This window comes from Modestobacter lapidis (assembly GCF_054780755.1).
On the sequence record NZ_BAAGVS010000003.1, the window covers coordinates 112949 to 169828 of the forward strand.

Below are 56880 nucleotides of genomic sequence, written 5' to 3' on the forward strand. Positions count from 1 at the left end.
TGCGCGCCGTCGACGCCGAGCTCCTCGGCGGCCACGGCCAGCTCGACGGTCTGCACCAGGGCATCGCGCGCCGTCTGCACCTGCGAGCCGGCGATCGGCTGCCAGTGCCCGAAGGAGAGGAACCCGATCCGTTTCCGCACACCACTCATGCCGTCCTCCAGCGCCGGCGAGGGACGGCGGATTCCCGCGGGACGATCTCCGGCCCGCCGGTGGTTGTGCCCTCGGACACGATCCCGATGACGAGAGGGGCACCCCCATGCGCGCGACCATCGACGGCACGGTCATCGCCGAGGCGACCGAGGACCAGCTGATCAGGATCGAGGGCAACTGGTACTTCCCGCCGGCGGCGGTCACCCCGGGGGCGCTCGGCGAGAGCCCGACCGCCTACACCTGCCCGTGGAAGGGCGCCGCCCAGTACTTCGACGTCGTCACGCCGAACGGGACGACCAGGGACGGCGCCTGGAGCTACCCGCAGCTCAAGCCTTCGGCGGTCGAGCGGGTCGGCGCCGACTTCGCCGGCTACGTCGCCTTCTCCCCGGGCGTCACCGTCGGGGACTGACCGCGCTCGGAGGTGGCGGGCTCCGCACGCCCGCCTCCTCCGGCAGTCAATGACTGCGAGTGACGGCACGAACACGGCGGTGCGGCGCAGGTTCCCCGGTCGGTGGCCCTCGATGGGCCACCCTGTCCCGGTGACGCTCTCCAACCCGCAGACCCCGCCGAGGGCCCCCGGGCCGCTCCGCACGGTCACCGGGAAGCGACTGCGCGCGGCCGACCTGCTGCTGGCCGACCGGGGTCAGGTCTTCCGGGCCCTCTTCCTCTCCGCCCCGATCGGCAAGGCCGTGGTGGACGTCGACGGCCGCATGCTCGTCGTCAACCCCGCGTTCTGCACGCTCACCGGACGCAGCGCCGACGACCTCGTCGGCCGCCATCTCGACCTGCTCAGCCACCCCGACGACGTGCCGCTCGAGGACCTCGCCCTGGAGCCGACCCCCGGTCGGCCGCTGATCGACCCGCAGCTGGAGATCGTCGGCGAGCGGCGTCTGCAGCGCGCCGACGGCGAGACCCTGTGGGTGCACCAGAGCCGCGAGGTCGTCCGTCGGACGACGGGCGAACCGCACTTCGTGCTGCTCTCGCTGGTCGACGTGACCGACCGCCGCCGGGCCGAGGAGGATCTCGTCCTCCGCACCTTCACCGACCCGCTCACCGGGCTGCCCAACCGCCGCGCGCTCACCGAGCGCCTGCAGCACGCGCTGGCGGTCAGCCGCCGCCGCGGCACCACCGTCGGCGTCCTGCACCTCGACCTCGACCGGTTCACCGCGGTCAACGACTCCCTCGGCCACGAGGGCGGCGACCAGCTGCTCTGCCAGGTCGCCGACCGGCTGCGCTGGAGCACCCGGGTCGAGGACATGGCCGTCCGCTTCGGCGCCGACGAGTTCCTCGTGCTGGCCGAGGAGGTCGAGGACGTCGACGCGCTGCGCTCGCTGGCCGACCGGCTGCTCGGCGTGCTGGACGAGCCCTTCCAGGTGCACGACCGCGAGGTCACCCTGTCCGCCAGCGTCGGGGTGACGCTGGGCTGCGACCTGGCCCCGGAGGCGCTGCTGCGCCAGGCGCACAGCGCGCTGGCGCGGGCCAAGGCCAGCGGCGGCCGCGGCCGCATCGAGGTGCACGACGAGGCCCTCACCGATGGTGACATCGACCAGCTCCAGCTGGAGACCGACCTGCGCCGTGCGGTCGAGGCCAACGAGCTGCGGCTGTTCTACCAACCGATCGTGGCGCTGTCCGACGAGCGCCTGCTGGGCTACGAGGCCCTCATCCGCTGGCAGCACCCGACCCGCGGGCTGCTGCCGCCGGGGGCGTTCCTCTCCGCCGCCGAGGACAACCGGCTCACCTCCCGGCTCGGCGAGTGGGTGCTGTACCGGGCCTGCCGCGACGCCGCCGACTGGGACGACAACCTGCGGGTGCACGTCAACATCTCCGCCCGGCACCTGGCCGAGCCCGGCTTCGCCGACCTGGTCCGCGACGCGCTCGCCGACTCCGGGCTGGCGGCGCACCGGCTGGAGCTGGAGATCACCGAGTCCACGGCCCTCTTCGCCGCGGAGGCGACCCTGCAGTCGGTCGGCGCGGTGACCGAGAGCGGCGTGACGCTGGCGCTGGACGACTTCGGCACCGGCTATTCGGCCATCAGCGCCCTGCACCGGCTGCCGATCCACACGCTGAAGATCGACCGCTCCTTCGTCGCCGACGTCGTCGCCGAGCCGGCGACCGCCGCCCTGGTCCAGGGCCTCCTGCAGCTCGGCGCCGGCATGGGGCTGCAGGTCATCGCCGAGGGCATCGAGGACGGCGACCAGGCACGCTGGCTGCTCGACCACGGCTGCGCGATGGCACAGGGCTACGCCTTCGGCCGCCCGGCACCGCTGCCCGCCCGGGATCTCGGTGTGGTCTCCGCACCCGCGGACCTCACCGCGCCGGGCGAACCGGCCGAGCCGGCGTCGACCCAGCAGCCCGCCGAGGACACCGATGACGGCGGCGCCGACCCGCGCTGACCCGCCCGGCGCGCCCGGTTCCGAGGAACGCACCGGCGGCGGTGTGGTCAGCCGACGGCGGTGACCTCGGCCCGAACGGTCGCGGGCAAGGGGTGCTTGGCGGCCCGGCCGTCCCCCGACGACCGCCCACGCAGCCGGCGCCCGATCCACGGCAGCACGAACCCGCGCACCCAGGCCAGCTCCTGGGCGACCACCTCCCGGGTGGGCAGCGGCGGCGCGGGCTCCAGGGGCTGCCGCCAGTCGGTGCCGTCCCCGGCGACCGGCACGCCGAGCGCCGCGGCCGCGGCCAGCGCCGTCCGGCGGTGCCCCTCGGCGGTCAGGTGGATCCGGTCGCCGGCGTCCCACAGCCGGGCGTCCTGGATCCATGCGGCGCCCCACTGGTCGAGCACCACCGCGCCCTGCCGGGCGGCGATCGACCACAGGTGGGCGTTGAACACCGCGACCCGGCCCCGGGTCCGCCGGATGATCGGGGTCTGCCGCGGGTCGACCCCGGTGGCCAGCAGGACGTCCGCGCCGGCCTCGCGGAAGGACACGACCGCGGCCTCGAGATCGGCGGCCAGCTGGTCGGGGTCGCCGCCGGGCCGCAGCAGGTCGTTGCCGCCGGCGACCAGGCTGACCAGGTCGGGGCGGGCGGTCAGGGCGACCGGCAGCTGCTCGGCGAGCACCTGGGGCAGCAGCCGGCCGCGGACGGCGAGGTTGGCGTACTCGATCGAGCCGTCCGGGGCGGCGGCGGCGAGGTGCCCGGCGAGCCGGTCGGCCCAACCGCGGTATCCGTCGGGCCGGCCGGGGTCGGGGTCGCTGAGCCCCTCGGTGAAGGAGTCCCCCAGCGCGTAGTAGCGCTGCCACGTACGTCGGTCACTTCCCGGTTGCACGTCCCTACTGCACCACGCCGTCCCGTCCGGCGGCAGCGGGGACGGGGCACCGTGGCCGAACCCACACCGCCCGGCTGCACCCCCGAAGGATTCAGTCGCGATAGGCCTCGAGCAGGCGAAGCCAGACCTCGCTGATCGTCGGGTAGGACGGGACGGCGTGCCAGAGCCGGCTGATCGGCACCTCGCCGACGACCGCGATGGTCGCCGAGTGCAGCAGCTCGGCCACCCCCGGGCCGATGAAGGTGACCCCGAGCAGCACCTCCCGCTCGGGATCGACGACCGCGATCGCCGTCCCGGCGTAGTCGTCGGCGACGAGGGACGCCCCGGCGATGTTGCCGAGGTCGTACTGGACGACCCGGTGCGGCAGGCCGGCCTCGGCCGCCTGCGCCGCGGTCAACCCCACCGAGCCGACCTGCGGGTCGGTGAACACGACGCTGGGCGTGGCCCGCCGGTCGGCGGTGGCCACGAACGGTGACCAGTCGGCCAGGTCGACCTCCTCGCCGCGGGCGCGGGCCACGATCGCGGCGCCGGCCTGGCGGGCCTGGTACTTGCCCATGTGGGTGAGCTGCCGGCGACCGTTGACGTCGCCGACGGCGTACAGCCAGCCGTCGGCCACCCCGGGAACCCGCAGCGACTCGTCGACGTCGAGGTACCCGCCCGGCTCGAGGCCGACGGTGTCCAGACCCAGGTCGCCGGTGTCGGCAGCCCGCCCGGTGGCCACCAGCACCTCGTCGCCGCACACCTCTCCCTCGCCGGTACCCACGACGACCTCCGCGCCCTCGCGGCGGGCCGACCGCACCTCGGTGTGCAGCCGGACGTCGACGCCGAGCCCCTGGAGCGAGGCGAGCACCGCCTCCCCGGCCGCGGGTTCCAGGCCGGGCAGCAGCTGCCCGCCGCGCTGCAGCAGGGTCACCGACGAGCCGAGCTGCTGCCAGGCCGTGGCCATCTCGCAGCCCACGTAGCCGCCGCCGATCACGATCAGCCGACCGGGCGCCGCCGGCGCGCTGGTGGCCTCCCGCGAGGTCCACGGACGGACGTCGGCCAGGCCGTCGACCGGCGGCACCGCGGCGCGCGACCCGGTGCAGACGGCGACCGCGTGCCGCGCGGCGAGCGTGATCTCGCTGCCGTCGTCCTGGTCGACGACCACCCGCCTGGGCCCGGCCAGCCGCCCACGGCCGCGGACCAGGCCGATGCCGGTGCTGTCGACCCACTCGACCTGGCCGGTGTCGTCCCAGTCGGAGGTGAAGGCGGTGCGCCTGGCCAGGGTCGCCGCGACGTCCTGCTCGCCGGTGACGGCGGCCGCGGCGCCCCGCACGGCGCGTGCGGCGGCGATCGCCTCGCTGCCGCGCAGCAGCGCCTTGCTCGGCATGCACGCCCAGTACGAGCACTCACCACCGACCAGCGAGGGCTCGACGAGCACCGCACTCAGCCCGCCGCGGACAGCGACGTCGGCGACGTTCTCGCCGGTCGAGCCGGCGCCGAGCACGATTACGTCGTAGGTCTGGTCGGGAGAGGTCACCCGGCCATCCTGTCCGTTGTGGTCGACTGGCCGCCATGCCGGTCGACGCCACCGAGTACACCGCCGCCCTGCGCCACTACGCCGCCGGCGTCGTGCTCATGACGGTCCAGGACGACATCGACGACGTCGGGACAACGGTCACCTCGGTGATGAGCGTCTCGGCCGACCCGCCGCTGATCGCGGTGGGCCTGGCCGCCGAGGGCTATCCGGCCGAGGTGCTGGAGACCGTGGGAACGTGCGCGATCAACGTGCTCACCTCCGGGCAGGCGATCCTGGCCAGCCGGTTCTCCTCCGCCGGGCGGCCCAGCGCCCGGCACCTGCTCGAGTCGGTGCCCTGGCACCGGGCGCCGCACAGCGGGGCCATCGTGCTGGACGGGGCGCTGACCGCGCTGGACTGCCGGCTGGACTCGCTGGTGCCGGCCGGCAGCCACGTGCTGGCGCTGCTGTCGGTGGAGGCGGTGCCGGTGCTGGGCGACGGCGACCCGCTGCTGCGGCTGCGCGGCCGGTGGACCGACGGCGGGGGGCACGTCCTCCGCCGTCCCTGACCCTCCCAGGGGCCGAAGTCGCGATTTCGGCCCCTGGGGAGGGCGGGTCCGGTGCCGCGGGGATAGCGTCGGCCGGGAGATGAGCGAGCCACTCCCCGTCCCCGCCCCGTCCGCCCTCCGCCGCGCCCTGGTGCGCGCCGAGCGCGGGGTGACCCTGGACGCCACCGAGGCCGAGACCCTGCTGCATGCCCGCGGGCTGGGCGAGGGCGAACCACTGGACCGGCTGCTGACCGCCGCCTCCCGGGTGCGCGACGCCGGGCTCGCCTCGGCCGGCCGCCCGGGGGTGGTCACCTACAGCCGCAAGGTGTTCATCCCGCTCACCCACCTGTGCCGCGACCGCTGCCACTACTGCACGTTCGTCACCACCCCCGGCCAGCTGCGCGCAGCAGGCAAGGCCCCGTACCTGTCGCCGGACGAGGTGCTCGACATCGCCCGGGCCGGCGCCGCGCTGGGCTGCAAGGAGGCGCTGTTCACCCTCGGCGACCGCCCGGAGGAGCGCTGGCCGGTCGCCGCGGAGTGGCTGGCGGCGCACGGGTTCGACTCGACGCTGGGCTACCTGCGGGCGATGGCGATCCGGGTGCTCGAGGAGACCGGCCTGCTCCCGCACCTCAATCCCGGCGTGCTGTCCTGGGAGGAGATCCAGCGGCTCAAGCCGGTGGCCGCCTCGATGGGCATGATGCTGGAGACGACGGCGACCCGGCTGTGGTCCGAGCCCGGCGGCCCGCACTTCGGCTCCCCGGACAAGGAGCCCGCCGTCCGGCTACGGGTGTTGGAGGACGCCGGCCGCTCCGCCGTCCCGTTCACCACCGGCGTGCTGCTGGGCATCGGCGAGACCTATGCCGAGCGGGTCGACGCGGTCGCCGAGATCCGCGCCTCGGCGCGGCGGCACCAGCACGTGCAAGAGGTCATCGTGCAGAACTTCCGGGCCAAGCCGCGCACCGCGATGGCCGGCTCGGGAGACCTGGACCTGCAGGAGTACGTGGCCGCGGTCGCGGTCAGCCGGCTGCTGCTGGGGCCGGCGGCCCGGGTGCAGGCGCCGCCCAACCTGAGCGACTCCACCGAGCTGGCGCTGCTGCTGCGGGCCGGGGTCGACGACTGGGGCGGAGTCTCCCCGCTGACGCCCGACCACGTGAACCCGGAGCGCCCGTGGCCGAACATCGACAAGCTCGCCGCGCTGAGCGCCGAGGCCGGGTTCACCCTGCGCGAGCGGCTGGCCGCCCAGCCGTCGTACGTGACGCAGCCGGAGCCGTGGCTGGACCCGCGGGTGCGGCCGCACGTCTTCGCCCTCGCCGGCCCGGACGGGCTGGCGGTCGAGGGCCGGGTGCCGGCGGGCCTGCCGTGGCAGGAGCCGGACGAGGCGTGGGGTGCCGCGGCGACCGGCCGCACCGATCTGCACGTGGAGATCGACACGGTCGGCCGCACCGGCGATCGGCGCAGCGACTTCGACGCCGTCTACGGCGACTGGGCGGAGTTGCGCGAGCAGACCGTCTCCGCCCGTGACGGGCACTCCACCGCGATCGCGGCCGGCGACCCGGCGGTGCACGCGGCCCTGCGGCACGCCGAGACCGACCCGGCCGGGCTGAGCGACGCCGAGTACCTGGCGCTGCTGGGCGCCGACGGCACCGACCTGGACGCGCTGGCCGCACTGGCCGACGACGTCCGCCGGCAGGTCAACGGCGACGACGTCACCTACGTGGTGAACCGGAACATCAACTTCACCAACGTTTGCTACACCGGCTGCCGGTTCTGCGCGTTCGCCCAGCGGCGCACCGACGCCGACGCCTACACGCTGTCGATGCAGCAGGTCGGCGACCGGGTCGACGAGGCGTGGGCCGGCGGGGCGACCGAGATCTGCATGCAGGGCGGCATCCACCCGGACCTGCCCGGCACCGCCTACGTCGACCTGGCGCGCGAGGTGAAGGCCCGCCGCCCCGGCATCCACCTGCACTCGTACTCGCCGATGGAGGTCGTCAACGGCGCCGCCCGCACCGGCCTGTCCTTCCGCGACTTCCTCACCGCGGTGAAGGAGGCCGGCGTCGACTCCCTGCCGGGAACGGCGGCCGAGATCCTCGACGACGACGTCCGCTGGGTGCTCACCAAGGGCAAGCTGCCGACGGCGAGCTGGCTGGAGGTGGTGCGCACCGCGCACTCGGTGGGGCTGCCGACGACCTCGACGATGATGTACGGGCACGTCGACACCCCCGCGCACTGGGTCGCGCACCTGCGCACCCTGGCCGGCCTGCAGGACGAGACCGGCGGCTTCCGGGAGTTCGTGCTGCTGCCGTTCGTGCACCACAACGCGCCGATCTACCTGGCCGGGGTGGCCCGGCCGGGGCCGACCAACCGGGAGAACCGGGCGGTGCACGCGGTGGCCCGGCTGCTGCTGCACGGCCGGATCGACAACATCCAGACCTCGTGGGTGAAGCTCGGCGACGCCGGAACCCAGGCGATGCTGCAGGGGGGCGCCAACGACCTGGGCGGCACGCTGATGGAGGAGACGATCAGCCGGATGGCCGGCTCGGGCAACGGGTCGCTGAAGACCATCGCCGAGCTCGAGGCGATGGCCGCCGGCATCGGCCGGCCGGCCCGGCAGCGGACGACGGAGTACGGCACGCCGTCGGCCGAGCGGCTGGCCACCGCGCGCTCCGACGCCGGCCGCCGGGCCCTGACCCTGCTCTGACCGGAGGCGCGACGTGCACGGCGAGGTGTGGACCCGGGACGCCGCCGACCCGGTCGCGTTCGACTCCCGCCGCGTCGCACCGCCGGTGCAGGTCGACCTGTGGGAGAAAGCGACCGCCCGGTTCCTGGTGCCGATGCGGATCTGCGCGTCGGGCCGCTCGATCGCCGGGGTCATCTCCGCCCGGGATGTCGGCGGGGTCAGCTTCTGCCGGCTGTCCGCCACGCCGCACACGGCGGTCCGCGACGGTGCGCTGGCACCCGGGCCCGGCGCCGGGCACTACAAGGTGGCGATCGGGCTGCACGGGCGCTCGGTGGTCACCCAGCACGGCCGGCGGGTGTCGCTGCGGCCCGGCGACGTCACCGTCTACGACACCTCCGAGGAGTACGGCGTCATCGGGAACGTCCCGTTCGGGCTGCTCGTCGTCCTCGTCCCCCAGGACGCCCTCGACCTGACCCGCGACCGGGTCGCGGCGGTCGCGGCGACCCGACTGGGCGGGGAGCACCTCCACGGTGCACGCACCGGCCTGCTGAGCCTGGCGGCCGGCCGGGGGTCGGCCGACGCCACCGAGCAGGCGCTGGCGGCGATCGGCCGGCTGGTCCGGTCGGTTCCCCCGGCCCGGCTGACCGGCCACCGGGACGGCGACGCCCTGCTCGCCCGGGCCAAGGCGCTCATCGCCGCCCGGCTCGGCGATCCGGGGCTGACCCCCGACCACGTCGCCGCCCTGCTGGGGGTCTCCCGGCGCTCGCTGTACGACCTGCTCGCCGCCGACGTCGGCCCGATCGCCCGGTACGTGCGCACGCTGCGGCTCGAGCGCGCCCGGGACCTGCTGCTCGCCGCTGCCGACCTGACGGTGGCCGACGTGGCGGTCGAGTGCGGGTTCCCCGACCCGGCGCACTTCAGCCGGCTGTTCCGCCGGGAGTACGGCGTCCCCCCGGTGCAGTACCGGCGGGCCGCCGGCACCGGGACCTGACCGCCCCGGCCCGCTGCGGAGGCCGGGGCGGTCGCCGGTCAGTCGCGGGCGAGCACCGACAGCACGGACGGCGCCTCGACCTCGGCCCCCCGCTCTTCCAGGGTGACCACCTCGCCGAGCGCCGACACCCGCTGGGTGGTGAACGGCTCCTGGGGCGTGCGGTCCACGCCGAAGCGGAACACGTCCGGGCGGGCGTAGTGGCCGGCGCCGTCGGCGAAGTACTTGGCGAACGCGATGACGCCGAGGTCGAGGTCGGCGTAGACGATCGCCTCGTCGTCCCGGTGCGGCTCGGACAGCCACTGGCCGTCCGGCCCCATGAAGCCGGTCATGCCGCCGCCGACGGTGGGGGCGTCGGGCCCCTCGGGGACGCCGAGCCGCTCGACGATCTCCTCGCTGATCCGGCCCTGGACCACGATCACGTAGGTCTGAGCGCAGATCGCGTGCGCGGCCGACAGCGTGCGCGAGTAGTGGTCGAAGTTGCCGGCGTTGGGGTCGGCGTGGGTGGCGTTGATCGCCGGCCAGGCCGCGACGTGGATCTGCTCGCCCAGCGCGGAGAGGGCGTACCGGTTGAGGTCCATGCTGTGCTCGAAGCAGATCAGCCCGCCGACCCGGGCGAAACCGGTGTCGACGACGAACACGTCCCGTCCGTCGCCGCGGCCCCACACCGTGCGCTCGGCGTTGGTGGGGTGCAGCTTGCGGTGCCGGGCCACCAGCTCACCGGCCGGGGAGAACCACGCCTGGGTGTTGTAGAGGGTGCCGCCCTCCTTCTCGTCCAGCCCCATGCAGACCCAGGCGCCGGCCTCGCGGGCCGCCTCCCCCAGCGCGCGCGACGCGTCGCTGGGCAGCTCCACGGCGTTGGCGTAGAGCTCGGCGAAGAACGGGGCCGCGTACTTGGTGGTGTGCGACCAGATCCAGTACGGGTAGCCGGGCAGGAACGTCTCGGGGAACGCGATCAGCTTCGCGCCGGCCCGGCCGGCCTCCCGGATGAGGTCGCACGCCTTCGCGACGCCGGCGTCCAGGTCGAGGAACGGTGCCGCAGCGTGAACGGCTGCGACCTTCACGGTGGAGGGGGTGTTCGCCATGCGCGCACGGTAGGGACGCCGGCGTCGCCGCACTTGGACATCCGTGCAGCGCCGCGGGAGCCGCACCGGGTGCGCCAGGTGCTGGTTCCGGCGACCGGCACGGCGATTCCGCGCACACCGTCGGCCGGGCGAGGGCGCCGCCGCCGACGTCGCCGACGGGCCCGCATACTGCCCCGGTGCAGCCCGGAGACCGTCGGTGACCCCCCTCGACCCCAGCGGCCGCCGGTCGGCCGGGCAGGCGGCGGAGGAGGCCTGGCGCCGGCTGCGCCCGGAGCTCGCGGCCGCCGCGGTCGCCGCACTCGGGCCGGCGGAGGCCGATGCGTTCCTCACCCGGGTCGAGGTCGCCGTGGTCGACGTGCACGCACCGCTCACCGTCCTCTACGGCGAGGGCTCCGACGTCGACGCCCTCCTCGACCGGGCGCTGCGCACGGTGCTGGCCGCCGCCGCCGAACGCCCGGCCGAACTGCGGGCGCTCGACCGGCGGCGCGAGATCGACCCGCACTGGTTCCAGCGCGAGCGGATGCAGGGCTACGTCTGCTACGTCGACCGCTTCTGCGGCACCCTCGACCAGCTGCCCGGCCGGCTCGACCACCTCGCCGAGCTCGGCACCACCTACCTGCACCTCATGCCCCTGCTGCGGCCCCGGGACGGTGAGAACGACGGCGGCTACGCCGTCGCCGACTACCGGCAGGTGGATCCGCGACTGGGCACGATGCCCGACCTCGAGGCGGTCGCGGCGGCGCTGCGCGGCCGCGGCATGAGCCTGTGCATCGACCTGGTGCTCAACCACACCGCCGCCGAGCACCCGTGGGCCCGCGGCTGGCTGGCCGGCGACCCGGCCTACGCCGACTTCTACACGGCCTTCCCGGACCGGACGCTGCCCAACGCCTACGAGGCGACCATCCCCGAGGTCTTCCCCGACCGGGCGCCGGGGTCGTTCAGCTGGGTGGCCGACGCCCTCGGGGGCGCCGGCGGCTGGGTGTGGACGACGTTCTGGAGCTACCAGTGGGATCTCGACTACAGCAACCCCGAGGTCACCCTGGCCATGCTCGGTGAGATCACCTGGCTGGCCAACCGGGGCGTCGAGATCTTCCGGATGGACGCCATCCCGTTCATGTGGAAGCGGATGGGCACCCACTGCCAGAACCAGCCCGAGGTGCACGACCTGGTCCAGCTGCTGCACGCGCTGACCCGGATCGCCGCCCCCGCGGTCGTCTTCAAGGCCGAGGCGATCGTCGCGCCGGAGGACCTGGTGCCCTATCTCGGCGCGCACGACCGCGAGCGGCCCGAGTGCGAGCTGGCCTACCACAACCAGTTGATGGTGCTGCTCTGGAGCAGCGTGGCCGCCCAGGACGCCAAGCTGGCGACCGCCGCCCTGCGCCGGATGCGGCCGATCCCCTCCGGCGCGACCTGGGTGACCTACGTGCGCGGCCACGACGACATCGGCTGGGCGGTGAGCGACACCGACGCGGCGTCGATCGGTGCCGACGGCGACGCCCACCGTCGGTTCCTCAACGACTTCTTCTCCGGCCGCTTTCCGCACTCACCCGCCCGGGGCGCGCTGTTCCAGGAGAACCCGTTGACCGGCGACGCCCGGATCTCGGGGACGGCGGCCTCGCTGTGCGGCATCGAGTCGGCGCTGGAGCGCGGGGACGACGCGGCGCTGGAACGGGGCGTCCGGCGGCTGCTGCTGATGTACTCGGTCGTCTTCGCCTTCGGCGGGATCCCGCTGCTCTACATGGGCGACGAGCTCGCGATGCGCAACGACACCGGCTACCTGGCCGACCCGGAACGCGCACCCGACAACCGGTGGATGCACCGCCCCCCGATGGACTGGGAGGCGGCGGCCCGCCGGCACGACCCGGCCACGCTGGAGGGCCGGGTGTTCGCCCGGTTGCGCGAGCTGGGCCAGGTGCGCCGCTCGCTGCCGGCCCTGCGCGGCGGTGCCGAGCCCACCGTTCTGGACGCCGGCAGCGACCGGGTGCTCGTGTGGCGCCGCCGCCACCCGCGCAGCGGCACGTTCGTCGGGCTGGCCAACTTCGCCTCGATGCCCGCGGTCGTCGACGCCGACACGGTCACCGGCTTCGGCACCTACGAGTTCGTGCTCGGTGGCGACGGGCCGCTGGACGTCCGGAACGGCGGCCTCGTCGTTCCCGGGCTCGGCTTCGCCTGGTACGCCGAGCCCTGACGGCGGGCGCCGATGCCTGGTTCCGGGCCGCAGGACTGCGCATTCGCGCACTCCGTCGAGACGGTGGCTGCGGGAACTAGCGTGACGCGGGTGAGTGAGCCCGCGCGCCCGCCGTCCGACCTCGACCAGCTCGCCGAGCGCTACGTCGAGGAGTACGCCGCCTCGCAGCCCGCCGTCGCCACCTTCATCGGCGTCCCCGGGCACGAGGACCGGTGGCCGGACCTGACCACCGCCGGGCACGCGGCCCATGCCGACCTGCTGCGCCGCACGATCGCCGCCGTCGAGCGCATCGAACCGGTCGACCGGCGCGACGCGGTCGCCCGCAGCGCGATGCTCGAACGGCTCGGCGCGGAGCTCGCCCGCCACGACGCCGGCTGGGCGCCGGCGGACCTGAACACCGTCGAGAGCCCGCTGCAGCACTTCCGGACGACGTTCGACCTGATGGCCGCCGACACCGAGGAGGATTGGGAGACCATCGCCCGCCGGCTCGCCGCCGTCCCCGCTGCCCTGGCGGGTTACACGGCCGGGCTGGCCGACGCGGCCGCCGCGGGCCGGATCTCCGCCGCCCGCCAGGTGCGGCTGTGCGCCGGTATCGCCCGTCGCTGGGCCGGCACCGGCGATGACCCGGGCTTCTTCGTGCAGTTCGTCACCGGTGCGCCCGTCCCCGCGGGCGGCTCCCTGGCGCGCGAGCTGTCCGCCGCGGCGCAGGGCGTGGGTGCGGCCCTGCGCACCTTCGCCGACGACATCGAGCGGACGCTCCTCCCCCGGGCGCCGGAGCGGGACGGGGTCGGCCGCGAGCGGTACGCCCTGGAGTCCCGCTTCCACACCGGCGTCGACCTGGACCTGGCGGAGACCTACGCCTGGGGCTGGGAGGAGCTGGCCCGGATCGTCGCGGAGAAGCATGCGGTCGCCGAGCGCATCGCCCCGGGCCGGGGGGTGGCCGGCGCGGAGGCCGTGCTGGACGCCGATCCCGCCCGGCTGGTCCGCGGCCGTGCGGCGCTGCAGGCCTGGCTGCAGGAGACCGCCGACCGCGCCGTCGCCGCCCTGGACGGCGTCCACTTCGACATCCCGGAACCGGTGAAGCAGGTGGAGGGACGGCTGACCCCGACCTCCGGGGAGGGGGTGTACTACACCGGCCCGACCGAGGATTTCAGCCGTCCCGGGCGGATGTGGTGGTCGCTGCCCGAGGGCGTCACCGACATGACCACCTGGCGGGAGACGACGACCGTCTTCCACGAGGGCGTGCCCGGCCACCACCTGCAGGTCGGCCAGGCCGTCCACAACGCCGCAACGCTCAACCGCTGGCAGCGGCTGCTCTGCGAGTGCTCCGCGCACGCCGAGGGCTGGGCGCTGTACTCGGAGCGGCTGATGGACGAACTCGGCTTCCTCGCCGACCCGGGTGACCGGCTGGGCATGCTGGACGCCCAGGAGCTGCGGGCGGCCCGGGTGGTGCTGGACATCGGCGTGCACCTCGACCTGCCCGTCCCGACCGGCCAGGGGCTGGGCGAGCGGTGGACCTACGAGGTGGCGGCCGAGTTCCTCCGCCGGCACGTGTCCATGGACGACGCGATGCGCACCGATGAGCTGCACCGCTACCTCGGCTGGCCCGGGCAGGCGCCGGTCTACAAGGTGGGTGAGCGGGTGTTCCGCACCTGCCGCGAGCAGGCCCGCCGGCGCGCCGGCGCCGGCTTCGACCTCAAGGCCTGGCACCGCGCGGTCCTCGATCTCGGGCCCCTCGGCCTGGGTCCGCTCGCCGCCGAGCTCGCCCGGATGTGAGCGCTCAGGGCGCGCGCCGGGCTCCGCCTCCACGGGCGCGGCCCGGTGGCCCGCCACCGCCGCCACTCGACCACGCCGAGGGATGCCCACCCGACGGCGAACGCCAGGAAGACCCAGCCGCGGAGCCGCTCCCCCACCGACGAGCGGTGGACCGACCTCGGGCGTGCTCACAGCTGCTTCTCATGCGCGCAGAGCGACCAGATGGCGACATTGATCTAGCCGAAGCATTGCTCAGGCATGGGCACATCATGTGGTTGAGCGCGGCGTGTCCCGCCTGGGAAAGCTCATCGCGAGGCGGTAGGGGCGGATGTGACGCACGGGACAGCGCGTAACACCGCTGGCATTTGACCTGACCGGACCACACGCGTGTAATTCCCGGTGTTGTCACAGACGGTGACAGCGCGGCAACCGGACGTAGACGGATGCCACCGAGACGCAGGGGGACGCATCGTGATGGCTGAAGTTGCATGGCTGAGTGAGTACCGGGACGCTGCTGCCGCCACGCCGGCCGGGTACGGCCAGGACGTGCTCGGCATGGCGGGCGTCTTCGACGCCGGCTTCGGTGGTCTGGCCACCGAGGAGCAGAGCTGGCACGAGCGCGCCCTGTGCGCCGAGACCGACCCCGAGGCGTTCTTCCCGGAGAAGGGCGGCTCGACCCGCGAGGCCAAGAAGATCTGCACCGGCTGCGAGGTCCGCGCCGAGTGCCTGGAGTTCGCGCTCGCCAACGACGAGCGCTTCGGCATCTGGGGCGGCCTGTCCGAGCGCGAGCGCCGTCGCCTGCGCCGTCAGGCCAGCTGAAGGACCCTGTCCCCCTCACCCCTCGCAGGCTCGGGGCGAGCCTCTGGACAGGGCCACGGCTGATCGCGACCAGATGACCGCGTCGGTCTCGACCGGGTAGGAAGGTCGCGTGCGAGCGATCTCCTACACCCAGACCGGCGGTCCTGACGTCCTGCAGCTCGTCGACCGCCCGACCCCTGACCCGGGCCCCGGCGAGGTGCGCGTCCGCCTCGCGTTCTCCGGCGTCAACCCCACCGACTGGCGCTCCCGCACCGGCACCGAGCCCGGCCCTGACGGCCAGGTCCCCGGCCAGGACGGCGCCGGCACCATCGAGGCCGTCGGCCAGGGTGTCGACCCGGTTCTCGTCGCTGAGCGCGTGTGGATCTGGGAGGCCGCCTGGCAGCGGCCGCTCGGCACCGCCGCCGAGTACACCGTGGTTCCGGCGCGGCAGACCGTGCTGCTGGGCGCGGACGCCTCCTTCGAACTGGGCGCGGCCCTGGGCATCCCGTTCCTCACCGCGCACCGCTGCCTGACCGTCGGCGAGCTGCTGCCCGACCGGCTCGGTCCCGGCGCCCTCCAGGGGCACACCGTCCTGGTGCACGGTGGCGCGGGCGCGGTCGGCAACGCCGCCGTCCAACTGGCGCGCTGGGCCGACGCCACGGTGATCACCACCGTCAGCAGCCCGGAGAAGGCCCAGCTGGCCGCCGCGGCCGGCGCCGACCACGTTCTCGACTACCGGCGGCAGGACGTCGTCGCGGAGATCCGCAGGATCACCCCGCGCGGTGTCGACGCCATCGTCGAGGTCAACCCGGCGCAGAACGCCGCCATCGACGTCGAGGTCACCGCGCCTCACGCGTCGGTCGCGGTCTACGCGACCAACGGCGGCGACGAGGTGACCATCCCGGTCCGCCCGCAGATGGTCTCCAACGCCCGCTGGCAGTTCGTGCTGGTCTACACCGAGCCGGCGCGGGCCAAGGAGATCGCCGTGGCGGACGTCAACGCCGCGGCCCTGGACGGCGCCGTCCGGGTCGGGCCCGAGGCCGGCCTCCCGCTGCACGTCTTCCCGCTCGAACGGACTGCCGACGCGCACCGGGCCGTCGAGGGTGGCGCCGTCGGAAAGGTGCTCATCGACGTCACCGCCTGATCGGCGGGCGGGAGCGCAGCGGACCTGCGCTCCCGCTCGCCGGTCACATCGGCGGCATGACCTCCGACCGGGCCGCCATCCGGGACGCGACCACATCCGGGAGCCCGGCACGCCACTGCTCCCCCAGGTCGGTGCGTCGCCCGTCCCCGTGCAGCGCGGGCAGCCGCCGCGCGGCCTGGATGCCGAAGGCGGCCTGCCCGAGCTTCCGCCCGACCCCGCGCCGCCGGTGCCCGGCGGCGACGTAGACCTGGTGCACCAGCCCGGTGCCCGGCCACCACCGCAGCGCGGCCACCTGCTGGCTCCCGGTCACCCCGGCGACCGTTGCCGTGTCGGCGTCGAGCACCGTGCCCTCGGCGTACCGGGTGTCGGAGAAGGCCACCAGCGTCGTCGCCGCGTCCCCGGGCTCGGGCAGCTCGACGTACCAGAGCAGCGGCGCCTCCGGCAACGCCACGGCGACCGCGTGCACCCGCCCACCGGCCACGTCGGTCCGGACGGCGACCTGCCAGCCGGACGGCCGCCGCCCCCCGGGCAGGTCCACCACCGTGGACGGCGGGAACTCCATCGACAGGACCAGGACGAACTCGTGCTGGTGCGTCCGGCCCGGCCCGACGGTCACCGGGAGCCGGGCCAGCCACGGGTCCAGCACCGGCTCAGCCGAGGGGCCGGGCACGGCGCCGCGCGGACCAGGCGAACCCGATGACGAGCGCGACGACCAGGGCCACCCCGCCGCCGAGCGCCAGGACCGGCATCGAGCTGCCGACCGTCTCGACCGGCGCCGCCTCGGGTTGCACCGCCACCGGGGGTGCAGTCGGCGCGGACCGGCCGGACGGAGGCGCCGGGGGTGCCACCGGCACCGGGGGTGCCGCCGACACCGGGGGCGGCGTGCTGGTCGGCGCGACCGCCGTCGCGGCGGGCCCGGCGGCGCTGACGCTCCCCCCGCGCGACCGCGGTGCGCTGCTCGGCGTCGCGGCGGCGGGCGGTGCGGCGGCGAGCGGTGCGGCGGCGGGCGGCGCAGCGGCGGGCGCAGGAGTCGGCGCCGGGGTGGGAACCGGAGCGGCAGCAGGGACGGGAGCCGGAGTTGCCGTCGGCTCGGGATCACCGACCAGGCTCGGCGCGACGAGCGGCGGAACCTGCAGCGGGCCGCTGCCGGCGCTCGGCCTGGCCACCGAGAAGGTGACCGGCGGCCCGGCCGGCAGGTCGTCGGCGGTGAGCGGGGTCAGCGTGTACCCGTCGTCCGGCTGGAACCAGCCCTCGAAGGTGACCGTGCCGTCGGCCCCGGTGGTCCTCCGGTCCGTGACGGGCGTGGCCCGGCTCGCCGACGCCAGGCCCGCCGGCGTCGAATCGGCGGCCGCGAGCCGGGCGGGAGCCGGTGTGGCGCGGACGGGCTCGTCGTCCTGCACGGGTCGGTGCGGATAGCCGGGTGCGCCGAGCTCGACGCGGGTGTTGCGCACCGGGCCGCCGCCGGTACCGCGGACGGTGGTGGTCAACTGCTCGCGGTAGTGCGAGGCGTTCGAGAGCGTCAGCGGCGCGACCTCCCCGCAGGGAGAGTCGCACAGCTGGATGGACCCGGCCCCGGGCGCCACCTCCAGGCCGGGCGCCGCCCTGGTCTGCCGCACGGGGTGGGTGCCGGACGGCAGCCCCGGCAGGTCGATCCGGTCCGGCGCCGGCATGCCCAGGAAGAAGGTGCAGACACCTGCCGGCGTGGCCGAACACGTGTACTCCACGCCGTTCGCGGTGAGCGTGAACCGGGTGTCGGACAGGTCGAGGTCACCGGGGGCGGTGCCCTCCGGGGCGGCGACCTCGACGGAGACGGAATACTTGCCGCGCCCGAAGAACGGCTCGATGGGCGGCCCGGCCGGGGCGACGGCGGCCGGGGAGCCGGCCACCTCGGCGGACGCGACCGACGGCGGCACGGACACGAGCGGGCCCGCCGTGCCGGCCGCGTCGTCCAGCACGTCCTGCGGCGCGTCCTCGGGCGGCGGCACGTCATCGACGGCGGCGAGGGCCGCCGGGGCCGCCGCGGTGGTCGCGGCCAGCAGGCCGACGCCCACCAGGGCGCCCCGGGTCAGGAACCACCTGGTCAGGGCGGGGCCACGCGGAGCGGGAGGACAGGGCGCGGGCATCGATCTCTCCAGGGGTCTCCCGCCGACCGTCGTCGGGAGCCGCTGCGCAGCCTGTCCGACCTCCGCGACCGGGCGATCGGCCCGCCCGCGAACGCGCCGAGACGGAACTGAGCCGTTTTCTCCGCCGCACCACCGGCCCCTCGCGCCCCACGACACGCCAGAGCGGCGGAGCGGATCCGTCGGCGTTTCGCCGACGGATCCACTCCGCTCAGCCCACGCCGAGCGAGCGGGCGATCAGCATCCGCTGCACCTCGGACGTGCCCTCACCGATCTCCAGGATCTTGGCATCGCGGTAGAACCGGCCCACCGGGAACTCGTTCATGAAGCCGTAGCCGCCGTGCACCTGCGCGGCGTAGCGGGCGTTCTCCATCGCCATCTCCGAGCTGTACAGCTTGGCGATCGAGGCCTCGCGCTTGAACGGCTCGCCGCGCAGCATCCGCTCCGCGGCCCGGTAGTAGGCAAGCCGCGCGGTGGAGGCCCGCACCTCCATGTCGGCGATCATGAACTGCACCGCCTGGTTGCGGCCGATCGGCTGACCGAAGGCCTCCCGCTGGGCGGCGTACTTCACGCTCTCGTCCACGCAGCCCTGCGCCAGCCCGACGGCCAGCGCCGAGATCGCGATGCGCCCCTCGTCGAGGATGGACAGGAACTGCGCGTAGCCGCGGCCCCGCTCCCCCACCAGGTTCTCCTCGGGCACCCGGACGTCGCTGAAGAAGAGCTCCCGGGTGTCGGAGGCGTTCCAGCCGACCTTGGAGTACCGCTTGCCGACGACGAAGCCCTCGGTGCCCGACGGGACGGCGATCGCCGAGATCTCCTTGCTCCCGTCGGCCTTGGTCCCGGTGACCGCCGTGACGATGACGACCTCAGTCAGCTCGGTGCCCGAGTTGGTGATGAACGCCTTGCTGCCGTTGATCACCCACTGGCCGTCCTCCAGCCGCGCGGTGGTCCGCGTCGCGCCGGCGTCCGAGCCGCCACCGGGCTCGGTGAGCCCGAAGGCGCCCAGTGCCTCTCCCGAGCACAGCCGCGGCAGCCAGTGCTGCTTCTGCTCCTCGGTGCCGAACCGGTAGATCGGCATCGCCCCCAGCGACACCCCGGCCTCCAGGGTGATCGCGACCGATGAGTCGACCCGGGCCAGCTCCTCCAGGGCGACGCAGAGGGTGAAGTAGTTCCCGCCCGAGCCGCCGTACTCCTCCGGGAAGGGCAGCCCGAACAGGCCGAGCTCCCCCATCTGCCGCACGATCGCGGTCGGGAACTCGTCACGCTCGTAGAAGTCGCCGATCTGCGGGGCCACCACCTCCAGGGCGAACTCCCGCACCACCTTCCGCAGCGCTTCCGTCTCCTCGTCGAGCCGGTAGTCGAGCACTCGTCACTCCCCTCGCTCGGGCGCCGGTGGGGTCACCACGGCCACCCGCTCGTCCAGCCGGACCGATCGGCCCGCCGTCACACCGAGCTCGGTGACCGTCCCGGCGAGGGGCGCGGTCAGCACGTGCTCCATCTTCATCGCCTCGACGACCAGCAGCGGGGTCCCCGCCTCCACCTGGTCGCCGATCGACACCTGCACCACCGTGACCGTGCCCGGCATCGGCGCGGTCACCGCGCCGTCGGTCGCCGCCGCACCGGCAGCGCCCGCCAGCCGCTCCTGCTCCCGCAGCGCGGTCACCCGGCCGGCCGCGGCCAGCCAGAGCGCGCCGCCGGAGTGGACGACGGTGTACCGGGTGCGCACGCCGTCCACGGTGACCGCCAGGCCCGGGCCGTCCCGCTCGACGCGGGCCGGTTGCGGGTCGCCGTCCCCGACCCGGACGACGGCGTCGGCCGCCCGGCCGCGGACCCGGACCGTCACCGGCTCCCCGCCGGGGGCCTGCAGCCGCCGCACGGTCCAGGCCGGCTCGCCCAGCCGCCAGCCGTCGGGCACGTCCCAGCGGTCGACGAGCGGCCCGGCGGGCTCGGACTCCAGCAGCTCGGCCAGCGCGGCCGCCGCATACACCGCCGGCGGCGGCGGCTCCACGGCGGTCAGCGTTTCGCCGCGCCGCTCGATCAGCCCGGTGTCCAGCCGGCCGGCGACGACGTCGGGATCGCTGAGCAGCGCCTGCAGGAAGCCGGTGTTGGTGGCCACCCCGAGCACGGCGGTGCCGCCGAGGGCGGCGACCAACCGGGCGCGGGCGGTCTCCCGGTCCGGCCCGGTCGCGATCACCTTGGCCAGCATCGGGTCGTAGTCGGTGCCCACCACGCTGCCCACGGCCAGCGAGCTGTCCACCCGCACGCCGGGCCCGGCCGGCTCGACGAGCCCGAGCACGGTGCCGGCCTGGGGCAGGAACCCGCGGACCGGGTCCTCGGCGTAGATCCGGGCCTCGATGGCGTGCCCGGTGAGGACGACGTCGTCCTGGGCGATCGGCAGCGGTTCCCCGGCGGCGGCCCGCAGCTGGAGCTCGACCAGGTCGAGCCCGGTGACGCACTCGGTGACCGGGTGCTCGACCTGCAGCCGGGTGTTCATCTCCAGGAAGAAGAAGTCTGTGTCGGCGCCCCGCCCACCCGAGTCGGCGTCCACGATGAACTCGACCGTGCCGGCGCCGGTGTAGCCGACGGCCCGGGCCGCGTCGACCGCGGCACGGCCCATCTGGGCCCGGCCCGCGGCGTCCAGCAGCGGTGACGGCGCCTCCTCGACGACCTTCTGGTGCCGCCGCTGCAGGCTGCACTCGCGCTCGCCGAGGTGGACGACGGTGCCGTGCGTGTCACCGAACACCTGCACCTCGATGTGCCGGGAGTTCCCGACGTACCGCTCGACCAGCAGGGTGTCGTCGCCGAAGGAGCCGCGGGCCTCGCGGCGGGCGCCGGCGATCTGCTCGGCCAGCTCGGTCTCGGCCCGCACCACCCGCATGCCCTTGCCGCCGCCCCCGGCGCTCGGCTTGAGCAGCACGGGGAAGCCGACCTCGAGCGCCGCGGCGACCACCGCGGCGTCGTCCATGCCCGGCTCGGTGCGGCCGGGGACCACCGGGACACCGGCGGCCGCGACGGTCCGCTTGGCCCGGATCTTGTCACCCATCGCCTCGATCGCGGCGACCGGCGGGCCGATGAAGACGAGCCCGGCATCGGCGCAGGCACGGGCGAACCCGACGTTCTCCGACAGGAACCCGTAGCCCGGGTGCACGGCCTGCGCACCGGTGCGGACGGCGGCGTCGAGCACCCGCTCGGCCGACAGGTAGCTCTGCGCGGCCGGCGCCGGGCCGAGGCGGACGGCGAGGTCGGCCAGCCGGGTGTGCAGCGCACCGGTGTCGGCGTCGCTGTAGACGGCGACCGAGCGGATACCCATCGCCCGCAATGTGCGGATCACCCGGACGGCGATCTCGCCGCGATTGGCGACCAGGACGGTGGAGAACACGGTCACCACCCCCGACCGACGACACCCGCGTGCCTTTTCGGCCTCAAGCACGCGTGCTTGAGCCCGAAAAAGCGCACCTCGCGGGACGCGGAGGGGTCAGGCTGCCTTGCGGGTGCTCTTCGCCAGCACGAGGTCGGCCTTGTCCAGCTTGACCAGCCGGCGCTTCTTGACCGTGTACCCGGGTGGGAGCTTGCCCTCGGCGAGCGCGCGCAGCGGACACCGGCCGCAGCGCGGCTTGTCCTCGCAGCACTTCTTCTTGGGCATCTTCGCCGACTTCCCCACGCGGTGAGGTTAGCCATACCTTGCCCACCCGTCGAGGGGTTCGGCGTGTCGACGGCTACCGTCTGCACCGACGCCGTCCCGTTGAACCAGGAGCACCCATGGCCGCCGATGCCTTCATCGACCAGCTCAACCTGCAGATCGGCCACGAGTTCGCCGCTCACCAGCAGTACATCGCGATCGCCATCTACTACGACGAGCAGACGATGCAGCAGACCGCGCAGCTCTTCTTCGACCAGGCGGTCGAGGAGCGCAACCACGCGCTGATGATGGTGCGCTACCTGCTGGACGCCGACGCCCGCGTGGAGATCCCCGGCATCGTCGCCCCGGTCTGCCACTTCGAGGACGTCGTCGCCCCGGTCGTGCTCGCCCTCGAGCAGGAGAAGCGGGTCACCAGCCAGATCAACGAGCTGATCGGCATCGCCCGGCGGGAGAACGACTTCGCCTCCGACCAGTTCATGCAGTGGTTCATCAAGGAGCAGATCGAGGAGGTCAGCAAGATGAGCGATCTGCTGGCCGTCGTCCGCCGCTCCTCGCATGACGTCGAGCAGATCGAGGACTACGTGCAGCGCGAGTCGGCCTCCGACGCCGCCGACCCGACCGCCCCCCGCATCGCCGGCGTCTGACCCCACCCTGGGGCCAAAGTCGCGACTTTGGCCCCGCTGGGGGGTGGGGTTACATCCGGAAGACGCCATAGCCGACCTCCTCGAGGGGTGCGTTGGCGCAGGCGGAGAGCGCCAGCCCGAGCACGGTGCGGGTCTGCGCCGGGTCGATGACGCCGTCGTCCCACAGCCGGGCCGTGGCGTGGTACGGGTGCCCCTGGGCCTCGTACTGGGCCCGGATCGGCTCCTTGAACGCCTCCTCGTCGGCGGCCGACCACTCCTCGCCGCGGGCCTCGACCCCCTCCCGACGGACGGTGGCCAGCACGCTGGCCGCCTGCTCCCCGCCCATGACCGAGATCCGGGCGTTGGGCCACGTCCACAGGAACCGGGGCGAGTAGGCCCGCCCGCACATCGAGTAGTTGCCGGCGCCGAACGACCCACCGATGACCACGGTCAGCTTGGGCACCCGGGCACAGGCGACGGCGGTGACCATCTTCGCGCCGTGCTTGGCGATGCCCCCGGCCTCGTAGTCGCGGCCGACCATGAACCCGGAGATGTTCTGCAGGAAGAGCAGCGGGATGCTGCGCCGGTCGCACAGCTCGATGAAGTGCGCGCCCTTGAGCGCCGACTCGCTGAACAGCACGCCGTTGTTGGCGATGATGCCGACCGGGTGGCCGTGCAGCCGGGCGAAGCCGGTGACCAGGGTGGGCCCGTACAGCGGCTTGAACTCGGCGAACCGGCTGCCGTCGACCAGCCGGGCGATCACGTCGCGGACGTCGTAGGGCGTACGCGACTCCGGCGGCACGACCTCGTACACCGACGCCGGGTCGTACCGCGGCTCCTCCACCGGCTCGACGTCCCAGGGGCGGGGGCTGCGCGGCCCGAGCGTGCCGACGATCTGCCGGACGATCTGCAGCGCGTGCGCGTCGTCGTCGGCCAGGTGGTCGGTGACGCCGCTGACCCGGGAGTGCAGGTCGCCGCCACCGAGGTCCTCGGCGCTGACCTCCTCGCCGGTCGCAGCCTTCACCAGCGGCGGGCCGCCCAGGAAGATCGTGCCCTGACCGCGCACGATGACCGCCTCGTCGCTCATCGCCGGCACGTAGGCGCCGCCCGCGGTGCACGACCCGAGGACGGCGGCGATCTGCGGGATCGACGCCTTCGACATCGTCGCCTGGTTGTAGAAGATCCGGCCGAAGTGCTCCCGGTCGGGGAAGACCTCCTCCTGCAGCGGCAGAAAGGCGCCACCCGAGTCGACCAGGTAGATGCAGGGCAGCCGGTTGTGCAGCGCCACCTCCTGGGCGCGCAGGTGCTTCTTCACCGTCATCGGGTAGTAGGTGCCGCCCTTGACGGTGGCGTCGTTGGCGACGACGACGACCTCCCGGCCGGCCACCCGTCCGATGCCGGTGATGATCCCGGCGGCCGGGGCCGCACCGTCGTAGAGCCCGTGCGCGGCCAGCGGCGACAGCTCGAGGAACGGGCTGCCCGGGTCCAGCAGCGCGTCGACCCGGTCACGGGGCAGCAGCTTGCCGCGGGCGACGTGCCGCTCGCGGGCCCGCTCGCCGCCACCGGCGGCCACCAGCCGCAGCTGCTCGGCCAGGTCGGCGGCGAGCGCCGCGTGGGCGGCCGTGTTGCGGGCCGGGGCGCCGGGGTCGGCGGGCGGCGCGCTGGGAAGCACCGGAGCATCCACGGGTCGGAGTCAACCACGATCCCGGCGACCATGTGAACAGCCGTTAACCTCGGGCCGTGACGTCGGAGCCGGACAGTGCGCTGCACGCCGACGCCGACCGCCCGTCCCGGCGGGAGCAGATCCTGCGCGCCGCGGCCCAGCTGTTCGCCGAGCGGGGGTCGCGCGCGGTCGGCGTCGACGACGTGGGTGCGGCCGTCGGGGTCACCGGGCCGGCGATCTACCGGCACTTCGCGAGCAAGGACGCGATGCTGGCCGAGATGCTGGTGCGGATCAGCGAGCGCCTGCTCGCCGGCGGCGCCGCGCAGGTCGCGGCCGCCGGGGACGACGCCGCCGCCCAGCTCCGGGCGCTGATCGCCTTCCAGGTCGACTTCGCCCTCGGCAACCCCGCGCTGATCACCGTCCAGGACCGCGACCTGGGTGCGCTCAGCGACGCCGACGCCCGGCGGGTGCGGCAGTTGCAGCGCCGCTACGTGGAGGAGTGGGTCGCCGTGCTGGCCCGGCTCGACCCGCCGGCGACGACGGCGACCTGCCGGGCTCGGGCGCACGCAGTCTTCGGCCTGATCAACTCCACACCGCACAGCGCCGGGCGGCTGGACCGCCCGGCCATGGCCGACCTGCTGACCCGGATGGCGGAGGCCGCCGCGCGCGCCTGAGCCCGGGGCCGCCGCAGGGCTCAGCGCCGGCGGCGGCCCGGTCGGCGCCCGGCGGGAGCGGCCGCGGCCCAGTGGGCCGGCCGGGACAGCACCGGCGGGATCCCCGTCGCCGTGTCGCCCCGGGCCGCCTCGACCTGCGGCTGGGTGAGGAAGAGGCTGTCGCGGAGATCGGCCCCGCGCAGGTCGGCCCCGCGCAGGTCCGCGCCCAGCAGGTCGGCGCGGCGCAGGTCGGCGCCCCGGAGGTCCGCGCCGATCAGGTAGGCGCCGCGCAGGCTCGCTCCGCGGAGCGCCGCCCCCCGCAGGTCCGCCCCGATCAGGTCCGCCCCCCGGCGGTCGACCCGGGCCTGCGGCAGGTCCGCGCGGACGTGCTCGCTGACCCGCTGCAGCAACACCCCGACCGCCTGCCGGTGCGGCGGGACCTCGAGGGCGGCCAGCTCCGCCGGTCCGAGGTCGGACAGCTGCCGGGTGTTCCGCAGTGCGCCGCGCACGTCGTCGGCCAGGACGGCGGGCACCGGGAGGGTGCACGCCTCGGTGAGGTGCCACAGCAGCTCGTGCAGCTGCCGCATCACCGCGAAGCCGGCGAACATCGCCGTCGCGGTCTCCGGGGCTTCCCGCCAGTCGCGGCCGCCGAAGGTGCCCTGGGTGAGGTGCTGGCCGGCGCCGAAGCAGTCGAAGACGGTGCAGCCGGGGAAGCCGCGCTTCCGCAGCTCGGCGTGCACCCCGCAGCGGCTGTCGCCCTGCAGGTGACGGCACGGCCGGCCGGCGGGCTTGTCGATCGCGAAGTCGGCGGAGGCCACGAACGTCGGGGCCACGCAGCACAGCCCCACGCAGCGGGCGCAGTCCGCCCGCAGCTCCGTCCGCAGCTCCGTCCGGCCGTCCGGCCGGGGGACGCCGGACGGCGCCTCGCTGTCAGTCGACGGGGGCACGGGGAACGGCGGCGGCAGGCAGGGCCAGGGCTGCGTCCGCGAGCGTGTCCAGGGTCGCGGAGCCACCGCGCACCGCCGGGTCGGCCCAGTCGGTCTCGACGATGGTGACGGTCGCGCCGTCGACCGCGCTGCCGTACTCGGCCCCGGAGAGCCGTTCCGGCGCGCCGTCGACGCGCACCCCCTCCCGGAGGAGGTCGCTGACGTTGCCGCTGCCGTCGGTGTCGGCGAGGTCCTGCAGCGCCTGGGCGCTGGCGGCGTTCGGCATGACCACGCGGGACAGCGACACGACCGCCCAGCCGCCCTCGGTCTCCGCCGTCCACAGCGCCCGGGACAGGCCCACGCAGTCGGACCGGGTGAAGTAGTCGGCGACGGCGCCGTAGGCGCGGCCGGCGCAGCTGTCGTCGACCCGTCCGGTCTGCAGGGTGAACCGGAATCCCTCGAGCACCTCGGTGTCACCCGGGGCGGGGGCGGCGGGGGTCGTCGGCGTCGCCGGGTTACCGGTGGTGGCCGCGGCCGGCGTCGTACCGGCGTCGCCCCCGTCGGGGTCGCGGAGGAGCAGGAAGCCGCCGACGCCGAGCAGCACGGCGACCAGCAGGGCGGCGGTCACCAGCAGCGCCAGGGGACGCCGCGGTGCACCGCCCGGCCCGGGGAGCCCGGCGGGGTGAGCCGCGGCGCCAGTGTCGGGACCACCGAACAGGCCGCGCAGCCCACCGGTGTCGTCCGGCGCCGTGCCGGGGCCGGCCACCCGGTCGGGGCGGCCGGGACGCACGTCGACCGTCTCCGGGCCGGGCCCGGTCGGCAACGCCATCGTGTCGCGGCTCGCGGACGGCGCGGCCGCGGGTGACCGGGTCGCCGAACTCCCGGACGGCGTGGTCGCGGGCAGCGCCACGGTCGACCCGGCGGAAGCCTGGGCCGCGGCCGGCAGCGAGCCGGCGACCGCGGTCCGCTCGGCTGCGTCGTCCCGGTCCGCACCGGCCGGCGCGTCGGCCGAGGGGCCGGAACCGGGGGAGGACACGGCGACGGTGGGCACCGCGGCCTGGTCAGCACCCGCCTGGTCGGCACCCGCCTGGTCAGCACCCACCTGGTCGGCGTCCGCTGCGGGCTGGGCGGTCCGCTCCTGCGCCGGCCGGTCGGCCGCGGCCCGCGCGGCCTCGGCGACCTCCGCCGCCTCCTGCGCATGGACCGCGGCGGCGGCCAGCCGGGCCGCGGCGGCGGGATCGACCAGGGGGCCGTCGGCGACGGCCCGGCGGGGCGCTGCGGTCGCGGTCGGGGCGGCCGCCCCGTCGGAGGACCACGGCATGGCCGCGCCGCGGGCGGAGGGCAGCGACATGGGCACGAGCAGTTCGCGGCGCCGCAGCACGTAGGGCGAGTAGGGGAAGCCCTCGACGTTCAGCTCCTCCACCGCGGGGCTGCGGCCGGTCACGCCGAGCGCCTCGATGCCCGAGCGGACGTCGGCCGTCGTCCAGAGCCGGGGGTTGTCCTTGCCGGCGTACCGGCTGGCCCGGGCGATGCCGAGCAGGAGGGAACGCGGGTCCAGCAGGGCGACCTGGTCGCCGTCGCCGAGGTCGCCGTCGGCCGGGACGAGGCCGGTGACGTCGCCGGTGAGCACGGTGAGCCGGGCGATTCGGCCGGGCTCCAGGCCGGCCTTCCGCAGCCGGACGGCGGCGTCCATCCCGGCCCGCATCAACCCCTCCAGCGGGGTCGACCCCCCGCCGGCGAGGCGCAGCACGTCGCCCGGTCCAGCATCGGGGCCGATCGTCCAGGACCCTTCCTCGATGGCGGTGACGACGCCGGACTGGCGCGACACCTCTACGACCCGGACCACGGCGATGCCCTCGGGCACGAAGAGGACGGCGTCGGCCTGGCGGCGCTGCATCGGCCCGTCGACGGCGGGCAGGGAGGCCATCACGCCCCCGCGGACCGAGCCACCGGTGTCCCAGCCGGCCAGCTCCGCGAAGAAGGCCCGTTCGGCCGCCGTCTCCAGAGGTGTCGGCGTGAGGATCAGCACGGGGGCTCCAGGGGACGGGTTCGCGGCGGGGGCACGGGCTGGCGACGTCGGCAGAGCGGCCACCGGGCGGGCCGGGACGGGCTCGCGGGAGTGCGGCCTGGCCGCTGGCGGCCTCCCCGACGTTACGTCATCGGAGCCGACGCTCCAGGGTCACGACGCGGGCGTGCCGCCGACCCGCACCGGCACGTCCGATGCCTCGGCGGGAGCCGCCGGGGACACCTCGGGCACCTGCCAGCGGGCGAACGCCGCGGTGCCGGTGAGCCGGTCGAGCCCGGTCCACAGCACGGCGAGCCCGATGGCGACCAGCGGAATCGCCGCCCACTGCCACGGCGGGAGCACCCACAGCGCGTCCTGCGCCCAGGCGGCGAACCCGACCCCGCCGGTGGCTCCCAGCGCGGCGAGCCAGCCGGGCACCCGGCCGGTGACGGCGAGGTCGACCAGCACGGCGCCGGCCAGCAGCGCCACCGGCAGCACCGAGGGCGGGAAGCCGGTGGCGGTGAGCAGCACCCAGGCGACCGCGCGGTAGCCGAGGTAGAGACCGGCCAGCAGGGTCGCCGTCCAGCGCAGCCCGACGGCCCGGCGGGCCACGACCAGGGTCAGCAGCCCGGCGCAGACCAGCCAGGCGGGGTGCACCCACGCCGGCACCGGCAGCATGAACTGCTCGGGCGACTGCCCCTGGGAGGCGGCGAAGTCGAGCAGCGACGGTTCGGCCGTCGTGCGGCCGGCCCGGTAGTCAGACAGCGCGAGGACGCCGTACTCCTGGTGCTGGTTGGGGAACAGCACGTTCTCCACGAAGAACAGCCACAGGCCCAGCGCGACCAGCTCGCGCACCCGGCCGGGGGCGGCGTACAGCCACCAGCCGCGCAGCGCCCCGGCGAGCATGACGGCGGTGCCCAGGTAGAGCAACGCGTGGCTGGGGCTCCAGCTGGTGATGTCCAGGCCGTTGACCCGGTGGTTGACCAGGTCGATGGGGACGGCGAGCAGGAAGATGCCGGTCCCCCACTGCATGAGCCGCAGCGCGCGCCGGTCGACCCCGTAGCCGCTGTAGCTGGAGAAGGCGACCAGCGCGACGACGAGCACCGTCCCGGCCGAGTTGAGCAGGTGCGGGGGCGCCAGGTCGTCGCGGAGCCACTTGAAGTGCCAGGACACGTCCCAGGAGGAACCCAGCATCTTCAGGCCGAAGGCGACGAGCCAGGCGGTGTAGATCCACTGCAGTTCCTGCTGGGTGGTCGGCCGGCCGGGGCTGCCCGGGGTCATGTAGGCCTGCCACAGCCAGCGGACCAGCGTGACCGGTGAGCGCAGCCCCGCACGCAGCGAGGTGGGTGCCGGGGGGCGGGGAGCGGTGGGCGTGGGGGACGACACGAGCGGCTCCGCTGACGAGGTGCAGGACACCCGACCCTAGCGGCGCGAACACCCCTGATCGCCGTCCGTGACGGATGTCGGGCGCTTCCCGGGCGGCCGGGTGCCCCGCCCGTCCCGCCCGCCCCGCGCGTACCGCGCCCGCCGTGCCCGGCCGGGGGGTGCGGCGTCCGCCGGGAACCGGTGCGTAGGGTCGCGGGACGTGGCGGACAGCGCAGCGAACAACCTGGTCTGGATCGACTGCGAGATGACCGGACTGGACATCACGCGCGACAGGCTCATCGAGGTGGCCGTGGTGGTCACCGACTCCCAGCTCAACCTGCTCGACCCCGGCCTGGACGTGATCATCCACGCCGATGACGAGGACCTGGCCGCGATGGGCGACGTCGTCACCACCATGCACGCCAACTCCGGCCTCACCGAGGCCGTGCGCGCCTCGACGGTGACCCTCGCCGAGGCCGAGCAGCTGGTCCTCGAGTACGTGCGGCGGTTCGTGCCCGAGCGGCGCACCGCACCGCTGTGCGGCAACTCGATCGGCACCGACCGCGGCTTCCTGGCCAGGGACATGCCCGTCCTCGACGATCATCTGCACTACCGGATGATCGACGTCTCCTCGATCAAGGAGCTGGCCCGCCGCTGGTTCCCCCGGGTGTACTTCGCCCAGCCGCCCAAGGGCCTGGCCCACCGGGCCCTGGCCGACATCCTGGAGTCGATCCGGGAGCTCGCCTACTACCGGCAGACGCTGTTCGTGCCCCCGCCGGGGCCGTCCAGCGAGCAGGCCCAGACCGCGTCCGGTGACGTCGTGGCCTCCTTCGCCCCGCTGCTGGAGGCCGGTGCGGCGAACGACGGACCGGCCGCGACCCCGGCCTCGTCGGGGGCCTGACCCCCTCCGGTATCGTTGGCTCGTCCACCGGGCCGGCTCTCGCCAGCCGCCCGGTGTGCATGGTGGGTGTAGCTCAGCTGGTAGAGCGCCAGGTTGTGATCCTGGATGTCGCGGGTTCAAGTCCCGTCACTCACCCCACGTGGAGGCCCCGGTCGGTTCGCTGACCGGGGCCTTCCGTTGTCCGGCTGCCCACGGAGAGGCGTGGAAGGCGGCGGGAGCTGAGTCCTATCCTGAGACCTCCCGGGCCTCGGGATCCCCCGAACTGACGAGGACCCGCTCGGCGAGAGCCTCCTCGAGGCTCTCGATGACCAGGTAGACGATGCCGGCGACGAACGGCGCCACCGCCCAGACGATGAGGTGCGTGAAGGACGCGCTCAGCAGCGATGCGGCACCCAGCGCGCCGAGGACCGAGACGATGTTCATGCTCGTGCCCAGCGCCAACGTCTGGGTCTTGTGCTGAGGCATCGGTCGCCGGAACCCGCTGGAGAGGATCCCCTCCAGGAGGGTGAAGGACATGACCGCGCCGGCCGCGTAGAGGAATACGCGCGGCAGGTCGGGGGTGCCCTGCGTCACCTGGAGGACTCCGAACGTCGCGGAGACGAGGATGGAGAAGCCGAACGTGGTGCTCTCCCGGCCCACCGTGCTCCGCATGCCCCGGACGACGGCACCGGTGCCGCTGTCCGCGTTGTCCCCTGTCGGCACGACGCCTCCTGACCATGTGCAGGCCATCGCACGCCCTCGGTGACGCGCGCACAGCCCTGCCGTGGAGCTGGAGGTAACCCGTCCCGCCGCGTTCATGCCCGGCCGCTGCGACCCGTACGTCGCCGTGGACTGGCGGGGCGGTGGCCTGGAGGCGCGGAGCTCGGCGAGCTGCGCCCCGGTCCGGCCGGATCGGTCCGCGCCTTCGTGTCCGGTGGCCGTCGCCGCACCGGCCTGCCAGTGTGAGGCGGATCACTCGCGCTGCTCCGGGAGATGCTGATGCTGTTGACGCTGAAAGAACGCGAGCGCCTCCTGATCTTCACCGCCGCAGAGGTCGCGCAGCGACGCAAGGATCGTGGCCTGAAGCTCAACCTGCCGGAGGCGACCGCCATCATCACGGCATTCGTCCTCGAGGGCGCCCGGGACGGGCGGACGAAGGCCGACCTGCAGAACGCCGCGCGCAACGTGCTCGGCCGCAGCGACGTGATGGACGGCGTTCCGGAGATGCTGGCGCAGGTGCACGTGGAGGCCACGTTCCCCGACGGCACGAAGCTCGTCACGGTGCCGGAGCCGATCTCGTGAGCCCGCTGGGCAAGCGGCTCAAGGACACCCTCACCAACCAGCTGCAGAAGCCGGCCCCGTCCGGGGCAGCCAGCACCGCGGTGTCCCGGGTGCAGCAGGTCGTTGCGCGCACGCCCGTGCTCGGCAAGCTCGCCGGTCTGCTCGACCTGCCGCCGCCGACCCGGAAGCGGCCGGGCAGCGGCACGCACGTCGTCCTGGGCGGCGGCAGGGGCGGGGCCATCGGCATCACCCACCCCGGTGCCGACTCGTCGGCCAAGCCCGGCACCCCGGGAGAGATCCTCTACGGGGAGGGCCCGGTGCACATCAACGTCGGGCGGGAGCCGATCACGCTGACCGTCGTCAACACCGGGGACCGGCCGGTCATGGTGGGCTCGCACTACCACTTCGCGGAGACCAACCCTGCGCTGCACTTCGACCGGACGGCGGCGTGGGGGCGGCGGCAGAACATCGTGGCCGGTGGCCTGACCCGGTTCGACCCGGGCGCCCCGCAGGAGGTCGAGCTGATCCCGTACGCCGGACGGCGGATCATGGCCGGCTTCCGCGGCGGGAGCGAAGGGCAGCTCGATGGGTGAGATCGAGCACCAGTTGTACGTGTCGATGCTGGGCCCGACGACCGGCGACCGGTTGCGCCTGGCCGACACCAACCTGCTCATCGAGATCGAGCAGGACCACTGCGTCGGCGGCGACGAGACCGTGTTCGGCGGCGGCAAGTCCGGCCGGGAGTCGCAGGGTCAGTCGCACACCCCGCGGTCGGAGGGCACACCGGACCTGGTGGTGACCAACGTGGTCGTCGTCGACTACTGGGGGATCGTGAAGGCCGACGTCGGCATCCGCGACGGGCGGTTCACCGCGATCGGCAAGTCGGGCAACCCCGACATCATGGACGGCGTCGACCCCGGCCTGGTCGTCGGGCCGTCCACCGAGATCATGAACGGCATGGGCATGATCATGACCGCGGGGTGCATCGACACCCACGTGCACATGGTCTCCCCGGACATGTGCCAGGTGGCTCTGGAGGCCGGTACGACGACCCTCGTCGGGGGCGGCTCCGGCCCGACCAGCGGATCGCAGGCCACCCTCGCCACCCCGGGGGCCTGGTGGCTCGAGCGGATGTTCGAGGCGTTCGACCCCTGGCCGGTCAACGTTGCCTTCCTCGGCCGCGGGACCACGGTGTCGGAGGAGTCGCTCCAGGAGCAGCTGCGGGCCGGCGTCGCCGGGTTCAAGTGCCACGAGGACTGGGGCGCCGGTCCCGCGGTGATCGACGCCGCGCTCCGCGTCGCCGACGTCTCGGGCGTGCAGGTCGCCATCCACAGCGACACCCTCAACGAATCCGGGTTCGTCGAGGATCTGATGCGCACCGTGGCGGGGCGGACGTTCCACAGCTACCACACCGAGGGGGCAGGCGGCGGGCACGCCCCGGACATCATCCGCATCGCCGGCGAGCGCAACGTGCTCCCCTCGTCGACGACGCCGACCCGCCCCTTCAGCGTCAACACCGTCGACGAGCAGCTGGACATGGTGCTCGTCGCCCACCACCTCAACCCGCGGGTCCCCGCCGAGCTGCAGTTCGCCGAGAGCCGGGTGCGCGCCAGCACCATCGCGGCCGAGGACATCCTGCAGGACATCGGCGCCATCTCGGGGATGCAGTCCGATGCCCAGGCCATGGGCCGGCTGGGCGAGGTCGTCCAGCGCACCTGGCAGACCGCGCACGTGATGAAGGAGTTGCGCGGCGCCCTGCCCGGCGACGGCCGGGCCGACAACAACCGGGTGCGCCGCTACGTCGCCAAGTACACGATCGTCCCCGCGGTCATCCACGGGCTGGAGCGCGAGGTCGGGTCGATCGAGGCGGGCAAGCTGGCCGACTTCGTGCTCTGGGAGCCGGCCCTCTTCGGGGTCAAGCCCACCCAGGTCTACAAGGGCGGGATGGCGGCCATGGCCATGCTCGGCGACCCGAGCGCCTCGGTACCGACCCCGCAGCCGGTGCTGCCGCGGCGGGGCTACAACGTGCACACCCGCGCTGCGCAGGCGACCAGCCTGGCCTTCGTCGCACCGGCCGCGCTGGAGGACGGCCTGGCCGACCGGCTCGCGGTGCACCGCCGGCTGGTCCCGATCGAGAACGTCCGCGGCCGCACCAAGGCCGACCTGCCGCTGAACACCGCACTGCCGAACATCGAGGTGAACCCGGACACCTTCGAGGTCCGCATCGACGGGGAGACCGTCGACCACCAGCCACCGACGGTGCTGCCCATGACCCAGCGCTACTTCCTGTTCTGATGGCCGCGGAGACCCTCGCGGCTCTCCTCCTGCTCGCAGACGGCCGGCTGCCGGCCGGTGGGCACGCCCACTCCGGCGGATTGGAGCCGACCGTGGCCGCCGGCGGGGTGCACGACATCGCGTCGCTGGAGGAGTTCCTGCGCGGGCGGGCCACCACCAGTGGCGCCGTGGCGGCCGCGTTCGCCGCCGCCGCCTGCGCGGCCCTGACCGCGGGAGATACCGGCCGGTTCGCCGTCCTGGACGCCGAACTCGACGCCCGCACCCCGTCCCCGGCGCTGCGGGCGACCTCGCGGAAGCTGGGCCGCCAACTCCAGCGGGCGATGCGAGCCATCCGGCCGCACCCGTGCTGGGCCGAGCTGGGCTCCAGACCACACCACCCCGTCGTGCTCGGCGCGGCGGCCGCCGTCTCCGGCCTGTCGCCGTCCGCCGCCGCGCTGGCCGCCGTCCACGACGCCGTCGCCGGGCCGGCCACCGCCGCCGTCCGGCTGCTGGGCCTCGACCCGTTCGCCACCCACGCCGTGCTGGCCCGGCTGGGGCCGCTGCTGGACGACGTCGCCGCCGACGCCACGCGCCGGGCAGCGGGCTCTCCTGCCGACCTGCCGGCCTCGGCTGCTCCCCTGCTCGACCTCGCCGCCGAACGGCACGCCACCTGGGAGGTGCGTCTCTTTGCTTCATGACCAGAACACCCACGATCGGGACCCCGAGACCGACGACCACGAGCACCCGCACCCGCACCCGCACACCGACACCGCCGGCGTCCTGCCCCGCACGCCGGGCCGGGGCCTGCGCATCGGCATCGGCGGCCCGGTCGGCTCCGGCAAGACCGCGCTGGTCGCCGCCCTCTGCCGTGCCCTCGGCAGCGAGGTGAGCCTGGCGGTGGTGACCAACGACATCTACACCACCGAGGACGCCGACTTCCTGCTGCGCAACGGCGTCCTGCCCGAGCAGCGGGTGCGGGCCGTGGAGACCGGCTGCTGCCCGCACACGGCCATCCGCGACGACATCTCGGCCAACCTCGAGGCCCTGGAGGAGCTCGAGGAGAGCCTGCCCGGGGTCGAGCTGCTGTTGGTGGAGAGCGGTGGGGACAACCTGACCGCCACGTTCAGCCGTGGCCTGGTGCACCGGCAGATCTACGTGGTGGACGTGGCCGGGGGTGACAAGGTGCCGCGCAAGGGCGGCCCGGGGGTCACCCGCGCGGACCTGCTCGTGATCAACAAGACCGACCTGGCCGACCGGGTCGGTGCCGACCTGTCCGTCATGGACCGCGACGCCAGGGCCCAGCGCGGGCAGCTGCCGACGATCTTCCTGTCCCTCACCGAGGACCCTGGCGCCGCACCGGTCGCCGCCTGGGTGCGATCCTGCCTGTCGACCATGGACTGATGCGCGCCCGCGCAACCCTGGCCACGGCACTGGCCGCCGACGGGCGCACCCGGGTCGCCACGTTGCACTCGCAGGCACCGCTGACCCTCCGGCTCACCCACCCCAAGGGCCCCGAGCCCTGGACCGGCCACGATGCCGGGGCGGCACGAGTGTGCGTGGCCGCGAGCGCCGCGGGGCCCATCGGCGGCGACGACTACGACCTCACCGTCGACGTCGGGGCGGGCAGCACGCTGGTGCTGCGCGACATCTCGGCGACCCTGCTGCTCCCCGGGCCGCACGGCGAGCTGTCCCGCCTGCGCACCACGGTGCAGGTGGGCGCCGGCGCCACCCTGGTCTGGCTGCCCGAGCCGGTCATCGCCGCCCACGGCTGCCGCCACCGCAGCGACATCCGCGTCGAGCTCGGCACCGGCGCCCGCCTGATCCTGTCCGAGCAGCTGCTCCTGGGCCGGCACGGCGAGCAACCCGGCAGCGTCGTCCAGCACCTCCGCGTCCGCCTGGCGGGCCGGCCACTGCTGAACCAGCAGCTGGCCGTGGGCCCCGGCGCGGCGGGCTGGGACGGCTCTGCGGTGATCGGGGACCGGCGGGCCATCGGCTCGCTCGTCGTCGTCGACCCCGGCTGGACCGAGCACCCGCCCGAGCCCGCCCTCCTCGGCGACGCCGCCGTGCTGCCCCTGGCCGGGCCCGCCGTCCTCGTATCGGCCCTCGCCCCGGACGCGCTCACGCTGCGGCGCTGCCTCGACACCGCGCTGGCCCGCCTCGCCGGAACCCACGGGCACCGGCAGCCGGCCGCACGCTGAGCCGGCGCACGCCGGACCAGGTCGTCACGCGGTGGCGGCCAGCCGGCCGGGCGTGGTGACGTCGACCGTCAGCACGCTGGGCAGCCGGTCCAGCCGGAGGGTCACGAGCTCCAGCTGGTGCGCCGAGGCGGTCAGATGAACGGTGATCGTCCACCGCCCCTGGTTGGCCTCCTCGGCTTCCAGGCGGGTGAAGGCGTGGTTGCGCCCGCTCAACACGGTGAGGACGCGCTGCAGTCCGAGGGTGTCGGTGACGCCGACGCGCACCTTGGCAGCGGTGGGAACGAGATCGTGGTGGGTGGCCATGGGTGCCTCCGGGCCGTGTGCCCTGGTCAGCGGGAGAAGGACCTCGACCGATGTGCTCCCGGACCCACCGGCGCGAGGGTCAGTCGCCGGCGAGCCCGCACAGAATTCCGAATCCAGCCACGTCGGCAACGGTACCCCGGTCAGCCACGATCGCTCCGCCCCGGCTCCCGTAGTCTGCGCAACCACCGGGTCACCCGGTCCCTGCCTCTCGGTCAGCCCCGCCGAGCGCGCCCCCAGACGTCTCGCGCCGCTCGACCATTCGGAGGCACCCCATCCTCATTGACGAGTTCGCCACCGCGCTCGCCGCGACGGAGCTCGAGCTGCCGGGCAGCGAACTGCTGCCGGAGCGGCTGGCCCGGGCGGCCGCGCAGGTGCTCCCGGTCGACGGCGCGGGCCTGTCCCTGGCGTTCGCCCCCGACCGGCGACTCCCGTTGGGAGCCAGTGACGACACCGCCGCGCTCGCCGAGCGGCTGCAGTTCACCGTCGGCGAGGGGCCGTGCCAGGCCGCGCACGCCACGGGTGAGCGGGTGGTCGCCGGGGAAGCCGAGATCGGATCCCGGTGGCCGGCCTTCGCCGAGCTCCTGACGACGCGCACACCCTTCCGCGCCGTGCTCTCCGTGCCCCTGGCCGACGAGCTCCGCGGCATCGGCGCACTCGACGTGTTCCTGGCCCCGCCGCGGGACGTCCGCGACGTCCGGCTCCCCGATGTGCTCGCCGTCGCCACGGCGATCGCGGCGACCCTCTCCAACCCGACCACAGCACCGCACCGCGAGGAGGGCCCGGCCTGGCTGGATGCCCCCGCTGCCGATCGACGGGCCCTGGTCTGGCAGGCCATCGGCTACGTGAACGCCGGTCTGGAGGTGTCCAGCACCGACGCCCTGGCGCTGCTGCGCGGCCACGCCTGGGCCCAGGGCCGGGACCTGGACGACGTGGCGCGGGCGGTGCTCGAGCAGCAGTTGCCCCTGCAGAACCTGGCGCTGGACGCGGGCACCTCCTTCTGAGGTGCCGCGGGCCGGTCAGCGGCCGCTGCGGCTCGTGCCCACCTCACCGGTGAGCACGACGCGCTCGGCGATCACCCGCACCTTGACGTTCGACTCCATCGACAGGGTCGCCATCATCTGGAAGGCGCGGTCCGCGGAGAGCTTGTAGCGCTCCATCAGGATGCCCTTGGCCTGGTCGATGACCGCCCGTGACTCCAGCGCCGTCTGCAGGTGCTGACCACGCCGCACGGCCTCCTGGTAGGCCTGCATGTTGGCGACCGCGACCGCCGCGTAGCCGGCGAACCGGCTGCCCCGTTCCCGCTCGTCGGCCCCGAAGGCGGCCGGCCGGCGGGCGTAGATGTTCAGCGCCCCGCGCAGCGTGTCGTCCAGCGGCAGGGGAACCGACAGCGAACTCAGGCAGCCGTGCCGCGCTGCCTCCATCAGGTACTCCCGCCAGCGGAGGTCGGTCCGGGTGTCGTCGATCGCCACGATCTCGCGGCTGGTGGCGGCGGTCAGGCAGGGCCCGTCACCGTGGCTGTACTGCCGCTCGTCCAGGTCGACGGCCAGCTGCCCGGCGAAGACGGGGGTCTCCGGCCGGTCACCGGCCAGGACGCTCACCGACGCCGCGATGTCCCCGGGCATGACCTCGGTGATGAGCTGGCAGACGAGCTGGAGGACGGACTCCATCGTCTGCTCGGCGAGCGTGATCTGGCCCAGCTGCTCGAACGCGCCGGGCGCGTCCCTGGGGTTGGGTCCGTCCTGGGCGGGCATGGGGACACTCCGGTCTGCATGCCCGAGCGCGAGGTCCCCGGCGGCTGCATGGTCAGGAAGGCCCCGGGGATCGGAGCCTCCGACCGTGCACGCCGCGTCCTGACGTGAAGGTCGACGCCCAGCGGGCGCCCGGCCAACCTACCCGCCGGCCCGGCGGCGCAGACCCCGCCGTCACCGACGGGTCGCAGGGCGGCCGGAATGATCAGGACAGGGCGCTGCCGGCCCTCCACTCGTCCCAGGGGATCGCCCAGCCGTAGATGTCCCCGTCGGCCGGTGACAGGGTCGGGCCGATGGAGTTCACGACCTCCACCACGTCGCCGGGCTGGGAGAAGCCGAAGAACCAGGCCGCCCGCTCGGTCGACAGGTTGATGCAGCCGTGCGACACGTTCGCCGAGCCCTGCTGCGCCACCGACCACGGCGCCGCGTGCACGAACTCGCCGTTGTTGGAGATCCGGACCGCGTACTCGACGTCGGTGCGGTAGCCGCCCGGGGCGTCGACGGCCAGGCCGAAGGTACTGGAGTCCATGGTGATGTAGCGGTGGGACTCCAGGACGACGTGTGGCCCGTTGCGCGTGGGGTTCTCCCCGCTGCCGGCGCTCATCGGATAGGTCTGCACCACCGTGTCGCCGTCGCGCACGGTGAGGGTGTGCGCCGCGGCGTCGACCACCGAGACGTGCCGGTCGCCCACGTGGAAGGAGACCGTCCGGTCCTTCTCCCCCCAGGTGCCCTCGCCGAAGTCGACGCCGTAGAGGTCGGCCTCCAGGGTGACGTCGATCTGCGCCGGCCAGTACTGCGAGGGCCGGAAGTGCACCTCGCTGTCGCTGATCCAGTTCCAGGCGCCATCGGTCGGGGCGCTGCTGATCACCGTGAGATTCCTCTCCACGGCTGCCTTGTCGGCCACCGGGTCGTCGAAGAACACCCGGATCGGCATGCCCACGCCCACCGTCGTCCCGTCCAGCGGCCCGATCGAGGGAGTGGACAGCGTCGCCGGGGTGACCGTGCTGAACGTGCTGGTCGCGGTGACCTCGGCGTCGTCGGCGTTGGCCGCCGCCGCGGTCAGCGTGTAACTCGTGCCGTACGCGAGCGGGGATTCCGGCGTCCAGAGCTGGGTGTCGGCGTCATCCGGCGACGGGGCGACGCTGCCCGGAACCGGAGCCCCCGTCCCGTCGGCGACGGTGACCTTCCCGAGCTCACCCCCGCTGACGGCGACCTCGACCGGGGTGGCCGGCGAGAGGCCGGTGCTGCCGTCGGCCGGGGCCAGCTCCAGCTCGGCGGGCGCGGCAGCAGCGGGAACGTCCGCGTCGTCGCCCTCCGGCGCGGCGGCGGACGACGGGCCCGTGCATCCGGCGACGAGCGCGAGCGCTCCGGCGACGAGCACCGCGGCGACCCGCCTCGACTGCCGGAATCCCGTCTGCTGCTGTCCCACCCGGTCCTGCTCCCTTCGTCCCGGCGGGCACCGTGCCGGGTATCCGGCGCGACGCCCGCGTCTGATCTCCCAGTGTGCACGCCGGAACCGACAGGACCGGCTGACCGACGCGGGCACGCCCCTCCCCCGGCCCGGTCCCCGGGGTGCGCCGTGTACAGTTCTCCAGCGTCGCCGACTGCACCGTGCGACACGCGCCATTAGCTCAATTGGCAGAGCAGCTGACTCTTAATCAGCGGGTTCGGGGTTCGAGTCCCTGATGGCGCACCACGTTCGATCAGCGGCTTCTCCCCCGGGAGGAGCCGCTTCGTCGTTACCGGACGTTCCTGTTCCCCGGGCGGTACCGCCGGTCAGTAGGTTCTCCGGATGACCGTGGACCAGGACGACAGCGGGGCCGGGACCACCCCACATCTCGGCGACGCGATGAGCCGGGTGGCCCGAGAGCTCCAGGAGGAGCACGGCGACGTCGAGGGCACGCTGCAGGCGATCACCGCGTCGGCCGTCCGGACCGTTCCGCACGCGGAGGAGTGCGGGGTCAACTACGTGATCGGCCGCACCAGGATCGAGCCGCGGGCGTGGACCAGCGACCTGCCCAAGGGCGTCGACTCCCTGCAGCAGGAACTCGGGCAGGGCCCGTGCATCGACGCGGTCCGGGAGCAGCAGGTCGTGCGGGTCGACGACGTCCGCACGGACGAGCGGTGGCCGGAGTTCGCCCGGCGGGCCGCCGCGCTGGGCGTCGGCAGCATGCTGTGCTTCCAGCTCTTCGTCGACGGTGACCGGCTCGGCGCGCTGAACCTGTACGCGCGCCGGGCGCGGGCCTTCGACGAGGACACCGAGGAGATCGGGCTGGTCTTCGCCAGCCACGCCGCGGTGGCGCTGGCCGGTGCCGTGCACGAGGAGCACCTGCGCACCGGCATGGGCAACCGCGACGTCATCGGACAGGCGAAGGGCATCCTCATGGAGCGGCACCGGATCACGGCCGACCAGGCGTTCGCCGTCCTCGCCCGGGTCTCCCAGGAGCTGAACCGCCGGCTCGTCGACATCGCCGTCGAGCTCGCCGACACCGGCTCCGTGCCCGGCGGCTCCCGCCGCCGGGACTGACCCCGCCGCCGACCGCCGGGGCAGGTCAGGGGATGGCGTCCCGCTGCTGGGGGTCGACGGGCGGCGGGGCGAGCACCGAGTCGGTGAAGTGCGTGCGCTGGTCGGTGAACGCGCCGAAGGTCGGCAGCGCGACGACGCCGGCGGCGGCGACCACCGTCGCCAGGGAGGCAGCCACCTTCCGGCCGGTGTCCCCCGCCCGTCGGCGCCGTCCGGGTCGCTCGCGGGGGGTCGTCACCCCGGCATCCTGCACGGCGCCGACTCCGTTCCGTGAGCATCGGGCCGGGCGTCCCCCGGACCGGGGACAGCCGTTCCCCCGGACGGGCGCGCCGGGCCCCGAGCGCCCCGAGCGCCCCGGGCTGCCCGGCCGTCGACGCCGGACCGTGACAGTCGGTACCCTCCCCGTCGATTGCGCGTCACACAGCCGGCGCGCACGGGGCCCGCCCCGTCTCCGGTCTCCAGCAGCGTGGACCTCGCACCCCGTGCCGGGCATGGCCGCCCGGCACCCGCCGTTCCTGGAGTACGACCCGTGATCTTCCCTGCCGACGAGCGACCCGCCGTCGCCCCCCTCCAGCTGGCGCTGGCCGAGCTCAGCGGGCTCTCCTTCGCCGAGCACTCGATGGAGTCCGTGCTGCGCGAGGTGACCGTCCTGACCACCCGCCTCCTCCCGGCCGCCCTGGCCACCTCGGTGACCGTGCTCTCCGACGGCCGGCCGACGACCGTGGCCGCCACCGAGGAGCTCGCCCTGGACCTGGACCTGGTGCAGTACCGCCTGGGCACCGGCCCGTGCCTGCAGGCCGCCGGCAGCGGTGACCTGGTCGAGGTGGTGGACCTGCGCGCCGAGCGGCGCTGGGCCGGATTCCCCGAGCAGGCCGCCGGGCGCGGCTGCCACGGCATGGTGTCGATCCCCTTCCCGCCGGCGCCGGTGGCCGGCGGGCTGAATGTGTACGTGGGGTCGCCGCAGGTGTGGGACGAGGAGACGCGGGGGCTGGCGACCCGGTTCCTGACGCAGGCCACCGTCCCGGTGGTGAACCGGTACCTCTACGAGAGCGCGGTCGCGCGGGCCCGGCACCTGGAGACCGCGATGGCCTCCCGGGCAGCCATCGAGCAGGCCAAGGGCATCCTGATGGAACGGCTCAAGCTCTCGTCCGAGCGGGCCTTCGAGACGCTGGCCCGGGCGTCGATGGCGGCGAACACGAAGCTGCGCGACGTCGCCGACCACGTCGTCGCCACCGGGGAGTTCCCGCCGGAGATCGGGCAGGATCGCCGGTCATGACGGTGCAACGATCCGATTCGGGGCTGATCGCCGAGACCCGCGGCCACGTCCGGCTGCTCACCCTCGACCGGCCCGAGCGCCGCAACGCGCTGTCCTCGGCGCTGCAGGCCGACCTCGTCGAGGAGCTGCTGACCTGCTCGACCGATCCCGGGGTGCGCGCGATCGTGCTGACGGGCAACGGTCCGGCCTTCTGCGCCGGCTTCGACCTCAAGGAGATCCGCGCGGCCGACGAGCGGGGCGAGCCGTTCCGCCCGCCGATGAACCGTCCCGGCCGCAACCTGTTCGAGGTGCTCACCGAGACCTACGTGCCGGTGGTCGCCGCCCTCACCGGGCACGCGGTCGCCGGTGGCTTCGAGCTCGCGCTGGCCTGCGACCTGCGGATCGCCGCTCCCGGCATCAAGCTCGGCCTGCCGGAGGCGGCGATCGGCATGGGCGCCAACTTCGGCTCGGTCGTGCTGCCCAGGCGGCTGCCGATGGGCATCGCCCTGGAGATGCTGCTCACCGGCGAGTACGTCACCAGCGAGGACGCCGAGCGCTGGGGGCTGGTCAACCGGGTGGTGCCCGCCGCCGAGGTGCTGCCTGCCGCGCTCGCCCTGGCCGGGAGGATCGCCGCGAACGCACCGCTGTCGGTGCGCCGGATGAAGGAGACCGCGGTCAAGGGCGTGGACCTGCCGCTGGCCGCCGCACTGCGGCTGGACGTCGGGCCCAACCCGTACCTGAGCGAGGACCGCCGCGAGGGCATCGCCTCGTACCTGGAGAAGCGTCCACCGCGCTGGACCGGCCGGTGACGGCGGGCACGGCGGCCGGCGGGCACAGTGGAGGGGTGGACGCAACCCCCGAGACCCCCGCCGACCTCGGCGCCCGCCGCGCACGGCAGTACCTGCACCTGCTCGAGACCGACCGCACCGACGAGGCCGAGAAGCTGCTCCAGAACCTCACCGACGCCCGTGAGCTGGTGTTCGTCGGCGCCGGGTTCACCCTGCTCGCCCGCCGGATCGGCCGCCCGCTGCCCACGGCGATGCGCGCCCAGGCCAGCTCCCGGCAGGTGCGGCTCGGCCAGCTGCGCGACGCCAATCGCCGCGACGTCGACGGGCTGCGCAGCTGGCTGCGCGCGGCGGCCGAGGAGGTCCTGCTGGTGGCGGGCCTGGCCGAACCCGACGCCACCGCCCGGCACCGACTGCTCGACCTGACCCTGGCCGGCTGACGGCGCGTCCGCCCCGGGATGCGGGGCAGCTGGGCGGGCCGGGAGCGGCGGTCAGCCGGCCGCGCGGAGCGCCCGCGGCAGCGTGACCGCCAGCGGCAGGACCGACGCCAGCGCGACGGCGACGAACACGTAGCTCAGCGGCAGCCCGACCTGCGCGGCGACCGCGCCGACCAGAACGGCGCCGACGGCCGTTCCGCTGTCGTAGCAGGCGTTCCAGACCGCGCTCACCGTCGTCGTCCGGCCGGCCCCGGCGCGGGCCAGGGCGATCACCAGGGTCAGGTTCTGCACGGCGCCGTAGGCGACGCCGAGCAGCAGGGCACCGGTCAGCACGACCGCCGCACCCCAGGCTGCCCCGACGCCCAGCCCGAGCGCCACTCCGGCCATGCCCACCGCGCCGCTGGCCAGCGAGGCGGGGAACAGCACGCGGGCGCCCACCCGGTCGACCAGCACCCCGGCCTGCCACCGGCAGGCCGCGCTGCTGAGACCGAAGAGGAGCAGCGCGACCGCGGCCAGCGAGCCGTCCGGACGCTCGATCGGCAGGAAGGTCATCAGTCCCCCGCCGGCCAGGGTGACCACCAGCAGCACCAGCGACGGCGCCGCGGCGGCCCACACCGCCGCCCGGGAGCTTCCCGTCCCGGCGGCCTCGTCGTCCGGCACCACCGCCCGCACCAGGCCCGGCACGAACGGCACGGCCAGCACCGCGGAGGCCGCCAGCACGGCCACCCAGGGAAAGTGACCGGCCAGGGTGAGCGCCGTCCCGCCGGGCACCGCCGCCAGCGAGGGGATGGCCGCCGCGAGCCCGAAGATGCCGATGGACTCCCCGCGCCGCTCGCGCGGCACCGCCTGCGCGGCGATGGTCGAGCCCAGCACCGTGATGACGGCGAAGCCGGTGCCGCGGACGGCGGAGACCGCGAGCAGCCAGCGGACGTCGTCCCCGAGCAGGTAGAGCGGCGCCGGGGCACCCAGCGAGACCAGGCCGCCGACCAGCACCGGCCCGAGCCCCCACCGGCGCACCAGCGCCGGCACCGTCCCCTGCACGAGCACGGTGACCACCAGGAATACCGTGGTGACCGAGCCCGCCGCCGTCAGACCGGCGCCCTGGGCCGCCGCGTGGGCGGGCAGCGCGGACAGCAGCAGCGCGTAGCTGGAGATGCCCAGCAGGGTGACCACGAACAGCGACCGCACCACCGGCAACCGCCACAGCGAGCCGGTCGTCGTCCCCGTCGCCACCTGTACCCCGGCTCCCGTTGCCCTCGCCGTACCGCTCCCGGCCGCCGTTCCCTACGGTCAGCGCATGGAATCAGCGCCCAGCATCCCGGCGACCACGTCGATCATCGTCATGGGGGTGTCCGGATCGGGGAAGACGAGCGTCGCCGTCGAACTCGCACGCCTGCTCGGCTGGAACTACATCGAGGGCGACGACCTGCACCCGGAGGCGAACGTCGCCAAGATGGCCGCCGGCACCCCGCTGGACGACGACGACCGCTGGCCCTGGCTGCGGAAGATCGCGGCGGTGATCGGTGAGCACGAACGCGCCGGCACGTCGTTCCTGGTGACCTGCTCGGCGCTCAAGCGCAGCTACCGCGACGTGCTGCGCGACGGGCACCCCTCGGTCTGGTTCGCCCACGTGAACCCCTCGGAGGCGGTGCTCACCGACCGGTTGGCGAAGCGGACCGGCCACTACATGCCCCCCTCGCTGCTGGGCAGCCAGCTCGCCACGCTGGAGCCGCTGGCCGCCGACGAGCCCGGTGCCGCCGTTCCCGGCGAGGCGTCGGTCGAGCAGACCGTGACCGAGCTGCTCGCCGCCCTCCAGGCCGGGGGCGCGGCGACGGGCTAGTCGGCCAGGTCTGCCCGCGGCGAGGGATCAGACGAGGAGCGCGGTCCCGCAGTCGGTGCAGAACCGGGCGTCCCGGGCGCTGCCCGCGTGCGAGCAGGGCGCCGGCCGGCGGGAGCCGCGCCTGCCCAGCAGGAACGCGCCTCCGGCGGCCAGCAGCACCGCGCCCGCGCCCCCGCCGGCGAGGTACGGCCACTCCGGCAGCGAGCCGGCCGGCGACGCCGTGGCCGAGAACCGGGACGAGCCGGGCAGCTGCTGGCCGCTGCCGGCCGGACCCACGTCCTCGGTGCCGGCCTCGGGAGCCCCCTCGACGCCGTGCCGCTCGAGGAAGCCGCGCAGCGCCTCGCCGTCGGTGATGAAGTTGAAGCCCTGCTCCTCGCCGCGGACGAGGAAGCTGTTCACCCCGAGCACGCGGCCGTCGGCATCGACCGTGGGCCCACCCGACATCCCGCCGGAGAGGTCGGCGTTGATCTCGGTGTGCACGACCCCCGTGTCGGAGGTCTGCACCGAGCTGACCGTGCCGCTCTTGAACGAGGCGCGGAGCCGGTCGACGTTGGACACGTCCTGCACGCTGCCGGGGTAGCCCATCGCCGTGACCGGGTCGCCGACCGCCGGCGGATCGGTGGCGACGGCCAGTGGCGGCGTCGCCGTCGCGAGCTGGTTGGCCTTGAGCAGGGCGACGTCGCCGTTCTCGAACGGCTGCCAGTCGACCACCTGCACCGTCAACGGGTCGTCCAGGACCGCGCCGTCGACGGCCGACGGCTGGGAGGCGATCACGACCCGGGTCGGCTCCGCCTCCCCCTCCGTACCCACGACCCGCCAGCCGTCGATGGCCTCGGGGAGCAGCTCCGGTGCGTCGGCGGCGGTCAGGAACTGCTCCAGCACCAGCTCCCGGGCGCCGTCGTCCTCGACGCAGTGGCCGGCGGTCACGATGTGTCCCTCCGCGCTGGCGAACCAGCCCGAGCACTGGCCGGCGTACACCTCGACCGGCTCGTCGGACCGGTACCACTCGCCGTCCATCGGGAACTCGACGTACCCCTGCCAGAAGGTCTGGAGGTAGACGAGGGACTTCTCGGCGTCCCCCGGCGAACCGGCGGTCGCGGTGGGCTCCGCGGCCAGCGCGGAGGGCGGCGTGGCCAGCAGCACGGCGCCGGCGACCGTGCCCAGGACGGCGGTCGCGAGTGCGCGCCGGACGGGGGTCCGGGCGGCGGTACGGATCATGGCGGTGGTCCCTTCAGGAGGAGGTGCGGTGCCCGACGGGACGAGCGTCGGGCGGCCGGACCGCTCCCTCCAGGCCCCCTGGGGTGGTGATCGACCCACCCCGCGCCGCATCATGTGCGCGTGACGGGTGAGGCCCCGAGCTGCCCACTCCTGCGGTACACCGACGCGGAGGGCCGGACCGCGGAGGTGCTGCTGACCGGTGCGGCGGCACGCCTGACCGTCGGGCGGGCACCGGAGAACGACCTCGCCCTGACGTGGGACGCCGAGGTCTCCCGGCTGCACGCCACCTTCGAGTGGATCGGCGGTACCTGGACCATCGCCGACGACGGGCTCTCGCGGAACGGCACGTACGTCAACGGCGAGCGCATCACCGGCCGGCGGCGGTTGCACGCCGGCGACGGCATCCGGGTCGGCGGCACCCTGCTGGCCTACCGGGAGTACGTGCCCCGTCGGGACGAGTCGACCCGGGTGGCTGCCGACATCCCGACCCTGAGCGCGCTGACGGAGTCGCAGCGCGCGGTGCTGCTGGCGCTGTGCCGGCCGTTCAAGCACGGCAGCGCCTACGCGGTGCCCACCACCAACCAGCAGATCGGCGCCGAGCTGTTCCTCAGCCCGGACGCGGTCAAGACGCACCTGCGGGCGCTGTTCGCAAAGTTCGGCGTCGAGGAGCTGCCGCACAACCAGAAGCGCCTGCGGCTGGTCGAGCGGGCACTGCAGAGCGGCGTCGTCCGGGACCGCGACCTGTAGGCCGACCGGCTCCGGACAGCGACCCGCCCCGACGCGGCGGCGCGTCGGGGCGGGTCCGGGAAGGGCGACGGGGCGGACGGTCAGGCCGGCCGGCTCTGCACCAGGATGGTCACGCTGACCTCGAACGTCGCGGGGGCGCTGAAGACCCGCGGGTCGTAGGTCCAGCTGTCCACGACGAAGTCCTGGTTCGGGTCGTAACCCCACAGGTCGGCGTAGCCGTCACCGTTGTTGTCGGTGCCGTAGGAGTCCGGCCGGGCGTCCTCGTTCGTGTCGAACAGCCACATCAGTGCCCCGTTGGCGATGACCACGTTCCGGTCGAGGTAGCCGTTGCCCGACGTGTCGGTCGCCGACCCGTCGATCCAGCCGTCCCGGTTGACGTCGTACATGTAGAAGGACTGCGCCGCGCCGGCGGCCGGCATGCCGGCCAGCGAGACGCCGGCGGCGACGGCGACCGTGCCGGCGAGGGTGGCAGCGGTTCGGAGCGGGGAGCGAGCGGTGCGGGCCATGCCGGTGTCCCTTCGGGGAGGGGAACGGGGTGTTCCCCGATGGGACGAGCGTGGGGCGCGCCGGCCGGGTTCCCCAGGACCCCTGGGGTGCCGATCGACCCACCCTGTGGCCCCCTCCAGGGCGGCCGCCTGCGGCCTCCGGCACCTGGCAGCGGTCGGCGCGCGAGGCGCGACAGTCAGAACATGTGCGGGTAGCGGTGGTCGGTGGCGGGGACGAAGGTCTCCTTGATCGACCGGGTGCTGGTCCAGCGCAGCAGGTTCTGCGCCGCGCCGGCCTTGTCGTTGGTGCCCGAGGCGCGGCCACCGCCGAAGGGCTGCTGGCCGACGACGGCCCCGGTGGGCTTGTCGTTGACGTAGAAGTTGCCGGCCGCGTTGCGCAGCGCGCGCTGCGCGGCGGCGATGGCGCTGCGGTCCTGGGCGATGATCGCGCCGGTCAGCGCGTACGGCGCCACCGACTCCAGCTGGCGCAGCACGGTGTCGTAGTGCGCGTCGTCGTAGACGTGCACCGCCAGCACCGGCCCGAAGTACTCGGTGGTGAACACCTCGTGCCCGGGGTCGGTGCCCTCGATGAGGGTCGGCCGGACGAAGAAGCCCTCGCTGTCGTCCGCCGTGCCGCCGGCGACGACGGTGAGCGCGTCGTCGTCCCGGGCGGCGTCGAGCACCCGGCTCAGCCTGGTAAAGCTCTTCCGGTCGATGACGGCACCCAGGAAGTTGGCGAAGTCGGTGACGTCGCCCATCGGCAGCTCCTCGACGGTGCCGACGAGATCGTCGCGGATCCGGTTCCAGACACTGCGGGCCACGTAGGCCCGCGACGCGGCCGAGCACTTCTGGCCCTGGAACTCGAAGGCGCCACGGACCATCGCCGTCCGCAGCACGTCCGGGTCGGCCGAAGGGTGGGCGACGATGAAGTCCTTGCCACCGGTCTCGCCGACGATCCGCGGATAGCCGCGGTAGGAGGCGATGTTCTCCCCCACCGTCCGCCACAGGTGCTGGAACACCGCGGTGGAGCCGGTGAAGTGGATGCCGGCGAGGTCGCGGTCGGCGAGCACGACGTCGGAGACCGCCACCCCGTCCCCGGGCAGCATGTTGATCACACCGGCCGGGAGGCCGGCGGCCTCGAGCAGCCGCATCAGGAAGTGCGCGGCGAACTGCTGGGTGGGTGCGGGCTTCCAGATGACCGTGTTGCCCATCAGCGCGGGCGCGGTGGGCAGGTTGCCGGCGATGGCGGTGAAGTTGAACGGGGTGATGGCGTAGACCGGGCCCTCCAGCGGCCGGTGGTCGGTCCGGTTCCACACCCCGGGGCTCGAGACAGGCTGTTCGGCCAGGACCGAGCGGGCGAAGTGCACGTTCCAGCGCCAGAAGTCGATCAGCTCGCAGGCGCTGTCGATCTCGGCCTGGTAGGCGGTCTTGCTCTGCCCGAGCATGGTCGCCGCGTTCAGGGTCTGTCGCCACGGCCCGGCGAGCAGGTCGGCGGCCTTGAGGAACACCGCCGCACGGTCGTCGAAGCTCAGCTCCGCCCAGCCGGGTGCGGCGTCCCGCGCGCAGCGCAGCGCCTCGGCGGCGTCGGCCCCGGTGGAGTGCGCGGAGGTGCCGAGCACCTGGGCGTGCCGGTGCGGAGCGACGACGTCGAACGACTCCCCGGCCGGCATCCGCTGCCGCCCGCCGAGGGTGGCGGTCAGCTCCACCGGCGAGGCGGCGAGCTCGGTGAGCCGCTGCTGCAGCGCGGCCCGCTCGGGTGAACCGGGGGCGTAGTCCTGGACGGGCTCGTTGCGGGGTGCGGGGACCTGGGTGACGGCGTCCATGTCGGCTCCTTGGATCGGCCTCGGGGAGGTACGGGGTCGGCCACCCTTCAGGGTCCCGCGCCGAGCGTGCGAGGCGTGGGGGGAAGGGTGGTCCTTTCTCAGGACTTGGTGGCGAGCGAACGGAGGAAGAACTGCAGGTTGGCGGGGCGCTCGGCCAGCCGGCGCATGAAGTAGCCGTACCAGTCGGCGCCGTAGGGGACGTAGGCCCGCACGGTGTGCCCGGCGGCGGCCAGCCGGGCCTGCTCGTCGGGCCGGATGCCGTAGAGCAGCTGGAACTCGTAGCTGTCGGAGGCCCGGCCGGTCCCGGCGACCAGGGCGAGCAGCCGCTCGATCAACGCAGGATCGTGGGTGCCGGCCATCGGGTACCCGGGGCCGCGGACCAGGATCTCGAGGCAGCGGGCGTAGGCCGCGTCGACCTCGGCCTTGTCCTGGTGGGCGACGGTGGCCGGCTCGCGGTAGGCGCCCTTGACCAGCCGTACCCGCGAGCCCGGGGCGGCCAGCGCGCGCGCGTCGTCCTCGGTGCGGTGCAGCATCGCCTGCAGCACCGCACCGGTGCCGGGGTGGTCGCGGCGCAGCTCGGCCAGGACGGCGAGGGTCGAGTCGACCGTCCGGTGACCCTCCATGTCCAGGGTCACCGTGGTGCCGTGCGCGGTGGCCGCCTCGGCCACCGCGCGCACCAGCTCCAGCGCCACGTCGTGCCCGCCCACCGGCAGCGCCTGCCCGAAGGCCGACAGCTTGACCGACACCTCCGCCGCCCGGCCGAGGCCGAGCGGGGCGAGGCCGTCGAGCGCGGCGAGGTAGGCGTCCCGGGAACGGAGCGCCGCGCTGCGGTCGGTCACGTCCTCGCCGAGATGGTCGAGGGTGACGGCGATGCCGTCGGCGGCCAGCGTCCGGACGGCGGCCAGCGCGTCGGGCAGCGCGTCGCCGGCGACGAACCGGTCGACGACCCGGCGGGTCACCGGCGTCCCGGTGACGACGCGGCGCAGCGCCGGCCGGCGGGCCGCGGCGAGCAGGGCCTTCTGGGTCAGCACGGGCCACCTCCGGTCGAGCGCCGGGCACCCGACGCTGGACCCGACGCTAGGGACGGCGCGGCCGCCCCACCACGGACAGCTGTCGGAACTCTGCTCATACGATCGTCTGAGACAGCCGGGGAGGCAACCGTGCGCGACGACCTGCAGGACCTGGTGGACGAGGTGTCCCGGCTGCTCGGCGCACCGGCGACGCTGGAGGACCGCGACTTCACCCTGCTGGCGTTCTGCGCACACCCGGCCAGCGGGGACGACGCCGCGCCGGGCACCGCGCTCGACGCCGTCCGCACCCGGTCGATCCTGACCCGCGGCTCACCGGTGGCGACCCGGCGCTGGTTCGAGGAGTTCGGCATCGCCACGGCGACCGGGCCGCTGCGCATCCCCGCCGATCCGGACGCCGGAATCCTCACCCGGTTGTGCCTGCCGGTGCGGTCGGCCGGGCTGCTGCACGGCTGGCTGTGGCTGCTCGACGAGGGGCGCACCGACCTCGGCGACCCGGCGGCGCCCGCACTGGTCGCCGCCCTGGAGCTGGCTGCGGCGGCCGGCCGGCTGCTCGCCGGCGACGGCGCCCCGGGGACGGCGGACCTGTCGGCGGCACTGCGGTCGGTGCTGCTCGGTATCGCCCCGCTACGGGCGACGCAGACCCTGGCCGCCGCTCTCGGCGACCGCACCCCGGTCGCCCTGGTCGCCCTGCACCCGGCGGCCGGCGGGCTGCCCCCCGGCTGGGTACCGCCCGCCGCCGGCGCCGTCCCGGTGGTGCTGGACGGCGGGGAGGTCGCCGTCCTGCTGCCGCTGCCGCGGGCCGCTGACCCCCGCCCGGCCGGCGCGCTGACCGCCGCCGCCCTGGCCGGCCTCCCGCCCGGCAGCACCGCCGGCGTGTCGGCCGCGCGCACCGGCTGCGGCGAGCTGCCGGCACAGTGGCACGAGGCGCGCACCGCCGCCCGCGTCGCGGCGGTGGCTCCCGGGCTGGCCCCGGTCGCGTCCTGGACCGAGCTGGGTGCCTGGCGCTCGGTCGCCGAGCTGTCCGGGCCCGACCCGGCGCTGGCCCGGCTGCTGGCCGATCCGGTGCTCACCGAGACCGCCGGGGTGTGGCTGGACTGCGCCGGCAGCCCGCAGCGCGCGGCGTCCCGGCTGCGCATCCACCGGCAGACGCTGTACTACCGGCTCGGCCGGATCGCCGACCTCACCGGGCTGGACCTCGCCGACGGCGCCGACCGGCTGCTGCTGCACCTCGGCGTGCGGGCGGCCCGGCTGCTCCGGGCGCGGACACCGGTCGGCACCGGTCGTGACCTAGGCTCAGCAGGCTGATGACTTCGGGAAGACAGGCGCTGCCGGGCGGCGGGCACGGCGCCGCGGGGGACGGGGACCGGGTGGCCGACGACGCGGACGTGCTGCGCCGGCTGCGCGCCGACACCGCGCCGGAGCACGAGGCGGTCGAGCAGGCGCTGAACCTCCTCGACGCCGGCCTGACCCCCGCCCGGCTGACCGTGGTGCTGGCCCGGATGCACGCCTTCTGGCTCGCCGCGGAAGCGGGGCTGGACGCGTGGGCCGCCGCGTCGCCGGCCGCCGCGGCCGCCCTGCAGTGGACCGACCGCCGCCGGACCCACCTGTTCGCCGCCGACCTCGCCGCGCTGGGCGCCGCGCCGGCCGGGCCCGGCGACGCACCCGACCTGCCCGCGGTCCCCGACACCGACGCCGCGCTCGGCCGGCTGTACGTGCTGGAGGGATCGACGTTGGGCGGGGTGTTCATCGACCGGCACCTGGCCACGCTTCCCCAGCTGGCCGGCACCGGCACCCTGCGCGCCTTCTCCCCCTACGGCGGGCGCGCCGGCGCCATGTGGCACGCCTACCGCGCGGCCACCCGCGCGCACGTCGCCACCGGCGGGGACGCCGACCGGCTGGTCGCCGCCGCGCAGCAGACGTTCACCGCGCTCGCCGCCTGGTGCGGCGCGCCCGTGCTGGAGCACACCGGCACCGCAGCACCGGGGCCGCGCGGTCGCGCGGCCCGACGGAACGAGGCCCCCGTCCCATGACCGACCAACTCGGGTCGGGGAACTGGCTGGCGCCGGGCACCCCCGTCGACCTCGGCAACTGCGAGCGCGAGCCCATCCACGTGCCGGGCAGCATCCAGCCGCGCGGCGTCCTGCTGGCGGTGAGCGAACCGGACATGGTGGTCCGGCAGGTGTCGCGCAACCTCGCCGCCGTCGTCGGGACGGCGTGGGACGACGCGCTGGGCCGGTCGCTGGCCGACGTGCTCGGCGCCGTCCCGGCCCAGGCGATCGCCCGCTCGGCCCGGGCGTTCGGCGACCTGCGCGAGCGCAACCCGGTGGAGCTGGTGCTCGACCTGGCCGGCACGCCCGTCCCGGTCGACGCGATCCTGCACCGCGCCGTCCACTCCTTCGATCAGCCCGCGCGCCCGGCCGGTGACGGCGCCCCGGCCGCGCGGACGGCGAGCACGCTGGTCGTGGAGCTGGAACCGGCCTACGGCCCCCGGCCGTTCAGCTTCCCGAACACCTACCAGGCGGTACGCGGAACGATCAGCGAGCTCAACCGGGCCGCGGGCCTGCAGGAGCTCTACGACATCACCGCCACGGCGGTCCGCACCCTCACCGGCTTCGACCGCGTGATGGTCTACCGCTACGACGCCGACTACAACGGCGAGGTCGTCGCCGAGGCCAAGCTGCCGGAGCTGAACTCCTTCCTCGGCCTGCACTACCCCGCCTCCGACATCCCGGCCCAGGCCCGGGCGCTGTACGAGAAGAACTGGATCCGGCTGATCTCCGACGTCGGCTACACCCCGGCACCGCTGGAGCCGGTCGAGCTGCCCGTCACCGGCCGGCCGCTGGACCTCACCTACTCCACGCTGCGCAGCGTCTCCCCGATCCACTGCGAGTACCTGCAGAACATGGGCGTGCGGGCGTCGATGTCGATCTCGCTGCTGCACGGCGAACGGCTGTGGGGGCTCATCGCCTGCCACCACTACTCCGGGCCGCACGCCCCGCCGTACGCCACCCGCGCGGCTGCGGAGTTCCTCGGCTCGACGCTGTCGCTGCGGCTGGTCGACCGGGCGCAGGAGGAGGAGCACCGGCGGGCACTGCGGGTGCGCTCCACGCTGGCCTGGCTGACCGCCGCCACGCTGGACGAGGACCGCCCGCTGGCCGAGACGCTGCTGGGCCGGCCCGGAATGCTCGACGTCGTTCCGGCCGACTCGGTGCACGTGGGCCTGCAGGGACGCACCGGCACGGCCGGCGTGCCGCTGCCGCCGGCGGTGGTCAGCTCGCTCGCGGCCTGGGCGGCGCACCAGGGCGAGGACGTCGTCGTCACCGACCAGCTGCCATTGGTGGCGCCGGAGCTCGACGTTCCCGCCGGGATGGCGTGCGGGGTGCTGGCGCTGCCGCTGCCCGACGGTCAGTACGTGCTCTGGACCCGCGGCGAGCAGGTGCACTCCGTCGACTGGGGCGGCGACCCGCACAACAAGGCGATCGCCGAGCGCGAGGGCGACGCGGTGCGGCTGTCGCCGCGCACGTCCTTCGACCGGTGGCGGGAGACGGTCCGCGACCGCTCCGACCCGTGGACGGCGGCCGAGCTGGCCGAGGCGGGCGAGCTGCGCACCCACCTGCTGGAGGCGCTCTACGCCCGGTCCCGGCGGGTGGCGCGGGCCGCGCTCACCCTGCAGCGCAGCCTGCTGTCCGAGCCGCCGGACCCCGACTCGCTGGAGTTCGCGGTGCGCTACGTCCCGGCGGCGCGGGAGGCCCAGGTCGGCGGCGACTGGTACGACGTGTTCGAGCAGCCCGATGGCGCGACCGCGCTGGTCATCGGCGACGTGGTGGGGCACGACACCGAGGCGGCCGCCTGCATGGGGCAGCTGCGCGGGCTGCTGCGCGGGATCAGCTTCGACAGCGCCGACAGCCCGGCCGGGGTGCTGACCCGGCTGGACCGGGCGATGGACGGTCTGCACCTGCAGACCCTGGCCTCGGTGCTGGTCGCCCGCCTGGAGCAGACCCCCGCGGAGGTGGCCGCCGGCACCACCCGGCTGCGCTGGTCCAACGCCGGTCACCTGCCTCCGGTGGTGCTGCTGCCCGACGGCTCGACCGAGGTGCTCACCCGCACCCCGGCCGAGCTGCTCACCGGGGTGCACACCGACGCGGAACGTCGCGATCACGTGGTCACCCTGCCCCGCGGCGCGACCGTGCTGCTCTACACCGACGGCCTGGTCGAGCGCCGTGACCGGCTCTTCGACACCGGCATCGCCCGGCTGCGCGAGGAGCTCACCGCGCTGCGCGACCGGCCGGTGGCCGAGCTGGCCGACGAGCTGCTCGCGCGGCTGCTGCCCGAGCGGGCCGAGGACGACGTCGCGCTGATCGTGGTGCGGCTGCACCGCCAGGACCGCCCCGCCTGAAGAAGGACCCCCTTGCCCCCCACCACTCGCAAGCTCGTGGCGGGACCCTGCAAGGGGGCCTGATCAGCGGTCGGTGAATTCCGGGGTCAACTCGTCACCCGGGTCCCCACCGGGGATGCCCGCCGTCGGGAGGGGTGCGTCATCGTCAGCGGCCGCGGCGGCCGCCGGGGAGTCCTCCACGGCAGCCTGTGCGGGGCCGGCGGCCGGCGTAGCCAGCTCCTCGAGGACCTGCTTCTCGTCGGGGTCCAGCGGTCCGCCGTCCCGGTGCTCGCCGGGTTCGCCCTCGTCGTTGCCGGTGGCCATCGCGGTGTCGGGGGTGGTGTCGTCTGGGGTCACCGCCCTGCACTACCTGCCCGGGCGCCCCGCCAACCGTCGGGATCAGGCGGCGTCGGCCCTGGCCAGGGTGCGCAGCAGCTCCCGTGCCGCGCGGGGGCCGGCCCGGTTGGCGCCGATGGTGCTCGCCGACGGGCCGTAGCCGACCAGGTGCAGCCGCGGCTCGCCGACCACCCGGGTGCCGTCCATGACGATGCCGCCGCCCGCGGCCCGGAGGTGCAGTGGGGCGAGGTGGTCCAGGGCCGGGCGGAAGCCGGTGGCCCAGAGGACGACGTCGGCGCGCAGGGTGCGGCCCGGGTCGCCGTCCCACGCCACGCCGTCCGGCGTCAGCCGGTCGAACACCGGCAACCGGTCCAGCACACCCCGCGCCCGGGCGGCCAGCACGGCGTCGGTCTCCATCAGACCGGTGACGCCGACGACGCTCCCCGGCGGCAGCCCGGCCCGCACCCGCTGGTCGACCAGCGCGACCGCGGCCCGGCCGGCGTCGGCGTCGAAGGCGCTGCTGCGCCAGACCGGCTCGCGGCGGGTGACCCAGGTGGTCGTCGTGACCTCGCTGATCTCGATGAGCTGCTGCACCGCGGAGGTGCCGCCGCCCACCACGACCACGTGCCGGCCGCGGAACTCCTCGGCTCCGCGGTAGTCCGCGGCGTGCAGCTGGCGTCCGCGGAACTGCTCGCGGCCGGGATAGGCGGGCCAGAACGGCCGGGTCCAGGTGCCGGTGGCGTTCACCAGCCCGGACGCCGTCCACTCCCCCGCGCTGGTGTCCAGCGTGAAGCCGTCGTCGGTGCGGTGCACGGCGCGCACCGCCACCGGCCGGCGCACCGGCAGCTGGAAGCGGCGCTCGTAGTCGGCGAAGTACCCGGCGACCACCTCGCTGGCCGGGCTGGCCGGGTCCGCGGCGGGCAGCTCCATGCCGGGCAGCGCGGCGATGCGGTGCGCCCGGTCCAGCCGGAGCGAGGGCCAGCGGTGCTGCCACGCCCCACCGGGACCGTCGTCGCCGTCCAGCACCACGAAGTCGGCCCCGGCCCGGGCCAGCGCGTGCGCCGCGGACAGGCCGGCCTGGCCGCCACCGATCACCACGACGTCGTTGTGCACGTCGGCTGCAACACCGCCCGCCCCGCCGTTCTGCCCGACCCACCCGCACCGGGGCCGATCAGGGGCGGACGGCGACCAGGACGGCGCCTGCGTCCCCCGATGTGTCGGCGCCCGGTCAGCGGGCACATACGGAGAGTCGGAGCAGACGACACACACGGGGCGGACCGCATGACGCAGGACGAGGGAAGACCCGCCGGGTACCGGCACGTGGGACACGTGCGCACGGCGGACGAGGATGTGGTGGCGGTGGTCGCCTCGTTCCTGGACCGGGTCTCGGCGGCCGGTGACCGGGTGGTCATCGCCTGCCCCGAACCGGTGGCCGGCCTGCTGGCCCGGGCGTTCGACGGGGTGTACGTGCTCGAGCCCGAGCCGGTGGACGCGCGGCCGGCGACCGTGGTGGCCGAGCTGGTCCGGCTGGTCGACGGGGCGTTGCCCGACGACGGCTCCCGGCTGCAGTTGGTGACCGCGGTGCAGCAGCCGGCGAACGGCTGGGCCGGATGGATGCAGACCGAGGCGCTGCTCAACCACGTGCTGGCCGACCGGCCGGTCGACCAGCTCTGCCTGCTCGGGCCCGGCGCGGACGACGCCCATCCGCCCGGCCCCGCCGACGTGACGGTCGCGACGCACCCCTGGCTCATGGTCGACGGCGAGCCGGCCAGGAACCCGGGCTACCGGGAGCCGGCCGAGGTGGTCGCCGAGCTGCAGCACTCCCGGGTGCCCGATCCGATCGAGTCGACGGAGCCGGCGCTGGCGCTGCTCGACCTGGACGACCTGCGGTCGCTGCGCCGGTCAATCGCCCGGGTGCTGGCCGACAGCGCGCTGAGCGACGATGCGGCCCAGGACTTCGTGCTGGCCATCGACGAGATCGTCGCCAACGCCGCCGAGCACGGCGTCCCGCCGGTCGACGTCCGGCTGTGGTGCGGCCGCGACCGGCTGCTGTGCTCCATCACCGACCACGGCACCTGCTTCGACGACCCGTTGGCCGGCTACGGGCCGGCGCACGGCGACATGGCCGTGGGGGGCATGGGGTTGTGGCTGGCCCGGCGGTCCGTGGACGACCTGGTCGCCTCCCCGACCCGGGAGTCCGGCGAGGGCTGCACCGTCCGGCTGGTCGTCCGCGCCTAACGGCCTCGCTG

General features: G+C 74.7%; 54 protein-coding genes, 2 tRNA genes and 1 pseudogene (2 of these 57 only partly in view). 31 read left to right on the plus strand and 26 right to left on the minus strand.

Annotated features, from left to right (window positions below):
• Nucleotides 1–149, minus strand: partial view of an LLM class flavin-dependent oxidoreductase gene (locus tag ACYVG5_RS05565; RefSeq protein ID WP_246629625.1) — the 5' end (the start) only. 886 nt of this gene lie to the left of the window's left edge; the window shows 149 of its 1035 coding nt (coding positions 1–149); the start codon lies at nt 147–149; the stop codon falls past the left edge of the window.
• A gap of 107 nt (nt 150–256) precedes the next feature.
• On the opposite strand from ACYVG5_RS05565, the gene ACYVG5_RS05570 reads away from it, so the two are divergent.
• Both ACYVG5_RS05570 and ACYVG5_RS05575 read left to right on the plus strand, forming a co-directional pair.
• A complete protein-coding gene (locus tag ACYVG5_RS05570) occupies nt 257–559 on the plus strand; it encodes a DUF427 domain-containing protein (RefSeq protein ID WP_222045661.1) in 303 nt (100 codons plus the stop codon).
• 130 nt (nt 560–689) lie between these two features.
• Complete coding sequence (locus tag ACYVG5_RS05575) at nt 690–2543, plus strand: putative bifunctional diguanylate cyclase/phosphodiesterase (protein ID WP_460683017.1); 1854 nt, start codon at nt 690–692, stop codon at nt 2541–2543.
• A gap of 47 nt (nt 2544–2590) precedes the next feature.
• Here ACYVG5_RS05575 and ACYVG5_RS05580 read toward each other — a convergent pair whose 3' ends face one another.
• A complete protein-coding gene (locus tag ACYVG5_RS05580) occupies nt 2591–3415 on the minus strand; it encodes an SGNH/GDSL hydrolase family protein (protein WP_222045665.1) in 825 nt (274 codons plus the stop codon).
• A gap of 91 nt (nt 3416–3506) precedes the next feature.
• Nucleotides 3507–4934 carry a dihydrolipoyl dehydrogenase family protein gene (locus ACYVG5_RS05585; protein WP_222045668.1) on the minus strand — a complete coding sequence of 476 codons (1428 nt, stop codon included), beginning with the start codon at nt 4932–4934 and terminating at the stop codon, nt 3507–3509.
• Between the two features lie 35 nt (nt 4935–4969).
• Here ACYVG5_RS05585 and ACYVG5_RS05590 point away from each other — a divergent pair, with 35 nt between their 5' ends.
• The 3 genes from ACYVG5_RS05590 to ACYVG5_RS05600 all read left to right on the plus strand — a co-directional run bounded on the left by ACYVG5_RS05590 (nt 4970) and on the right by ACYVG5_RS05600 (nt 9129).
• Entirely contained in the window at nt 4970–5479 is a 510-nt protein-coding gene (locus ACYVG5_RS05590) for a flavin reductase family protein (protein ID WP_222045670.1), read from the plus strand.
• Nucleotides 5480–5558: 79 nt separating this feature from the next.
• Nucleotides 5559–8159: a bifunctional FO biosynthesis protein CofGH gene (locus ACYVG5_RS05595; protein WP_222045672.1), complete on the plus strand. Its 2601-nt coding sequence runs from the start codon at nt 5559–5561 to the stop codon at nt 8157–8159.
• Between the two features lie 13 nt (nt 8160–8172).
• Nucleotides 8173–9129, plus strand: a complete 957-nt coding sequence (locus ACYVG5_RS05600) for a helix-turn-helix domain-containing protein (RefSeq protein WP_222045674.1) — start codon at nt 8173–8175, stop codon at nt 9127–9129.
• A 38-nt stretch (nt 9130–9167) separates the two neighbouring features.
• On the opposite strand, the gene ACYVG5_RS05605 is transcribed toward ACYVG5_RS05600, so the two are convergent.
• On the minus strand, nt 9168–10211 hold the full coding sequence (locus ACYVG5_RS05605; RefSeq protein WP_222045676.1) for a carbon-nitrogen hydrolase family protein: 1044 nt from the start codon (nt 10209–10211) through the stop codon (nt 9168–9170).
• A 196-nt stretch (nt 10212–10407) separates the two neighbouring features.
• Here ACYVG5_RS05605 and ACYVG5_RS05610 point away from each other — a divergent pair, with 196 nt between their 5' ends.
• From ACYVG5_RS05610 to ACYVG5_RS05625, 4 genes are all read left to right on the plus strand, one after another.
• A complete protein-coding gene (locus ACYVG5_RS05610) occupies nt 10408–12399 on the plus strand; it encodes an alpha-amylase family protein (RefSeq protein ID WP_222045678.1) in 1992 nt (663 codons plus the stop codon).
• Nucleotides 12400–12489: 90 nt separating this feature from the next.
• Complete coding sequence (locus ACYVG5_RS05615; protein WP_222045680.1) at nt 12490–14175, plus strand: DUF885 domain-containing protein; 1686 nt, start codon at nt 12490–12492, stop codon at nt 14173–14175.
• A gap of 534 nt (nt 14176–14709) precedes the next feature.
• The gene (locus tag ACYVG5_RS05620) at nt 14710–14973 is read left to right on the plus strand and encodes a WhiB family transcriptional regulator (RefSeq protein ID WP_222046282.1); all 264 of its coding nucleotides are present in this window, start codon (nt 14710–14712) and stop codon (nt 14971–14973) included.
• A 109-nt stretch (nt 14974–15082) separates the two neighbouring features.
• Complete coding sequence (locus ACYVG5_RS05625; protein WP_222045682.1) at nt 15083–16096, plus strand: NADPH:quinone reductase; 1014 nt, start codon at nt 15083–15085, stop codon at nt 16094–16096.
• Between the two features lie 43 nt (nt 16097–16139).
• Here the strand turns inward: ACYVG5_RS05625 and ACYVG5_RS05630 are convergent, their stop codons facing one another.
• The 5 genes from ACYVG5_RS05630 to ACYVG5_RS05650 form a co-directional block, all read right to left on the minus strand.
• Complete coding sequence (locus ACYVG5_RS05630; RefSeq protein WP_460683018.1) at nt 16140–16742, minus strand: GNAT family N-acetyltransferase; 603 nt, start codon at nt 16740–16742, stop codon at nt 16140–16142.
• Nucleotides 16743–16746: 4 nt separating this feature from the next.
• Entirely contained in the window at nt 16747–18219 is a 1473-nt protein-coding gene (locus tag ACYVG5_RS05635; RefSeq protein WP_222045687.1) for a hypothetical protein, read from the minus strand.
• Between the two features lie 208 nt (nt 18220–18427).
• The gene (locus tag ACYVG5_RS05640; RefSeq protein WP_222045689.1) at nt 18428–19582 is read right to left on the minus strand and encodes an acyl-CoA dehydrogenase family protein; all 1155 of its coding nucleotides are present in this window, start codon (nt 19580–19582) and stop codon (nt 18428–18430) included.
• A gap of 3 nt (nt 19583–19585) precedes the next feature.
• Entirely contained in the window at nt 19586–21595 is a 2010-nt protein-coding gene (locus tag ACYVG5_RS05645) for an ATP-binding protein (RefSeq protein WP_222045691.1), read from the minus strand.
• A 96-nt stretch (nt 21596–21691) separates the two neighbouring features.
• Nucleotides 21692–21877: a hypothetical protein gene (locus tag ACYVG5_RS05650; RefSeq protein WP_222046357.1), complete on the minus strand. Its 186-nt coding sequence runs from the start codon at nt 21875–21877 to the stop codon at nt 21692–21694.
• 98 nt (nt 21878–21975) lie between these two features.
• Here ACYVG5_RS05650 and ACYVG5_RS05655 point away from each other — a divergent pair, with 98 nt between their 5' ends.
• A complete protein-coding gene (locus tag ACYVG5_RS05655; protein WP_222045693.1) occupies nt 21976–22500 on the plus strand; it encodes a ferritin in 525 nt (174 codons plus the stop codon).
• A 49-nt stretch (nt 22501–22549) separates the two neighbouring features.
• On the opposite strand, the gene ACYVG5_RS05660 is transcribed toward ACYVG5_RS05655, so the two are convergent.
• Entirely contained in the window at nt 22550–24151 is a 1602-nt protein-coding gene (locus tag ACYVG5_RS05660) for a carboxyl transferase domain-containing protein (RefSeq protein WP_460683019.1), read from the minus strand.
• A gap of 68 nt (nt 24152–24219) precedes the next feature.
• Between ACYVG5_RS05660 and ACYVG5_RS05665 the strand changes: the two genes are divergently transcribed.
• Nucleotides 24220–24816 (plus strand): SACE_7040 family transcriptional regulator, encoded by a 597-nt coding sequence (locus ACYVG5_RS05665; RefSeq protein WP_222045697.1) that lies wholly within the window; start codon nt 24220–24222, stop codon nt 24814–24816.
• 20 nt (nt 24817–24836) lie between these two features.
• Here ACYVG5_RS05665 and ACYVG5_RS05670 read toward each other — a convergent pair whose 3' ends face one another.
• The 3 genes from ACYVG5_RS05670 to ACYVG5_RS05680 form a co-directional block, all read right to left on the minus strand.
• A complete protein-coding gene (locus tag ACYVG5_RS05670; RefSeq protein ID WP_222045699.1) occupies nt 24837–25742 on the minus strand; it encodes a pentapeptide repeat-containing protein in 906 nt (301 codons plus the stop codon).
• Nucleotides 25726–27750 (minus strand): hypothetical protein, encoded by a 2025-nt coding sequence (locus ACYVG5_RS05675; RefSeq protein WP_222045701.1) that lies wholly within the window; start codon nt 27748–27750, stop codon nt 25726–25728. Before ACYVG5_RS05675 ends, ACYVG5_RS05670 begins: the two co-directional genes overlap by 17 nt.
• 150 nt (nt 27751–27900) lie before the next feature.
• Nucleotides 27901–29112, minus strand: a complete 1212-nt coding sequence (locus tag ACYVG5_RS05680; RefSeq protein ID WP_222045703.1) for a hypothetical protein — start codon at nt 29110–29112, stop codon at nt 27901–27903.
• A gap of 199 nt (nt 29113–29311) precedes the next feature.
• Here ACYVG5_RS05680 and orn point away from each other — a divergent pair, with 199 nt between their 5' ends.
• Both orn and ACYVG5_RS05690 read left to right on the plus strand, forming a co-directional pair.
• On the plus strand, nt 29312–29992 hold the full coding sequence (orn, locus tag ACYVG5_RS05685) for an oligoribonuclease (protein ID WP_222045705.1): 681 nt from the start codon (nt 29312–29314) through the stop codon (nt 29990–29992).
• Between the two features lie 62 nt (nt 29993–30054).
• Nucleotides 30055–30130 (plus strand) — tRNA-His (locus ACYVG5_RS05690).
• An 87-nt stretch (nt 30131–30217) separates the two neighbouring features.
• Here ACYVG5_RS05690 and ACYVG5_RS05695 read toward each other — a convergent pair.
• Nucleotides 30218–30694: a hypothetical protein gene (locus ACYVG5_RS05695; protein WP_222045706.1), complete on the minus strand. Its 477-nt coding sequence runs from the start codon at nt 30692–30694 to the stop codon at nt 30218–30220.
• A 276-nt stretch (nt 30695–30970) separates the two neighbouring features.
• On the opposite strand from ACYVG5_RS05695, the gene ACYVG5_RS05700 reads away from it, so the two are divergent.
• The 6 genes from ACYVG5_RS05700 to ACYVG5_RS05725 are packed head-to-tail and all read left to right on the plus strand — an operon-like array spanning nt 30971 to nt 35724.
• Nucleotides 30971–31273, plus strand: a complete 303-nt coding sequence (locus tag ACYVG5_RS05700; protein ID WP_222045708.1) for an urease subunit gamma — start codon at nt 30971–30973, stop codon at nt 31271–31273.
• Nucleotides 31270–31845, plus strand: coding sequence for an urease subunit beta (locus ACYVG5_RS05705; RefSeq protein ID WP_460683020.1), 576 nt, complete (start codon nt 31270–31272; stop codon nt 31843–31845). Before ACYVG5_RS05700 ends, ACYVG5_RS05705 begins: the two co-directional genes overlap by 4 nt.
• Nucleotides 31838–33547, plus strand: a complete 1710-nt coding sequence (locus tag ACYVG5_RS05710; protein ID WP_222045710.1) for an urease subunit alpha — start codon at nt 31838–31840, stop codon at nt 33545–33547. Before ACYVG5_RS05705 ends, ACYVG5_RS05710 begins: the two co-directional genes overlap by 8 nt.
• Nucleotides 33547–34224 (plus strand): urease accessory protein UreF, encoded by a 678-nt coding sequence (locus tag ACYVG5_RS05715; RefSeq protein ID WP_222045712.1) that lies wholly within the window; start codon nt 33547–33549, stop codon nt 34222–34224. The genes ACYVG5_RS05710 and ACYVG5_RS05715 overlap by 1 nt, the downstream gene beginning before the upstream one ends.
• Complete coding sequence (gene ureG / locus ACYVG5_RS05720) at nt 34214–34927, plus strand: urease accessory protein UreG (RefSeq protein WP_460683021.1); 714 nt, start codon at nt 34214–34216, stop codon at nt 34925–34927. Before ACYVG5_RS05715 ends, ureG begins: the two co-directional genes overlap by 11 nt.
• Complete coding sequence (locus ACYVG5_RS05725; protein ID WP_222045714.1) at nt 34927–35724, plus strand: urease accessory protein UreD; 798 nt, start codon at nt 34927–34929, stop codon at nt 35722–35724. The genes ureG and ACYVG5_RS05725 overlap by 1 nt, the downstream gene beginning before the upstream one ends.
• 24 nt (nt 35725–35748) lie before the next feature.
• Here ACYVG5_RS05725 and ACYVG5_RS05730 read toward each other — a convergent pair whose 3' ends face one another.
• Nucleotides 35749–36027: a hypothetical protein gene (locus tag ACYVG5_RS05730; protein WP_222045716.1), complete on the minus strand. Its 279-nt coding sequence runs from the start codon at nt 36025–36027 to the stop codon at nt 35749–35751.
• A 350-nt stretch (nt 36028–36377) separates the two neighbouring features.
• On the opposite strand from ACYVG5_RS05730, the gene ACYVG5_RS05735 reads away from it, so the two are divergent.
• On the plus strand, nt 36378–37028 hold the full coding sequence (locus ACYVG5_RS05735) for a GAF domain-containing protein (protein WP_460683054.1): 651 nt from the start codon (nt 36378–36380) through the stop codon (nt 37026–37028).
• Nucleotides 37029–37043: 15 nt separating this feature from the next.
• Here the strand turns inward: ACYVG5_RS05735 and ACYVG5_RS05740 are convergent, their stop codons facing one another.
• Nucleotides 37044–37778 carry an ANTAR domain-containing protein gene (locus ACYVG5_RS05740; protein ID WP_222045720.1) on the minus strand — a complete coding sequence of 245 codons (735 nt, stop codon included), beginning with the start codon at nt 37776–37778 and terminating at the stop codon, nt 37044–37046.
• A gap of 202 nt (nt 37779–37980) precedes the next feature.
• Complete coding sequence (locus ACYVG5_RS05745) at nt 37981–39204, minus strand: L,D-transpeptidase (RefSeq protein WP_460683022.1); 1224 nt, start codon at nt 39202–39204, stop codon at nt 37981–37983.
• Between the two features lie 191 nt (nt 39205–39395).
• On the opposite strand from ACYVG5_RS05745, the gene ACYVG5_RS05750 reads away from it, so the two are divergent.
• Both ACYVG5_RS05750 and ACYVG5_RS05755 read left to right on the plus strand, forming a co-directional pair.
• A tRNA-Lys gene (locus ACYVG5_RS05750) sits at nt 39396–39471 on the plus strand.
• Between the two features lie 96 nt (nt 39472–39567).
• Entirely contained in the window at nt 39568–40302 is a 735-nt protein-coding gene (locus ACYVG5_RS05755) for a GAF and ANTAR domain-containing protein (protein WP_222045722.1), read from the plus strand.
• Nucleotides 40303–40327: 25 nt separating this feature from the next.
• Here the strand turns inward: ACYVG5_RS05755 and ACYVG5_RS05760 are convergent, their stop codons facing one another.
• Complete coding sequence (locus ACYVG5_RS05760) at nt 40328–40537, minus strand: hypothetical protein (RefSeq protein ID WP_222045724.1); 210 nt, start codon at nt 40535–40537, stop codon at nt 40328–40330.
• Nucleotides 40538–40828: 291 nt separating this feature from the next.
• Between ACYVG5_RS05760 and ACYVG5_RS05765 the strand changes: the two genes are divergently transcribed.
• Genes ACYVG5_RS05765 through ACYVG5_RS05775 form a run of 3 tightly spaced genes read left to right on the plus strand, consistent with a single transcriptional unit; the run spans nt 40829 to nt 42779 of the window.
• Nucleotides 40829–41575, plus strand: a complete 747-nt coding sequence (locus ACYVG5_RS05765) for a GAF and ANTAR domain-containing protein (protein WP_222045726.1) — start codon at nt 40829–40831, stop codon at nt 41573–41575.
• Entirely contained in the window at nt 41572–42363 is a 792-nt protein-coding gene (locus tag ACYVG5_RS05770; protein ID WP_222045728.1) for an enoyl-CoA hydratase/isomerase family protein, read from the plus strand. The genes ACYVG5_RS05765 and ACYVG5_RS05770 overlap by 4 nt, the downstream gene beginning before the upstream one ends.
• A gap of 35 nt (nt 42364–42398) precedes the next feature.
• Nucleotides 42399–42779: a hypothetical protein gene (locus ACYVG5_RS05775; protein ID WP_222045730.1), complete on the plus strand. Its 381-nt coding sequence runs from the start codon at nt 42399–42401 to the stop codon at nt 42777–42779.
• 51 nt (nt 42780–42830) lie between these two features.
• Here the strand turns inward: ACYVG5_RS05775 and ACYVG5_RS05780 are convergent, their stop codons facing one another.
• A complete protein-coding gene (locus ACYVG5_RS05780) occupies nt 42831–44009 on the minus strand; it encodes an MFS transporter (RefSeq protein ID WP_222045732.1) in 1179 nt (392 codons plus the stop codon).
• A gap of 64 nt (nt 44010–44073) precedes the next feature.
• Between ACYVG5_RS05780 and ACYVG5_RS05785 the strand changes: the two genes are divergently transcribed.
• Nucleotides 44074–44616, plus strand: coding sequence for a gluconokinase (locus ACYVG5_RS05785; protein ID WP_222045734.1), 543 nt, complete (start codon nt 44074–44076; stop codon nt 44614–44616).
• 375 nt (nt 44617–44991) lie between these two features.
• On the opposite strand, the pseudogene ACYVG5_RS05790 reads toward ACYVG5_RS05785, so the two are convergent.
• Nucleotides 44992–45948, minus strand: a pseudogene (locus tag ACYVG5_RS05790) (S1 family peptidase); the annotation flags it as partial.
• Between the two features lie 6 nt (nt 45949–45954).
• On the opposite strand from ACYVG5_RS05790, the gene ACYVG5_RS05795 reads away from it, so the two are divergent.
• Nucleotides 45955–46581, plus strand: coding sequence for an FHA domain-containing protein (locus ACYVG5_RS05795; protein ID WP_222045737.1), 627 nt, complete (start codon nt 45955–45957; stop codon nt 46579–46581).
• Between the two features lie 80 nt (nt 46582–46661).
• Here the strand turns inward: ACYVG5_RS05795 and ACYVG5_RS05800 are convergent, their stop codons facing one another.
• The 3 genes from ACYVG5_RS05800 to ACYVG5_RS05810 all read right to left on the minus strand — a co-directional run bounded on the left by ACYVG5_RS05800 (nt 46662) and on the right by ACYVG5_RS05810 (nt 49920).
• Nucleotides 46662–47087 (minus strand): hypothetical protein, encoded by a 426-nt coding sequence (locus ACYVG5_RS05800; protein WP_222045740.1) that lies wholly within the window; start codon nt 47085–47087, stop codon nt 46662–46664.
• Nucleotides 47088–47263: 176 nt separating this feature from the next.
• Entirely contained in the window at nt 47264–48889 is a 1626-nt protein-coding gene (pruA, locus tag ACYVG5_RS05805) for an L-glutamate gamma-semialdehyde dehydrogenase (RefSeq protein ID WP_222045741.1), read from the minus strand.
• 98 nt (nt 48890–48987) lie between these two features.
• Nucleotides 48988–49920, minus strand: a complete 933-nt coding sequence (locus ACYVG5_RS05810) for a proline dehydrogenase family protein (protein ID WP_222045743.1) — start codon at nt 49918–49920, stop codon at nt 48988–48990.
• Nucleotides 49921–50049: 129 nt separating this feature from the next.
• Here ACYVG5_RS05810 and ACYVG5_RS05815 point away from each other — a divergent pair, with 129 nt between their 5' ends.
• Genes ACYVG5_RS05815 through ACYVG5_RS05825 form a run of 3 tightly spaced genes read left to right on the plus strand, consistent with a single transcriptional unit; the run spans nt 50050 to nt 54316 of the window.
• Nucleotides 50050–51225 carry a PucR family transcriptional regulator gene (locus tag ACYVG5_RS05815; protein WP_222045746.1) on the plus strand — a complete coding sequence of 392 codons (1176 nt, stop codon included), beginning with the start codon at nt 50050–50052 and terminating at the stop codon, nt 51223–51225.
• The gene (locus ACYVG5_RS05820) at nt 51225–51950 is read left to right on the plus strand and encodes a biliverdin-producing heme oxygenase (RefSeq protein ID WP_246629628.1); all 726 of its coding nucleotides are present in this window, start codon (nt 51225–51227) and stop codon (nt 51948–51950) included. The genes ACYVG5_RS05815 and ACYVG5_RS05820 overlap by 1 nt, the downstream gene beginning before the upstream one ends.
• Nucleotides 51947–54316, plus strand: a complete 2370-nt coding sequence (locus ACYVG5_RS05825) for a SpoIIE family protein phosphatase (RefSeq protein WP_222045748.1) — start codon at nt 51947–51949, stop codon at nt 54314–54316. The genes ACYVG5_RS05820 and ACYVG5_RS05825 overlap by 4 nt, the downstream gene beginning before the upstream one ends.
• A gap of 63 nt (nt 54317–54379) precedes the next feature.
• Here ACYVG5_RS05825 and ACYVG5_RS05830 read toward each other — a convergent pair whose 3' ends face one another.
• Together ACYVG5_RS05830 and ACYVG5_RS05835 are read right to left on the minus strand one after the other, a co-directional pair.
• Nucleotides 54380–54652, minus strand: coding sequence for a hypothetical protein (locus tag ACYVG5_RS05830; protein ID WP_460683023.1), 273 nt, complete (start codon nt 54650–54652; stop codon nt 54380–54382).
• Nucleotides 54653–54694: 42 nt separating this feature from the next.
• Entirely contained in the window at nt 54695–55744 is a 1050-nt protein-coding gene (locus ACYVG5_RS05835) for an FAD-dependent oxidoreductase (RefSeq protein ID WP_222046291.1), read from the minus strand.
• 168 nt (nt 55745–55912) lie between these two features.
• On the opposite strand from ACYVG5_RS05835, the gene ACYVG5_RS05840 reads away from it, so the two are divergent.
• Nucleotides 55913–56869 (plus strand): ATP-binding protein, encoded by a 957-nt coding sequence (locus ACYVG5_RS05840; RefSeq protein ID WP_222045750.1) that lies wholly within the window; start codon nt 55913–55915, stop codon nt 56867–56869.
• Here the strand turns inward: ACYVG5_RS05840 and idi are convergent.
• Nucleotides 56866–56880 carry the 3' end of an isopentenyl-diphosphate Delta-isomerase gene (idi, locus tag ACYVG5_RS05845; RefSeq protein WP_222045752.1) on the minus strand. 603 nt of this gene lie beyond the right edge of the window, so 15 of the gene's 618 nt are visible here — the last part of the coding sequence; its start codon lies beyond the right edge, outside the window; the stop codon is at nt 56866–56868. The genes ACYVG5_RS05840 and idi overlap by 4 nt on opposite strands.

Coding starts and splice junctions, on each gene's coding strand:
- ACYVG5_RS05570 (WP_222045661.1), top strand. CDS start 257: ATGCGCGCGACCATCGACGGCACGGTCATCGCCGAGGCGACCGAGGAC.
- ACYVG5_RS05590 (WP_222045670.1), top strand. CDS start 4,970: ATGCCGGTCGACGCCACCGAGTACACCGCCGCCCTGCGCCACTACGCC.
- ACYVG5_RS05595 (WP_222045672.1), top strand. CDS start 5,559: ATGAGCGAGCCACTCCCCGTCCCCGCCCCGTCCGCCCTCCGCCGCGCC.
- ACYVG5_RS05605 (WP_222045676.1), bottom strand. CDS start 10,211: ATGGCGAACACCCCCTCCACCGTGAAGGTCGCAGCCGTTCACGCTGCG.
- ACYVG5_RS05620 (WP_222046282.1), top strand. CDS start 14,710: ATGGCGGGCGTCTTCGACGCCGGCTTCGGTGGTCTGGCCACCGAGGAG.
- ACYVG5_RS05635 (WP_222045687.1), bottom strand. CDS start 18,219: ATGCCCGCGCCCTGTCCTCCCGCTCCGCGTGGCCCCGCCCTGACCAGG.
- ACYVG5_RS05655 (WP_222045693.1), top strand. CDS start 21,976: ATGGCCGCCGATGCCTTCATCGACCAGCTCAACCTGCAGATCGGCCAC.
- ACYVG5_RS05700 (WP_222045708.1), top strand. CDS start 30,971: ATGCTGTTGACGCTGAAAGAACGCGAGCGCCTCCTGATCTTCACCGCC.
- ACYVG5_RS05710 (WP_222045710.1), top strand. CDS start 31,838: ATGGGTGAGATCGAGCACCAGTTGTACGTGTCGATGCTGGGCCCGACG.
- ACYVG5_RS05715 (WP_222045712.1), top strand. CDS start 33,547: ATGGCCGCGGAGACCCTCGCGGCTCTCCTCCTGCTCGCAGACGGCCGG.
- ACYVG5_RS05725 (WP_222045714.1), top strand. CDS start 34,927: ATGCGCGCCCGCGCAACCCTGGCCACGGCACTGGCCGCCGACGGGCGC.
- ACYVG5_RS05730 (WP_222045716.1), bottom strand. CDS start 36,027: ATGGCCACCCACCACGATCTCGTTCCCACCGCTGCCAAGGTGCGCGTC.
- ACYVG5_RS05740 (WP_222045720.1), bottom strand. CDS start 37,778: ATGCCCGCCCAGGACGGACCCAACCCCAGGGACGCGCCCGGCGCGTTC.
- ACYVG5_RS05755 (WP_222045722.1), top strand. CDS start 39,568: ATGACCGTGGACCAGGACGACAGCGGGGCCGGGACCACCCCACATCTC.
- ACYVG5_RS05770 (WP_222045728.1), top strand. CDS start 41,572: ATGACGGTGCAACGATCCGATTCGGGGCTGATCGCCGAGACCCGCGGC.
- ACYVG5_RS05785 (WP_222045734.1), top strand. CDS start 44,074: ATGGAATCAGCGCCCAGCATCCCGGCGACCACGTCGATCATCGTCATG.
- ACYVG5_RS05800 (WP_222045740.1), bottom strand. CDS start 47,087: ATGGCCCGCACCGCTCGCTCCCCGCTCCGAACCGCTGCCACCCTCGCC.
- pruA (WP_222045741.1), bottom strand. CDS start 48,889: ATGGACGCCGTCACCCAGGTCCCCGCACCCCGCAACGAGCCCGTCCAG.
- ACYVG5_RS05820 (WP_246629628.1), top strand. CDS start 51,225: ATGACTTCGGGAAGACAGGCGCTGCCGGGCGGCGGGCACGGCGCCGCG.
- ACYVG5_RS05825 (WP_222045748.1), top strand. CDS start 51,947: ATGACCGACCAACTCGGGTCGGGGAACTGGCTGGCGCCGGGCACCCCC.
- ACYVG5_RS05840 (WP_222045750.1), top strand. CDS start 55,913: ATGACGCAGGACGAGGGAAGACCCGCCGGGTACCGGCACGTGGGACAC.